Consider the following 57,671-nt stretch of genomic DNA (forward strand, 5'->3'; position numbering starts at 1 on the left):
GTTGACTGTAATTACACTTCTTGGCTTGGTTATGTTTATTACCATCGGAAACTACTACCAGCATCGTTGGGTTAAAAAAATCAGTCAACAGCGTCAACATTACTATGACCAAATGACCCGCTATATTGCTTTTGCTAATCAGTTAAGTCGTTATGCGCCATTACAGTTATGGCAGTCTATTATGCGCGGTGAGGCTGAAGCAAAGATTGAATATAAGCGTAAAAAAATGACAGTGTTTTTTTCTGATATCCAGGGTTTTACGGAGTTATCAGAAACTTTGATTCCAGATGATTTAGCATTTTTGCTTAATGACTATTTAAGTCATATGACAGAAATCGCTAAACAGTATGAAGCCACAGTCGATAAATTTATGGGTGATGCCATCCTTATATTTTTTGGTGATCCGAATTCACAAGGTGTGGAGCAAGATGCCAAAGCCTGTGTAGAAATGGCAATCGCTATGCGTCAGCAAATGAAATTGTTGCGCGAGCGCTGGAAAAAAATGGGTTACTCAGCATTGCATATCCGAATGGGCATTAGTACTGGTTATTGCCACGTAGGAAATTATGGGGCAACACATCGTATGGCTTATACGATTGTAGGTCGTGATGTGAATTTAGCGGCTCGTCTGCAATATGCTGCTGAAATAGATGAAATCTTAATTTCAGATGATACTTATCAATTAATCAAAAGTGATTTCCTGTGCGCACCTAAAACACCGATTTATCTAAAAGGTATTCAAGGTGCGGTAAAGACATGGCAAGTGATGGAGAAATATACAGGCAATAAATCGGATCATCAGCAATGGTTCGATTATGAGTATAAAGGCTTTCACTTGGTACTTAATTTAGAAGAAGTACAAAACTATGAATATCCTGAATTAGTAGAAGTGCTTGAGAAAATGATTCAACGAATTAAAGTTCAACAAACTTTAGTGAATACTCAAGGTATAGCGCAGTTAAGACTTGAAGATGAAGTTAAAACTTTAGAAATAGACCAACAAGATCAAGTTTAGAGTCTATAAAATATAAAAAAAGCTGCTTTTAAAGCAGCTTTTTTTATTAACACGATTAATGATTTTCTGAAGCGTGGTTGATTGTATATTTAGGGATCTCAATTTCTAAATCTTCATCAACAATTTTTACTTGGCATGAGAGGCGAGAATCTGGTTCAAGACCCCAAGCGCGATCTAAAAGATCTGCTTCAACATCATCCATTTCTTCTAGGCTATCAAAACCTTTACGAACTACTACGTGACAGGTAGTGCAAGCACATGACATGTCACATGCGTGTTCGATTTTAATTCCTCGATCAAGCAAACTTTGGCAAAGATTTGCATTTTGTTCAACTTCAAATTCTGCGCCTTCAGGACAAAATTGAGCGTGAGGAAGTACTTTAATGCGGGGCATATTGATCACCTATACCTTTAGTTTGAATTTGACCAATCTTCAAGTTTTGTACCTTTTAAGGCGTGGTCAATATGTCGATTCATACGTAGTGCAGCAAAAGCATCACTATGTACTTTAAGTTGTTCTACTGCTTTTTCAATTGCTTGAATATCATTGCCTTCAAGTTGTACTTTAAGCGAGTTTTCAGCGGCTTTAAGTGCTTCGAGCTGTTCATTATTGAGTAAATCAGCATCCACTTTCAAAGCTTGTTCTAATGCTTCAAGCTCGCGTTGGGCCTCAACTTTGGTTTCTTTTAAATGACGCAGATTTTTGTCTTCTTCTGCATGTTGGAAACCTTCAATTAGCAAGCGTTCAGTGTCAGACTCTGATAAACCATAAGATGGTTTAATATCAATTTGAGCTTGTACACCTGAAGTTGTTTCACGAGCTGAAACAGTAAGCAAGCCGTCTGCATCTACTTGAAAGGTAACTTCAATACGTGCTTGACCAGCAGTCATTGGGGGAATGCCATGAAGAACGAATCTTCCTAACGATCGACAGTGTTCGACTAAATCTCTTTCACCTTGAACTACATGAATCAGCATGGCAGTCTGGCCATCTTGATAAGTAGTAAACTCTTGGCGGCGAGCAACTGGAATAGCAGTATTACGTGAAATAAGACGCTCTACTAATCCACCCATGGTTTCTAAGCCAAGAGAAAGAGGAGTAACATCTAAAAGTAGTGAGCCGTCTTGGCTGTTTCCAATTAATTGATTGGCTGTAATAGAAGCACCAATCGCGACTACTTCATCAGGATTAATTGTGCAAAGTGGTTCTTGATTAAACACATTGCGAACTGCTTGCTGAACAGCATACGAACGGGTAGAGCCACCTACTAAAACAACATTTTGAATATCTGATAACTCAAGTTTTGCATCACGTAAAACGCGTTTGCAAACACTGATTGTTTTGTCTAAAGCAACTTGAATAATGCTCTCAAAGGTTGAACGATCAAGTGTTAGTACATTTTCAAGTAGTTTTAACTGAACAGATTCTTGTGTAGAGAGCTGTTCTTTTGCTTGGCGAGCAGCAACAATAAATACTGCATAGTTTTCATCACTTAGCGTATCAATATTTAATTGTTTTTTAGCCCACTTAACAATGAGACGATCTAAATCATCACCGCCTAAAGCAGTATGACCACCTGTAGCTAATACTTCAAAGACACCTTGTGAAAAACGTAGGATTGATACGTCGAAAGTACCACCACCTAGGTCATAAATCACATAGTTATGATCTGTAGCTAAATTCGTTTCTTGATCTAAACCATAAGCCACAGCAGCAGCAGTTGGCTCATTTAATAGGCGTAATATATTCAAACCAGCCAGCTGTGCAGCATCGCGTGTTGCTTGACGTTGTGCTTCATCAAAATAGGCGGGGACAGTAATTACCGCTCCATTTACTGGGTTTCGTAAACTAGATTCAGCACGTTCTTTTAGTTGTTTTAAAATTTCAGCTGAAATTTCAACAGGCGTTTTACGACCGGAACGTGTCTCGAAAGCTGGCATCTCATTTTCAGAACCCACTAATTCATATGGGTGTTGAAATTTGATATCTGCTTTTGAGCGTCCCATAAAACGCTTTACAGAAACAATTGTATTTTTTGGATCAGCAATAATGAAAGGTTTTGCTTCTTCACCATAATGAGTGACATCATTTCCATAATGCACAATAGAAGGAAGAAGTCGTCTTTCTTTGTCGTCGTTAAGGACTTTTGGTTTGCCTGATAACACTGTCGCAACTAAAGAATGTGTTGTTCCTAGGTCGATACCAATCGCAATGCGGTGTTCATGTGGGGCACTGGATTGACCCGGTTCAGCAATTTGCAAAAGTGCCATGAGTTAAATCCTTTGAATATAAATTGGAAAAAGCAAATTAAAAATCATCGTCTAAATCAAAGTTGTCTTCATCATCCAACAGTTGATCTTCTGCTTTTTCAATATCGTTAAGAACGCGCTGAAAGAAACGTAATTTACGTACAGTATCTCGAGCTTCGCCCCAATCTTCATCTGAGTAGTCAATTTTAAATTCGCGAACTAAGCCATCAATCCACTGAAAAACTTCTTGCTTAAGAGTACTTAAATGCTCTTGTGAAGTTGCTTCATCAAGTTGCTCACGAAGTTCTAGAGCTGATTGTAGGAACTCAAAATCACTAATGGATTGATCAAGGTGATGATCTTGCTTTTTTAATGCTAATAGATAAGCAGCGCGGCTATCTACTTGCGAAAGTACTTTAAAAGCTTGATTGATTTCACTTGATTTGATCAATGCCTGATCTTTATCTTCTGCTTTATCTGGGTGATATTGCTGTTGCAAACTTAAGAAACTAGATTTTAAGCTCGCCAAATCGATATCGAGTTCTACGGGTAAATTGAACAACTCAAAATGATTCATTAGAAAGGAGGTCCACGTTAATTAAATACATTAAAACAGTGCTATAAAAAGTCACTGTTTTAATGAAAAGGATGGAAGGAGAAGAGGGAGTTATACAGTGAAAGACTCACCGCAACCACATTCACCTTTTTTATTGGGATTGTTAAATTCGAACCCTTCGTTAAGGCCATTCTTTACGTAGTCCATTTCTAAGCCTTCTAAATAGACAAGACTTTTTGGATCTACAAAAACCTTAACGCCAAATTGTTCGAAAACTTGGTCATGTTCATCGACAGAATCAACAAATTCGAGAACATAAGCCAACCCAGAACAACCAGAAGTTTTCACACCCACGCGAATGCCTTCACCCTTACCTCGATTTTTAAGGTAATTGCTAATATGAGTCGCAGCATTTTCAGTTAAATGAATCATGAAAACTCCAACGTTTACAATGGTAACAAATTAAGCTTTAGATTTTTTACTGCGGTAATCATCAATCGCAGCTTTAATTGCATCTTCAGCTAGTACAGAGCAGTGAACTTTTACTGGAGGAAGAGCAAGCTCAGTTGCGATATCAATATTTTTGATCGCTTGAGCTTCATCAAGAGTCTTACCTTTTAACCATTCAGTTACAAGTGAGCTTGATGCAATTGCAGAACCACAACCATAAGTTTTGAAGCGTGCTTCTTCAATCACACCACTATCATTTACCTGAATTTGCAAACGCATCACGTCGCCACATGCAGGTGCTCCCACCATGCCTGTACCAACATTTTCAGAGTTTTTATCTAAAACACCAACATTACGTGGGTTTTCGTAATGATCAATTACCTTTTCGCTATAAGCCATTTCGCTTCTCCAAACCTCGGGGTCAGCCTAATATTAATATGAGGGTTAAAACACTAATTTCAATAATTAGTGTTCTGCCCATTCAACTGTAGAAAGATCGATACCTTCTTTGTACATATCCCAAAGCGGAGAAAGTTCACGTAATTTCTCAACAGCGGCTTTGGTAATTGTAAGCACGTGGTCAATGTCTTCTTCAGTTGTGTATTTACCAAAACTAAAGCGGATTGAGCTGTGTGCTAGCTCATCAGATAAACCTAATGCGCGAAGAACATATGAAGGCTCTAAAGTTGCAGAAGTACAAGCAGAACCACTTGATACAGCAGCATCTTTAAGAGACATCATTAAAGATTCACCTTCAACAAAGTTGAAGCTAACATTTAAATAGTTTGCAACGTTTTGAGTTGGGTGACCATTTAAGAACACTTGTTCAAGATCTTGTAAACCGTTCCAAAGTTTGTCACGAAGTTTACGGAGACGCTCTTGTTCTGCATGCATTGTTTTGCCTGCAATTTCAAAAGCTTCACCCATACCAACGATTTGGTGAGTAGCCAAAGTACCAGAACGCATACCACGCTCATGACCACCACCATGAATCTGTGCTTTTAGACGAACACGCGGGCTACGACGTACATATAATGCGCCGATACCTTTTGGACCATAAATTTTATGAGCAGAGAAACTCATAAGGTCAATTTTCATCGTAGATAAGTCGATATCAACTTTACCAGCTGCTTGTGCTGCATCTACGTGGAAAAATGTTTTATTGGCACGTGTTAATTCACCAATCGCTGCTACATCTGTAACTGTACCAATTTCATTGTTTACCATCATAAGAGAAACAAGAATAGTATCTGAGCGAAGGGCAGCCTTAACCATTTCAGGAGTGATTAAACCTGTTTGTGGTTCTGGCTCTAAATAAGTAATTTCAAAGCCTTGTTCTTCTAATTCACGACAAGGATCTAGAACAGCTTTGTGTTCAATTTTACTTGTAATGATATGTTTGCCTTTAGATGCATAGAATTGAGCTACACCTTTAAGGGCAAGGTTATCTGATTCAGTTGCACCAGAAGTCCAAACGATTTCACGTGGATCAGCTTTAATTAAATTTGCTACTTGCTCACGTGCATATTCAACTTTTTCTTCTGCCTGCCAGCCATAAGCGTGGGAACGAGACGCAGCATTACCAAAGGTACCGTCGAAAGTTAAACACTCCATCATACGTTCTGCAACTTGCGGATCTACTGGAGTGGTTGCTGCGTAATCAAGATAAATTGGACGTTTCATATCAAATACCTGTACCCGATAAAAGAGCTGAATCTGTGCCAGTCACATTTTGGCGTAATGCAACAGTTTGAACGTTGTCTCGGCTAATGAGGTCGGCAAGAGAGATTTTTGCTAAATAGTCGGCAATATGATGAGAGAGTTCTTGCCATAAATCATGAGTGAGACACATTGCACCATTTTGGCAGTTACCTTTATGGTCACAACGTGTTGCATCAACCGTTTCATTTACAGCTTCAATAATTTCTAACACAGTAATTTCATCAGCATTTCGAGCCAAATGGTAACCACCATTTGCACCACGAACACTAGAAACTAACCCATGACGCTTAAGTTTTGCGAATAACTGTTCTAAATAAGCAACTGAAATGGATTGGCGTGCGGCAATTTCGGCGAGCGTGATCGTTTGTTCAGTTGGCTGCAAAGCTAAATCAAGTAGAGCAGTCACTGCGTAGCGACCGCGAGTTGTAAGGCGCATGATTCGATACACATGTTAAGACTAGATAATAGGATTTTATGAATCCCGACTAAAATAGTCAAGTTTTTTTATTTTTAATTCAAGTGTAGGAACAAAATAGAAAAATAAATTAGGCAACCCACAAATTATATATGAAATAAACAATAAATATTAGGCTAATTATACCAAAGGAGAGGTTAATATTTCGTTGACGTCGTTGTAAGCGAGTAATTCGATTTTGATACTGTTTAATTTCGACGTGAAGGGAGTTGATCTCTGATCTTTGTTGATCAATTTTCTCAAGTAATGGAGCGATCCGTTTACGTGAAGCAAGGGTTTCAGCTTCATCATCTGAAGTGTTAAACCACTGTTTCCAGTCAACTAGCAATTTTGGAAGAGTTAAATGAGAAATTAAATCTAGAAGTTCCTTTTTCGTTTCCTCATCACCATCAATACGCATATTTTTAAGGCAGCGTTGGTTAGAAAAACCAAAAATTTTAATTAAATCGATAAGCGTACTATTGATCTCAAGATCAATACGTCTATCAAAAGAGTGAATATCGAATAACAAACCTTTTTCTGTAAATTGAACATAGAAGTCAAAGAAAGGTAAATAGCTATTAATACGAATCGTTGTTTTGTTCAAAATAAACTTTTTCGCTTGCAAGCGAAGGGCACCATCGTGGGTGAGAATAAATGAAAAAAAAGTTTCTAAAATAATTAGAACAATATTCAGCAACAGACGCGGATGTTTTTGTCTTTGTTGCGTTTCACTCATAAAAGTTTATCCTTAGAAATAGCAATTAACTGAAGAATGGGACATCCTATCCCAAACTTAACACAATGTCGTGTTAAATATATTTACATGACTTATTTGCTTTGTAGAACAGTTTTGTAAATGGATCAAGTCTTTACTTTGATATTATAGAAATATTTTGTGGTCAAATCAGTCATCATTTCTCTCATCTGATTAGGAGTTTAGATTAATGGATAATGCAAATACAGATACCCAGATAGAAGAGTCGGAAGAAAAAAATAAATTAAAATCAAAAAGTTCAAGAAAATCAGCTTTAGATTTTAGGAAGTATACTAAGCAAATTTGGCTAGCAGGACTTGGTGCTTTTTCACGTGCGGAAGAAGAGGGAAATAAGCTCTTTGATTCTTTGGTTAAAGTGGGTGAGGAGCTAGAATCAAAAACTGGAGACTTGGCAGACAATACTGTTGGCAAGGTCACAGAAAAAGCAAAAGAATCTGTATCTGAAACAAAAGACAGAGTAGAAAAGATTCTTGATACGAGTGTTAATCACTCTTTAAACCGTATTGGGCTGGTGACGCCGAAGGATTTGCAACACATCGAACAGCTGCTTGTACAACTGCATATTAAGGTGGATGCTTTAATAGAAGAAAATCAACATTTGAAAGAAAAATTGAATAAAAAGTAAAAAAATGTTGGGATTTAGCAAATATATAACAGTTTTTTAGCATTTATTTTTGCTAAAAGCCCTGCTCTAGTATTGCGTTTTCCCCTAAAGCATTGCTATAAAGGCGTCATGGCCTTTTAAACTATAGCCTTGGACCTTAAACAAACGATATTAAGAGGATGTTTTATTCATGAATAAATCAGAATTAATCGATGCAATTGCTGAAAAAGGGGGAGTATCTAAGACTGATGCAGGCAAGGCACTCGATGCGACAATTGCGTCAATTACTGAAGCACTTAAAAAAGGTGACACAGTAACTTTAGTTGGTTTTGGTACTTTCAGTGTTAAAGAACGTGCTGCACGCACTGGTCGTAACCCTAAAACTGGTGAAGAGCTTCAAATTAAAGCAACTAAAGTACCTAGCTTTAAAGCTGGTAAAGGTCTTAAAGATTCAGTAGCTTAATCTTTTAAGATGAATAAACGCGCCAATATAGGCGCGTTTTTTATTAAATATCTGAATTGACCAATATTGCTCATTCATTGATTGTGGTTTTTCAGTTAAAATTCTCCTCGAAATAAAATATTGGAATACTTATGGAATCGTTTCGTACAGTCATTAAGGGTTGGCTCGGCAAAGTCCTTCTAATTTTGTTTTTGACCCCTTTAGCACTTGTAGGTATTGAAGGATATTTTAATAGGGGAAACAAGGCTGATGTTGCAAAAACAGTAAACGGCCAAGAAATATCTAAAAAAGACCTTGAAACTTTAACTCAGTCTTACAAAGAACAATATTTAGCTGCTGTTAAAGGGGATGAAAGTTTACTTAATTTGCCTGTCATTCAGGCTAAGGCACTCGATATTTTGGTGTCACGTAATCTATTAATACAGCAAGCAGAAAAATTAGGTATCTCTTTGAGTGATGCTCAAATTGAGCAAATGTTAGCTCAGCAGCCTAGTTTGCAAGAGAATGGTCAATTCTCACAAAAACTCTATGAAAATTACTTACGTTCTATTGGCATGACGAGTCAGGGTTTAATAGCAAGCCTACGTCAAGATCATGCTTTGAAAATGTTAACGTCAACCTTTGCTGATTACTCTTTAGTAAGCAAAGTTGATCTAATGCAAATTGCGAATTTGCAAACTGAACAACGTACGTTACATTTAGCTAGTATTAAATTAGATGCTTACAAAACAGGTTTAACTGCATCTAATCAAGAAGCTACAGATTACTATAACAAGCATCAAAATGAATTTAAGCAACAGGCTTCGGTTGATGTTGATTATGTTGTCTTATCTCCATCAATGATGGCTAAACCAGCTCCTGCAACTGAAGCTGAACTTCAGCAAGCTTATGCAAAGTTTGTTGAAACTCAGAAAAAAGATGCTAAACGAACTGTAAAGCATATTTTAATTACTACTGATGCTCGTGATGACGCAGCTGCTCAAAAACTTGCAAAAGAAGTTTATGCGAAAATTCAGGGTGGTCTTTCGTTTGCACAAGCTGCATCGCAGTTCTCTGAAGATCCTAGTTCAAAAGCAAAAGGTGGTTTAGTTGAAGCATATGCTCCAGGTGTTTTCTCGGATGCATTTGATAAAACTGTTTTAAGTTTGAAAAATGGACAAGTTTCGCAGCCAGTAAAAACACAATATGGTTATCATATTATTGAAGCAGAAACTCAAGCTAACCAAATCCCTTCATTTGAAGCTGAGAAAGCGCGTTTAACGGCTGAGGTTGAAAAGAATAAAGTTGCCACGGTTTATTCAGATGCCGTAAACAGTTTGAATGAAACAATTGTTGGTAATGATTCTTTAGAAGCTGTTGTACAAGAAGTAAAAGGTGCAAAAGTTGAATCATTGAATGGTGTAACTTTAGCAACTCAAAAACCATATTTAAGTGATCCAAGTGTCAAAATTAAGCTATTTAATGATGATGTGAAAAATGGTGACCGTAATGCATCATCTAATATTCAATTAGCAAATGGTGATACGGTATGGGTTAAAGTGCGTGATTACCACGCAGCTGGTGTAAAACCATTAGCGCAAGCGCTGAATGAAGCAAAAGCCAAAGTTATCGATGCAAAAGCGCGTAAAGCAGCCCAAGCAAAAATTGCTACCATGTTGACTGAGTTTAAAACTCAACCAGCAGAACAAGTAGTTGCTAAAAATAAAGTCGCATTTGAATCAGCTGGCGTATTTAGTCGTTCACAGGGTTTAAAGCGTGAAATTGAACGTGCAGCATTTAGTTTAGCTACCCCTAAACCGGGTATGTGGTCTGTTACAACAGCAAACTTGCCAAATGAACTGGTAGTCGTTGCAGTTTCAAATGTAAATTCATCAGCCGCTAATGCTATTCCTGCTGATCAATTACAACAGCTAAAACAACTTTATCGCCAATCACGTGGCCAACAAATATTGGAAGATTACAGCCAATATCTAAAATCACATGCAAAAATTAAATAAGAATGTGATCAAATAAAAAAAGCGCTTCGGCGCTTTTTTTTTCTATTAATCGAGAGGATGTTCTATATATTGCTGTCGATATTGTTTAGGTGATAAATCAAAAATTCTTTTAAAGGCCTGACTAAAAGCAGTCTCGGATGAATAGCCGACTTTGTTTGATATTTGCTGAATTGAAAAATTACTTGTGCGTAAGTACTGACTTGCTAAACGAAAACGATAATGTTGCAAATAAGTTAGAGGTGGTTCGCCAATAATACTATTAAATAGATTTGCGAATTTGGACCGTGACATACAGCATTGTTCTGCTAAAGATTCAACTGTCCAAGCGACTTCTGGTTGGCTATGAATAGCAGATAGGGCATTACTCAATTCAGGATGGGTTAACGCACTTAGCCAGTTTTGTTGATCTGTCATTTGTTGAACATGATCACGAATGCATTCAATGAGAAGAATACTGACTAAATGATCAATAATTTTGTCATGTCCCGGCCTGATTTTTTGAGTTTCAATTGCTAAAAAATAAAGCCCAATTTGTAGCCATTCGGGTGGGTTGGTTTGATTTTCGTGCTGAATATGCATGATCGAAGGTAATGCATTAATCAAAGGGCCTGCCATATGAGTATCAATCTGACAGCGCAAACACAGTAATAATGTTTTATCTGGAGAGGAGGTGCCAAACTCGATTGCGTCTTGTCTATGACCGTTAAAAAGCGAAGTAATATCTAATGAATCTACTAATTTAGTTGCTGTTGATTTTGAGTCGGTGGCATTATGTGCTTTTCCGGAAGGAATTAAAATAATATCACCAGCTGTCGCAATTATTTTTTCTGACGCATTAAGTTGAATATATACTGAACCAGTTAAAACAATATAGGCAAGTAAAGCAGATTGATCTTGTGTTTTAAAAGCCCATTCTCCTTGTGCTTTTAAATAGATGTATTCAGACTTATTAAGGTGAATATCATCAAAAAATTTACTTAGTGCATCCATCTTTAAATGATCAATCATTATTTTAATAAAATTATAGTGAGCTATGAGAATAGATCAACATGTGTTTTTAGGACAAAAAAGTGGAAGAAAATGCCAAAGACTTTGAAATAGGTTTTTTGGACGGTTACTACTGTTAAGTAAGTACTATTTCTTTAACTATATAGATATATAGAAAAAGGAAATATGACTATGAATGCACCAGTAAATGTTCAGCAAGAACTTATGCCAGTGCCAGCGTCTATGCGTGAGATAGATCGTAAGCGCTATTTATGGATGATTAGTCCAGCTCTACCTGTAATTGGTTTAGGTATTTTAGCTGGTTACCATTTTGGCCCACGCCCATTAAAAAAAGTTTTCGCTTTAGGTGGTCCACTTTTATTACATGTTGTGATCCCTGCAATTGATACTGTTATTGGGAAGGATGCACGTAATCCAACCGACGAAGAAATTAAACTACTTGAAAAAGATCCATATTATTCACGTCTTGTGAAGAGTTTTATTCCATTGCAATATGCTGCAAATGTTTATGCATGTTATTTAACAAGCCGTAAAACTACGTCATTCATTGATAAAATTTTGCTCGGTGTTTCAATGGGGGCGATTAATGGTATTGCGATTAATACAGCCCATGAATTAAGTCATAAGCATGATCGTATTGATCATATTTTATCTCATCTTGCTTTAGTTCCTACAGGTTATAACCATTTCCGTATCGAACATCCTTATGGACACCATAAACGTGCAGCAACTCCTGAAGATCCAGCTTCTTCACGTATGGGCGAAACATTTTATGAGTTCTGGCCACGTACAGTTGTAGGTTCATTTAAGTCTGCAATTGAAATCGAGAAAAATCGTTTAAAACGTAAAGGAAAAGAGTTCTGGTCAGCAGATAATGAATTATTACAAGGCTGGGGAATGAGTGCTGCTTTTCATGCTTCTATGGTGGGAATTTTTGGTAAAAGTACAATTCCATATTTAGCGACACAAGCATTTTATGGCATTAGTCTTTTTGAAATTATTAACTATATTGAACATTATGGCTTACTGCGTCAGAAAAAAGAAAATGGTCAATATGAGCGCACAATGCCAGAGCATAGCTGGAACAATAACAACGTAGTAACAAACTTATTTCTGTACCAGTTGCAGCGTCACTCAGATCATCATGCTTATCCGACTCGTCCATTCCAAGCATTACGTCATTTTGATGAGGCGCCAGAATTACCAAGTGGTTATGCAAGTATGTTATTACCTGCGTTAATTCCTTCGTTGTGGTTCAAAATAATGGATAAACGAGTTTTTGATCACTATAAAGGTGATTTGAACAAAGCGAATATTTCACCAAAACGACGTGCAAAAATCTTCAAAAAATTTGGTGCAGTAGATAAATCATTAGAAGCATAAAAATTGAATAAATAATATATATTCCTGAAATACCAAACCCTCTAATCATGTGATTAGAGGGTTTTATCTTTTAGATAAATCTTAGAGTTATGAAGCAAGAGAGTTTAGATTCTCTTGCGTCTTTTTTATTTTAATTCACTGGAAGATTTACCAAGCTCACGACGCGCAATAATTAATTGTTGAATTTGCTGAGTACCTTCAAAAATATCAAGAATTTTTGAATCACGTGCCCATTTCTCAAGTAATTCATCTTCGTTATAGCCTAGACTTGCTGCTAACTCGACACATTTTAAAGTGATCTCGTTACCAACACGACCTGCTTTTGCTTTTGCAATAGAAGCTTCTTTAGAATTTGGCTTTTTATTATCAGCCATCCATGTTGCTTTTAACATGAGCAGACGAGCAGCTTCCCATTCAGCCTCCATGCGGTAGATTTGTGCTGCAAGGTTAGAAGCATGCAGATAGGGAGTCGAGTAGTCAGGATCAAGCTGATCTTTAAAAATCTCTTTAATACGCTCTAGTGAAGCTTTCGCACAACCGATTGCCATTGCTGCAACTAGAGGGCGTGTATTGTCAAAAGTTTCCATTACTCCGGCGAAACCTTTAGCGACATCTACTTCGGCATTACCCAAAAGGTTCTCTGCTGGTACACGGCAGTCAATAAAACTGATGACTGCTGTATCTGATGCTTTAATTCCTAATTTATGTTCGAGACGTTCGACCTTCATACCGGGCGTACCTTTAGGTACGACAAATGATTTAATCGCTGCACGGCCAAGTTTGCGATCAAGTGTAGCCCAAACCACGACAGAGTCTGCTCGTTCACCTGAGGTCACAAAAATCTTTTCACCATTTAGAATATAGTCATTGCCATCTTTGGTTGCTGTGGTACGGATAGCGGCAGAGTCGGAACCACAACCCGGTTCGGTGATGGCCATTGCTGCCCATGTTCCTTTGAACCGTTCTAATTGCTCATCATTTGCGACAGCAGCAATTGCTGAGTTTCCAAGACCCTGACGAGGCATACTCAGTAATAAGCCTGTATCGCCATAACACATCTCAATAATTCCAAGAGCGGTCGACATGTTAGTTCCATTGCGAATACCTTCATTGTCGGTATCACCGCGCTTTCCAGCACCCGCAGCACCAGCATTAATTCCTTCACCACCTTCATTCATGCCATCGATGAGAGAGGCGAGCATATCAAGTTCTTTTGGATATGCATGTTCAGCTTTATCATATTTGCGAGAAATAGGGCGTAAAACATTGATCGCAACATCATGTGCCTGATCAATCATCATTTTGAATTTTTTAGGATTTTGTAAATTCATTAAAGTATCCTCTGATTGATCTTTTAAGCATGTAAGCCAGATTGTAAAATTGCAGTAGCCCGTAAATCGCGGTACCAACGTTCAACGGGATGTTCTTTTGTGAAACCATGTCCACCAAGAATTTGCACACCGTCTGTACCAATTTTCATGGATTTTTCAGCACAAAGTAGATGAGCTAAGTAAGCTTCGCGGTGAAATGGTTTGCCTGACTCTGCAAGGCTTGCTGCATTTAAAATCAACATACGCATTGCATCAATTTCAATTGCCATATCTGCAATCATGAAAGCGACACTTTGACGATGTGAAATAGGTTCACCGAATGCAGTTCGTTCATTGGCATATTTAATACAGTAAGCTTTTACAGCTTCACATGTACCCACAGCCATTGCACACCACATTAAGTTGCCCAAATCTAAAAAAGCAGTGTAATCAAAATCTGTTGCACCTAAACGTAGAGCAGGAGTGTGATTAAAGCGAAGAGTTGCTGTTTCTGTCGCTTTAAGACCCATGGCCGGAGTGTTTTTTATTGAAATTGTTTCATTACACTGCACGACGAATACGTCTGGCTTGCCGTTAAAGTCTGCACTTACTAAAAATACATCAGCTAAATCGCCTAAAATCACTAATGTTTTTTCACCATCAATAAAAAACTGATCATTTTCAAGTGATGCTTTTGTTTTTAAAACATAAGGGTTAAATGCTGGAGTTGTTTCTTGAACAGCAAAAGTTGCTGTAATGTCTGAGTCTTCTGCAAAACATGGTAGGTACATCGACTGAACTTCAGCAGAACCCCAACGTGTGATTGCATTAATAACGCTAAATGTACTGAGTAATCCTGCTGTAAGACTGAAATCACCTTCAGCTAGTTTTTCAGCAATTAATAAGTTACTAACGATATTTTGTTCGGCCGCTACTCCACCGAGTGCTTCTGGAAGTGCATAGTAGTTAAGTCCTAAATCTTCAACATATTGCCAAAGACTTTCAGGAAACTGAGCTTCCTGATCGGCATTATGAGCTAACCCCAATAAAACCTCTTGAGCAAATTGAGACATTGCTTCAGAAGTCATTTGTTGTTCTTCGGTTAAACTTAAATCAAATAAATTTTTTTGTTGGCGAGGTAAACGTTGTTGAGAGATTTGCTCGGGCTTAAATGCTTTTTGAGTCTGCGTTAATGCTCTAAAGCCAGCTTTTGAACCTTGATAAAGAGATTTTTCAACAAATTTACGCAACTTGAGTTGATCAAGTACATCGCTTCCAGCCAATCTTGTGATCAGCGATAAACCCAAACCCTGAGCTTTATTGATCATACTTGTCATGATTATGGTGTCCTAACACATTGTTATTGTTTTATGCTGACACGCCTTATATTAAAAAACTATGTCGTTACTGACATTCGAAAAATGAGTAGATAAATGGTAAATAGAAAATAAGAAAATTATAAGTTTTTGATTTTATTTATTTAAAATAATTGTAATGTTGGGGAGCCGAGAAGGATTGACTAGAATGACATGGAATCATTCTAGTCTTTCATTAAATCAAGCAAAGTTACGAATCATACGTCGCACATTGGTTTTTGCATCAATAACCGTCATAAATGTGTAGGCTCCAATGAATTTACGGCTAATAAACATAAACTCTTTTGGCGGAACTGAAAAATAACGTGAAGCCATTGATTTACTAGCTTGTTGCATAACACGGCTATGAAGCTGGCTTTTCTTCCAGTCATAACGTTCGTGTTCATCCATAAGACCAGCGGGCATATCTGGGTTATTTGCAGGAGTACTGAATGCTTCTGTTGCAAGTAAAAAGACATCAGCCATACCTGGTTTAATACTTTCAGGCATCGCATCAAAGAACTCGTAACCAGTCATGGCTTTGACCATTGCATCTTTATTATGTTGATAACCTGCCTGAATGAGTTGACGGGCAACTGATAGCAAGTGTTCATCAAACTGGCGAATAGCACCAAAATCTAATAATACAATTTTATCTTGAATGTCTTGGCCATTACCTAAACGAACAAGGTAATTACCAAAGTTAGGGTCAGTTTGCATTTCACCCCATTCAAAAATTTCACGAACCGCAATCTCTAATGACGCTTCACCGAGTTGATTACGACGTTCTTGAGGTAATGACAACATCACAGGGCTATTAATTGGCACACCACGTTCAAAAGTCATGCAGAGCACTTGATTTGTGCAATATTCATCTACAATTGTAGGAACAATATAGCGCTCATCATCTTTTAAGCGTTCACCAAAGCGACGAGTAGTGGCAGCTTCAACATCATAGTCAACTTCACGATGCATCATTTCACGTACTTCATCAAACCACTGATCAAATTCACGGGTTTGTGGAACCATACGCGTCAGTTTAAGCATGTTTTTAAACAAGCTCATATCGGAGTCAATAGCATTTGCAACGCCCGGATATTGAATCTTTAAAACTAACTCTAAACCATCTGATTTACGCGTTGCACGGTGTACTTGTGCGAGAGAGGCCGTACCAATTGGCTCATGATCAATTGTTAAATCATTTAATTTAGCGCCCAATTGCTCTTGAAGGTGCGGCTTAATTGCAGGCCAATCTAAAGCAACTGTCTGGTTATTTAAGGTGTTTAATGCTTGTGTAATTTCTTCAGGTAAAAAATGTTCACCATAAAGGGCCATCATTTGGCCAATCTTAACAATAGAACCCTTAAGTTTACCTATTTCAGAAACCAGATAATTAGCTTGCTCGCTCATCGCTTTTTTGCGTTTCTTTTCTTTTTCTTCCTCATTAGAAAATAAAGAAGAGGCACTTGCAGTTGCCCAACGTGTTCCTGCAAGTAAAGAAGCTTTCGCGATTGATAAGCGTCGATCCATGGAAGAAGTTTTTAAACTCTTAAGCTTATCTTTCTGATTTGACATGAAAATAGAATCCTATGCGCATCATGCAGCCAAACGCTGGTGATCTAAAATTGTAACGAATATTACATGTTTTGAGCGTATTAAAATAGTTCTCTCAGACTGAATGATCAGTCGAAATGGCTATCTTTATTTCATTAACTTTAAAATAGCCTAAGCAATTTTAAAATTTAAGAAACTTACAGCGTTCAGGTGAGTAAAACTAGGGTAAAAACGGATCTTTCACAAAAACTTAAATTACATTTTAAATTGGATCTTCAATTCAGACTTCTGCATTAAGTGAAGGCGATTGGACTGAATATGCTGTAATAACATTTGTTTGACTGAATCATGCATAAAACCAAGTGCATGAGCTTTTACAATAATAATGCTGGGTAAGGTATAGAAAAAATACTTAACATCCTCGAGTGTTGCGTTATTAAAGATGCCTTGTTCAATTAACGTCTGCTGTAAAAACTGCTTTTCATTTAAGACATAATCTGAAGATTCATCCCAAAAACGGTGACGCATAGCCATCAGATTGTTGTGTTTATAACTCATAAAATTGTCAGCTCAGACTTAAATCTAAATAAAATATATGGAGTCGAGCCATGAATATCAAGTTGAGATTATTTTTTATTCAGTTGCTGTTTGATTTTTTATGTAATTCTTGTAAATAGCCTAAGCAAATTTAAAAATTTTTTAGAAAAAACTATAATCCAAATAATTTCATCTATAACACTACTTATTATGACTCCTGCATGTAGACTGTTAAAAAGCAATAAAATTGAATTTTCAATCCATGAATATGAGCATGATTCAAATGCTAAAAGTTTTGGATTAGAAGCAGCAGAAAAACTAAATTTAGATGTAAGGGAGGTATTCAAAACATTGATGGTTAGCGATGATAAGAATTTTTTTGTTGCAGTATTGCCAGTTAATCATCAATTAAATTTAAAAAAAGTGGCTACGGCGTTTGGCTGTAAAAAATTGCAAATGGCCAATCCAAAAGACGCTGAACGTTTAACGGGGTATTTGGTCGGAGGGATTAGTCCTTTAGGTCAGAAGAAACGCTTAAAAACCGTTATTGATGCATCTGCACAAGAATTCAGCAAAATCTATGTGAGTGGAGGAAAACGGGGACTAGATATTGGCTTAAACCCGAAAGATCTAGCACAACTCTTAAATGCTCAATTTGTTGATGTACTTGATGAGTAATATAAATCTTTTTCTTATCTCATTAAATTAACTAATTTTAAGATAGGTAGTATTAAATCAAGTTCTTTTAATAAAAACAATTCTCATTATTATTTATATTTAGTATTATGCCGAACCTTATAACCATCTAATAACTTTTGGGTTTGGAGAAAGGGAAAATGAATCAATACAAAAAGGTTGGGGCTAACTCAAATCATCTGATGTGTGCTGAATCACAGTATTTTAAATTAAAACCTTGTTGTATTGCTCTAGCAGCAGTATTTGCGCAGCAGGTTTATGCAAATACAAATATTGAAAAGGAAATCCTTAATAATCAACCGACACAACAGCCTGTAGCTCAATTGCAAAAAATTATAGTGACGGCGACAAGGACGCCCAAAAATATTGCTGAAATTGCCGGCACAGTTCAAACGATTGAAAAGCAGCAAATTGAACAACAGGCAACTGCTGGACGAAAAATTGCCGATATACTGGCTCAGTTGGTTCCATCACTTGGGGTAAGTAGTGGAACGACTACCAACTATGGGCAAACAATGCGTGGTCGTGATGTCATGATTATGATTGACGGCATATCACAAAATGGATCACGCGATGTTGCTCGGCAGCTAAATAGTATTAGTCCAGGCATGATTGAACGTATTGAAGTTCTTTCAGGAGCTACAAGTATTTATGGATCAGGTTCTACCGGCGGGATTATTAATATTATTACGAAACGTGCTGATTCGACTAAACCAGTAAGTTTTGAAACTAAACTTGGTATTACGTCTTCCGATACATTTCGAAGTGATAGTCTAGCTTATGAAATTGGCCAATCTATTTCATTTAATAAAGATAATATAAATGGTTTCTTAGGGGCTAATTTCACTAGTCGCGGATCTCAGTTCGATAGCCATGGTGATCGTATTGCTATAGCACCTATGCAAGGTAGCCGTCCTGATACTGATACAATTGATATTAATAGTCGTATAAATATAGATTTAACTGATAACCAATCACTAAGTTTGGGTGCACAGTATTATAAGGATGAACAAGATACGAATTATGGTCCTGATTATGGGAAAAATTATATTTATGGAGGAGCGCCTAACTCATATATTGGGAAAAAGGGTTTAGAAATATCTAATCAGCCTTTTACAGAGCGCTATGCATTCAACACTCAATACCAAAATAAAGATATTTTAGGTCAGGTCTTAAATTTAGAAGGATATTACCGTAAAGAAGATGCTCGTTTCTTTCCAGTCTTTTTAGGAGGGGAAGGTACAGAAGCAAAGCAATCTCAATCTGAAATCGAAGTGGCTGGTCTGCGTTCAACAGTACAAAGTGATTTAAATATTATGAATCGTGATCTTAATCTAACTTATGGTTTAGATTATGAACATGAAAAAGATCATCAACATTATGAGCATTTCACAGCATTTAATACAGGTTTGACCTATAAACCTACAGGTAAAACTTCTGATGCCGGTCCAAATACAACAATTCAAAGTGCTGGCGTTTTTATACAAGGTGATTACGCTTTAACAGACCGTATGAATGTCCAGGCTGGTACTCGTTACCAATATATTAAAGCTGAAACAGAACAGTATTCGACTAAAAATGGGATACAACCAAGCGGATCTGTAAATGACGATGCTGTTTTATTCAATTTGGGAGCGATATATAAATTAACAGATGAGCAGCAAATATTTGCTAATTTCTCTCAAGGTTTTAGCTTTCCAGATGTACAACGGATGATGCGTGATGCATTTAATATATCAACCGCTAATATCCAACCTATTAGTGTAAACAGCTATGAATTAGGCTGGCGTTTACAAGGAGAGCAGAGCCTAAATCTAGGTATAACAGGTTTCTATAATACCTCAGACAAAGTTATTCAATTCTACAAGAACAGTAATAAAGAAACTGTTGCTGAAGTTATGGACAAAGACCAGCGTGTTTATGGTGCTGAATTAACGGCGACCTATCCATTTATGGAAGAGTTTAAAGTTGGGGGAACAATTGGTTATACGCGTGGTCAATATAAAGATACGGATGGTAAATGGAAAGAGTTGAATGCTTTTCAAGTTTCACCAATCAAAGGTACTGTTTTTGCCGAGTGGAACAGTGATGAAGGATATGGTGCTCGTGTGCAAATGCTTGCTATAAAAGGTACAAATGAAGCAGTAAAAGATGGCTCACTTTCAGCTGTAAAAATTAAAGGCTATAGCACGATGGATGTTTTGGCACATTTTCCAGCTTGGAAAGGACGTATAGATTTTGGTGTATATAATGTTTGGAATAGAGATTATCGAACTGCCTATAGTCAACAAGCAGAAAAAGTATACGGTCTTGTAGAAAGCATACCAGCCGAAGGACGTACTTACGGCCTCAGTTATACATTTAATTATTAATGTGAAGTGAGATAGGGAATATCTATAAATCATAGGTTTTCCCTAATAAATTTAAAAAAATAATAAAATAAACTTGCATTATTAAATGAAAATGATTATCATTATCCGTATTGAAAGTAGAGAAACGTTCTAGTAATTAAGATTAACGTCTACTACTGTAATGCTAAGTTTTAGGCGATTTAAAGTTATACCAGAGACTCCAATAACAATGGTGTTGAAAAAGATGAGTTGATTTCTGGTATGTGAGCGCCTGCAGGATATTATAAAAATAGGCAGGTTCAACTAGCGGTAAATGGAACAAAGAAAAATAAACATGATCAGCGCAACAAAAAGAACTAATCAAAAGCAGTAGGCGAGGATGGCCTGCTGCTTTTGTAGTTAAAATTAATTTCACAGTTATTTATATATTTCAACTCTTTTAGTTATTTAACTCGCCACAGTCACAGATCAAATGTGTTTTTTGATTAAAAAATAACCACTAATGTTTCATTTATTAACATTCTGTCTTTTTAGCTATTTTTTTGTATACCCTGAATAAAACATGATCAAAAAAAAGAGGTAAAAACGTGCTTATTTTTCATGGAAAACCTGTTCACGGAGCTATCTTCGATATGGATGGGACAATGTTTGATACTGAGCGCTTGCGGTTTCAAACATTGCAACAGGCATCTCAAGAACTCATTGGACAGGAATTTTCACACGAATATTTAATGCAATGTCTAGGTTTAAGTGCAACTACTGCTGAGCAATTAGCGCAACGTCTATATGGCGTAAATGTTCCCTATAAAGAAATTCGAAAAAAAGCTGATGAGATGGAACTCGAATATATTCGAAAACACGGCGTGCCTATTAAAAAAGGTTTGGTTCAAGTTCTAGAGCGTTTGCGAAAATCTGGTTTAAGAATGGCTGTTGCGACTTCAAGCCGTAGGGCAATTGCCGAAGAATATTTAATTAATGCGAATGTTTATAAATTTTTTGATGTGATTACCTCTGGTGATGAAGTAGAACAAGGTAAACCGCATCCAGAAATCTTTTTAAAAGCTGCTAGTCAACTTCACTTGGACGCTAACCAATGTTTAATGTTTGAAGATTCTGAAAATGGTTTAACTTCAGCTCACACTTCAAAAGGTTTAACGATTTTATTAAAAGATATTAAAGAACCAAATGACGAAATGTTGGAAAAAGCACATTTTTATTATGAACAAATGTATGACTTATTGAATGACCTTGACCAATTTATTCCAGTTATGGATATGCCAGAGATACAGGAGCCTTTTCCACAAAGTTTGAATCAACTTACAGTTGGGATACATGGTTTCGGCGCTATTGGTGGTGGTTATATTGCGCAAATCTTGTCACATTGGGATGGGTACACAAAACCAAAGAGAATTATTGCTTCAACACGTAATAGTCTTTTTCGAGAAGCCGTGAATGCATTTGGAACATATAGTATTCGCTATGGTCAATTTTCTTATGATGAACGTATTGAAAATATGACCATTGTTGATTCTGAAAATGAACAACAAATGTTAGAGATGTATACCCATTCAAGTTTGATCGCACTGTGTTTACCCGAACAGGCTATCGAAGCTGAAGCAAAAATAATCGCAAAAGGATTATATGCTCGCTTTAACTCGCCACTTGAAACATGTATTGAACCGTTAACTTTTCTAATTATTTTAAATAAAGTCGGCGCGAAATATTTAGTTATGAAGCATCTTAGAGAAGCTCTACTAGAGTTGACCAACGATGAAGATGTGACTGAGCATATTTTAAAAGAACATTACTTTTGCGACACCGTTGTAAACCGTATGGTTTCAAAACTATCTAATCAGAATTTATATCGCCAACTTCGTATTAAGCATAATTTTCTTGAACAGCATTTAGAAGATGTAGAACACGAGGAACAAATCGAAATTGAAGATTGTAATAAACTGACTCAAGATCAGCAAAATCAGGCATCTTTATATGTTGATAACATGCGCCGTAATTTCCAGCCAGGCCATATATTACAAAGCATGGACTTGATTCTGTTTCATAGCGAAACTGATATGCCAATTTATGTAGAAAAAGGCAGCCCTTTACTCGAAAAGCTGCGTCAAGTTGTTTTGGTTAGTCAGATTACGGACATCCAATTAATCAAAAACCGTCTATGGAACGGCGTGCATGCCATGCTTGCTTGGTACGCATCCTTACTAGGTTATGAATCTATTGGTGTCGCAATGGGGGATCATTCAGTTAAAGCGTTTGCAGAAAACTTAATTAGAGAAGTAAAGCAAGGGCTTGCAATTGTATTACCTAACTATGCAAAAGATTTGGATCGTATGGCACAAAGCTTTCTAGACTCATGTGAATATGCTTTTAAAGACCCTTGTCAACGAGTAGCAAGAGATCCACTTCGCAAGTTAACTCATAATGAAAGAGTAATCGCATCAATTGAGGTAAATATCGCGCATGATTTATCTTATAAAAACCTATTAAAAGGTGCTGCTTTGGGTTATGCCTATGCGATTCAATTTTTAGAAATTGAAGAGTCTGATGCAATTAAACATTTACACGAGCAAGTTAAAAAACTGGATATGAGTGCTGCTCAAAAAGCACAACTTGAAGTTGAGTTAACGCAATTAGTTCAATATTTATTTTCTGAACAAAGCAAACAGCCTTTAAACATGAATATTGTCAACTCAGAAAAAGCGCGTACTCAATATGCCTAAATCCTTTTTAATTATGCTCTACAACTGAAAGGCAAACATGCTTTAATATAAGAATTGAATGATTTTGAATTAAAGCTGTGTTGCTAAAACCCTCGACGTTCATGGTGCCAACATCTATACGAGATTATCCAGAGTGGCATCTTGGACGGCAAAATTATGCATTGTGGTATTTAGAAATTAATAATCAAAAAACAGTTGATTATTTAGATGCCTTGCGCGCGCATTTTTCAGAATTCTTATTAGAACCCAATAGTCGTCAATATCATATCACGCTGTTTATATGTGGATTTTTAGACCACGAAACCAGAGTTTATAGTGATGACTTTAGTTTGAGTGAATTTGAGCAGCAAAGAGAAATCTTAAAAAAAGAAGATTTTGCTCCGTTTCATTTAAAAATTGGTTCAATCGATAGCTTTAGTAGTGCTCTATTTGTAGAAATAGGAGACACTGAAAATATCTTATTTCAGATACGCCAAAAGTTAGGTTTAGTTTCTAATGAAATTGCGGCTTTAGATTATTGCCCACACATCACTTTGGGGTTGTATAAAACAGACTATAGTAGTGATTTGATTTTACAAAAAATTTCTGAATTACCTGTACAATATAAACAGGCTGAATTTGACCTTAAAGTTGAGCATTTAACATTTGGTTATTATCAAGCTCAAACTTTACAAGGTAAGTTATATCCGTATCAGCATTTGTTTTTAGGTGATGCATGTTGCAACTGATTTTGGGTGGAGCCCGTTCTGGCAAAAGCCGACTGGCTGAACAAACGGCAATAGACAGGCAATTAGCTGTCACTTATGTTGCAACGGCGCAAGCGCTAGATTCTGAAATGCAAAGTCGAATAACCCATCATCAAAATCAGCGTCCTTCTCACTGGTCCTTGGTTGAAGAACCTTTATATTTAGCAAAAATGCTGCAAAAAATTGATAGACCTAATCAAATTATTCTTGTGGATTGTTTAACACTTTGGCTAACCAATTTGTTACTTTTAGAAGATCAAAATGTTCAGAAATTTGAATGTGAGCAGCTGTTAAAAATTTTACCCACGCTTCAGTCAGAAATTATTTTAGTAAGTAATGAAACTGGTCTTGGTGTTGTACCACTCGGTGAGATCAGTCGTCGGTTTGTCGATGAAGCAGGCAGACTACATCAAGCTCTAGGGCAAATTGCAGATAAGGTTGTGTTTTGTGTGGCTGGTTTTCCAATGATTTTAAAAGGTGAGAAATAAAATGAACTGGTGGTTACAATCTGTACAGCAACCTGATGTGGACGCAAAACAACAAGCTGAGCAACACCAGCTTCAACTGACCAAACCTACAGGTGCTTTAGGTGATCTAGAACTGATAGCAGTAAAACTTGCTAGTTTGCAATCAAATGCGCATCCACACATTAACCATCCATGGATTACAGTTTTTGCTGGCGATCATGGCGTGGTTGAAGAAAATATCTCTGCATATCCTCAAGCCGTTACCCGTCAAATGTTACAAAACTTCACGACTGGGGGTGCAGCAATTAGTGTCATTGCCAAATATCATCAAGCACATTTACAAGTGATTGATTGCGGTACAGTTGGTGAAGCATATCAATATGCAGGGGTTGAACGTCATTGTATTCGTGCCGGCACAGCAAATTTTGCTAAACAAGCCGCAATGAATGCAGATGAATGTCGTGCTGCTTTAGAGTTAGGAAAAAACAGTGTAGACACGGCCAAATCTAAAGGTGCAGATATTTATATTGCTGGTGAAATGGGAATTGGAAATACCTGTTCTGCTTCTGCCTTAGCATGTCTTTTATTAAATGATACTGCCGAGCAATTAACCGGAGTCGGTACTGGAATTGGTGCAGATCAGTTAAGACATAAAATTGAAGTAATTGAAAAGGCAATTGAACTTCATCATAAACATGTTACTGGCGATGCGTTCAAAACACTGTGTGCAGTTGGTGGATTGGAAATTGCGGCAATTACAGGTGCTTATATCCGCTGTGCGCAGGTGGGCTTACCTATCATTGTGGATGGTTTTATTAGTTCGGTCGCTGCTTTATGCGCAGTGCGGATGAACTCTAAAGTGCGTGACTGGATGCTTTTTGGCCATCAATCGGCAGAATATGGACACCAGCGTATTTTACAAGAACTCAATGCTGAGCCGATTTTAAAAATGAATTTACGTTTAGGTGAAGGTAGTGGTGCTGGCGCTGCTTTGGCATTAGTTAAAATGGCATGTGTATTACACAACCAAATGGCTACCTTTGCTCAAGCTGCCGTAAGTGGGGATAAAATTGGGTAAATTTAGAATTGATTTGCTCAGACATGGCGAAAGTCAATATAGCCATACTTTACGTGGCCATTTAGATGATGAGTTAACAGCAAAAGGTTGGCAGCAAATGCAGTCAACCATTGAGCAAGTGGCTAATCAGCCATGGGATGTCATTATAAGTTCATCATTAAAGCGTTGTGCTTGTTTTGCTGAGCAACTTGCGAAGACAACTCAGCTGCCTTTACTTCTAAATCAGGACTTAAAAGAAATGTATTTTGGTGATTGGGAAGGCGTCTCAACTCAGCAAATTTATGAAACCTCACCTGAATTACTTGCAAATTTTTGGCAAAAACCTAGTCAATATTGTCCACCTCGCGCAGAAACATTAAACCAGTTTCAAATAAGGGTTCTTAAAGGCTTTCAAGATTTGCTGAAGCATATGCAAAAACAAAACTTAGAGCATGCACTGGTTATAACTCATGGCGGTGTAATTAAGCTATTAGCTTGCTTAGCCAGACAACAGCCTTTAGACGATTTACTTAAAATGCCAGCAGAACTTGGGAAATTATATTCTCTTGAATTTTCTGAAGCAGATGGTCAATTAACTTTTATATTAAGATAGTAGTTTTATATTTTTATACACTTGTAAGTTATTATTTTTATAAAGATATTTAAGTTTATGTAATAGAACTGTCATTGCTAAAAACTAAGCTATTGTCATTTCTTATAACCACTCATCTGACTTATGAATATTTTATTTAAAACGACTGTGCTCGCAGCATCACTATTACTCGCGGCTTGTAATAACAATGATGATCAAGGAGCTCAAACTACACCATCTACAAACCAATCAAAATATTATCAAACAAAAACACCTTACCACCCTCAACAAGAAATAAAAAACTATGAACAAGCACCGAATGGATTCCAGCCAGTTTTTACAGAGCTAGTGGCACGTCATGGTTCAAGAGGCCTCTCAAGTCTGAAATATGATTTGGCACTTTATAATTTATGGAAACAGGCAAAAGCAGAAAATGCCTTAACACCATTAGGTGAGCAATTAGGTGCTGATTTAGAAGCCATGATGAAGGCAAATATCTTATTAGGTTATGGTGTGGAAGGGATCCGCCAGTACGGTTATGGGAATGAAACCATGACTGGTATTTTAGAACACCGCGGCATTGCCGATCGCTTATTACAGCGCTTACCAAATCTTTTAAACTCGCAAGCATCTATATTGGTACAAAGTTCTGGGGTGGATCGTGCGGTAGATAGTGCAAAATTCTTCACTGCTGAACTCATCAAACAACGACCGCCACTGAAAGATAAAATTGTTCCATTGTCTTATACCAATTTATCGAGTGAAAGCGTACCAAGTGTTGAAGATGGTGGCGTTGATCGTTTCAAACTCTATTTTCATAGTTTGAATGCAGACGAAGACTTAGCTCAACCCTTGAGTGCTAGCCAACAAAAAATTTATGATGCTAGTCAGGCCTATCAAGATTTTGAAGAAAATAATAAAGATTTAGCACAAAAGTTAGATGAGTTATCGAAAAATACCGAGGCTGAAAAAACAGCTCAAACAGTGCTCAGCCCGATTTTTAAAGCAGACTTTATTAAAAAACTTGGTATAACAGCTTATAGTTTTAGCAACACTGGATCTTTTACAGTTACTTCACCTAAAGGTGAGCAAATTACAGAAAAAGGTAAGGGCAAAAATACGATTGCTAGTGCAGTAGATGCAGCAGCTTATATTTATGAGCTCTATTCAATTTCGGGCGGCATGAAAGATGAGTTGAAAGATATTAATTTTGATAAATATATGCCGTTAGATGCTGCAAAATTTTATGCTGAATTTAATGATGCGAATGATTTTTATGAAAAAGGTCCAAGTTTCATAGAGTCAAATCAAGTCACAAGTGAAATTGCCCAAGGACTCAAACAGGACTTGTTCCAACAAGTTGATGCGGTTGTAAATAAAACCCAACCATACAAAGCAGTTTTACGTTTTGCCCATGCTGAAATTATTATTCCTTTGGCAACCAGCCTAGATTTACATAATATGATGCAGCCTTTACCACTACGTCAGACTTATAATTACTCAACCAGCGCATGGCGCGGTGAAGTAGTTTCACCTATGGCGGCAAATGTCCAATGGGATATTTACCAAAATAGCCAAGGCAATACTTTGGTTAAAATGCTTTATAACGAAAAAGAAACTTTGTTTAAATCTGCATGTAACTATGCACGCTACACACCAACCAGTTTTTACTATGACTACATCAAATTGAAACAGTGCTATCAAATGCAATAGATTTTCAGTTTTTTGAAGTCTTTAATGGGAATAGGGATTGCTATTCCCATTTTTATTTCTTCATAATTCAATTTGTTTTTTAATATAGACCAGTTAGAGACTTGGATATGACACCTTTTTGGATTGCATTGCAATTTTTAACTGTTCTGCCTATTGAGTTAAAGACTATACCAACGGCGCAACAAAATGGTCGAGCTATTTTGTTTTATCCTCTAGTCGGTCTGATTATTGGCGGCATACTTTTTATTGTTGCCTGTCTTTTTGCCAAATTCCCCGTTATTTTGCTTGCAACTATCATAATCACTTTATGGATTTGGCTAACAGGTGGGCTGCATTTAGATGGGCTAGCAGATACGGCCGATGCATGGGTAGGTGGTTTTGGAGACAAACTACGTACTTTACAAATCATGAAGGATCCAAGTTGTGGCCCAATTGGAGTCCTCAGCTTAGTTATCATATGTTTGCTCAAATTTGCACTGGTTTATGTATTGATTGAACAGCATCAAACGTTATTTTTAGTCTTTGTTCCTAGCCTTGGGCGTGTGGTGCCATCTATTTTATTCTTAACTACACCATATGTACGTGAAAAAGGGTTAGGGCGTTCTTTGACAGATCACTTACCTAAAACAACTTCATGGATAATCACTGGGTTCGTTCTACTATTACCTTTGTATTGGGAGTTGCAAGGGCTTATTGCCATCATTAGTTTTTTAATAAGTCTCGTTTATTTAAGACATCTGTTTATTAAAAGAATTGGTGGTATTACGGGGGATACCGTCGGTGCAGCGATTGAACTAAGTGAAACCGTGCTGCTTTTTGCTTTTGTTTCGAGTTATTTTTATTTAGTTTAATTTTGAGTTTCATCCAAAAATAAAAAAGCCCTCAAGAATGAGAGCTTAATTTTCAATCTTAAAAAGATGAATTAGCGATTTGGTAAAACTTCTTTTAAAGCTTCATGCATTTCAAGCAATGTCTTCTCGGTAGTTTCCCAGTCAATACAACCATCAGTTACTGATTTACCATATTCTAAATCACAAAGATTTTCAGGAATATCTTGGCGACCACCTTTTAAGTGACTTTCAACCATAAGACCTACGATTGACTTGTTACCATCTAAAATTTGTTCAGTAATGTTTTTAAGAACAAGTGGTTGTAAGTAAGGGTCTTTGTTTGAGTTAGCGTGACTCGCATCGATCATGATTTTATTGCTGACTTTTGCTTTTGCTAAAGCGTTTTCTGCTTCAGCAACAGAGCCAGCATCATAGTTCGGTTTTCCATTACCACCACGTAGTACAACGTGTGCGTAAGGGTTGCCACTTGTATTGATAATTGAAACTTGACCATCTTCGTTAAGGCCTAAGAAACTATGGCCATATTTAACAGATTGCATCGCATTGGTTGCAACAGTTAAGCCACCGTCTGTACCATTTTTAAAACCAACTGGTGAAGATAAGCCAGAAGACATTTCACGGTGAGTTTGGCTCTCGGTTGTACGTGCGCCAATTGCAGACCATGAAATTAAGTCTTGGTAGTACTGTGGAGAGTTAGGATCAAGTGCTTCAGTTGCACATGGTAAACCTTTTTCATTTAATTCAAGCAAGAGTTTACGACCAATACGTAAACCTTTTTCGATGTTAAATGAGTCGTTCATATCTGGGTCATTGATTAGGCCTTTCCAACCAATTGTTGTACGTGGTTTTTCAAAATAAACACGCATAACTAGATATAGGGTATCTTTAACCTTTTCGCTTAGCGCTTTTAAGCGATCAGCATATTCGTGAGCAGCTTTTGGGTCGTGAATAGAGCAAGGACCAATAACAACAAACAAACGTTTATCTGAACCATCTAAAATATTACGAATAGTTTCGCGGCCTTTTAGAACAGTTTGCGAAGCAACATCAGATAAAGGAAGTTCTGACTTAAGCTCATTTGGTGTTACAAGAGTTTGAATGCTTTTAATATTAACGTCGTCGATATCTGGCTTTGAAACGGAATTTGAATGTGTAGTCATTGCTGTCACTGGTTCGATCATACTAAAGGTTGTTTTGTGTACTGAATATACCATGAAATAATTATGAAAATACTACATCTCATGGTATTTCAGATTGGAAAAATCCTATTGATTTTACTATCTTTCAGTCGAGTTGCCTGTTTTTTCGGCAACTACTGCTTGTTGTTGTACCACAGGTGCTTTCGGTTTTGCTTTGACTGGATGAACCATAAAGTTAACACCGAGAGCAAATAGGGTAATCCCTAGAATTTTTCGGATTAAACGTTCAGGCATACGAGAGCTAATTAATGTGCCAATAATAATTGCCGGAATTGAACCCACCAATAACCACATCAGAAGAGTAAAGTCGACGTTACCAGCACTCATGTGTCCGAGGCCAGCCACTAAGGTAAGTAATACCGCATGTACAACATCCGACCCAATAATTCGGATCATTGGCAAGTTCGGGAACATAATCACAAGTGCCATGATTCCAAATGCACCCGCACCAACTGATGAAAGAGTTACGAATACACCTAAAATGATACCCATAATCACGATAAAGCTACGTTTTTTATGGATTGCCAACTGCTCATTTTCAGTTTGAGTGACTTCTTTAGTTCTGAATTTATTAAAGAATTTCTCAATACGCGTACGGAAAATGATGGAAACACCAGTTAAGGTCAACATAAAGCCTAATACCATGGTGAGTACAGCTTTATAGTGTGTTGACTGGCTTAAATAATGCTCAAGTACCCATGAAGTAATGAAAGATGCAGGGATACTCCCTACTGCTAGCCATAAAACAATTGGCCAAACAATATTGAGCTTTCGAGCGTGAACCATTGATCCACAAAATTTTGAGATTGCAGCATAAAGTAAATCGGTACCAATTGCGATATGAGGTTCAATTCTAAAAAGGCTAATTAAAATTGGTGTCATTAATGATCCACCACCAACTCCTGTAATCCCTACACAGAAACCAACTAACATACCCGCTAAGATAAATTCAAAAGCACCAGACATCTTTATCGCCACTTATCACGAAACGCAGATATCTTATTCCTTTTAGAGATAAACAGTTGTCATGAATAATGATTTACTTATGCAAAAAAAAGCTAAGCAACGAAAATTTTGCTTAGCTTGTACTATTTTTCATCATTTTTTAAAGAAAATGATTATTTTGATGACTTTAGTGGGTTAATTAAAAGTATAAGAATAAAAGTTAATGGCGTTGCAAAGATCCACCAACTGACAAAACCAATTGAAAATTTATATTGTTGAATAAGAATAAATGCACATAAACCAAATAGCATGAATGCAGCTATTTTGAAATATCGGTAATACTTTTGAGCTAACGATTTGAAATGACCTGTTGATTTCGGTGATCGATATTTTTCGCTCGCCATAAACAACAAATACATACCTAATAAAATTAAGATGAAAGCTATAAGAATCATGAGCTCACCTCAGTATTTAATTTATTCAGCTTTTTTTGAATTTTTGCGACAGCTTTATGCTGGATAGGTTGAATTTTGCAAAATATAAAAATGGCTAAAGCTGCAAATAGCCACAAAAATACATCTACACGTGCAAAGATCCAATAATCACTGAGGCTTTGAACATACTCATGTTTAAGTAAATAAATTAGATTTAAGATTGGAAGTGCAAGACACAGCATAATAAAAACGCTAAGTTGAGTTCGCCACAAATGCTGCTTTTTAGTGATTAATGCAATGATCAAGCTGATTAACCAAACCAAGAAAAAGCTATAAATTTCATAATTGATCGTGGTTGAAGTGACTGTAAACAATCGATTGGCGCTTAAATAGGCGACAGTTGCACAAGGTAAGCCAACAAACGCTGCAACATTTAAACGGTCAACTAAATAGTGCCCGAAATGAAACTGACTACTTTTATTTTGAATTTGTCGTTTAAGACTCCAAAGTAACAAACCAGAGGCAATCATTACACAGCCTAAAATGCCTGAGAAAAAGAATCCTAAACGAAGTAAAGGCTGAGCAAATGTTGCCATGTGCAGGCCATAAACACCCGCATTCAATGTTGCAATAGGGCTATGATTACGTGTATCTGCCAAGACTTTGCCAGTTGAAGCATTTAATGTAATTTGAGGCTGATTTCGAGTAATAGTGCGGTCTTCTTTTTGAATAAATGTAATTTGAGCTTGATTGGTATTTGGATTTTTTACACTCATTGTTGATAAAGGTTGGTTGCCCCAACTTTGTTGAACTTGGCTCAGCAGTTTCTCAATCGCTAAGTTTTGAGCAGGTTGAATCGATTGATTCTCAAGTACAGTCTTTGTACGTATTTCGGTAAAATATTGATAAGGGTTTTCAGGGTAAATCTTTTGCATTCCCCAAGGCAGATATAAATAAAAGAAAATAGCTAAGCCTGTAAATGTAATGGTTAAAAAGAAGGGCAGTGCAACGACTGAAGAAATATTGTGAAAGTCTAGCCACGAACGCTGAGACTTAAATGTACGTAAAGTAAAAAAGTCAGTGAATATTTTTTTATGGGTAATAATGCCTGAAACCAAAGCAATCAGCATAATAAATGCGGCAAGACATACGACTAATCGCCCAACTATTATTGGAATGCCAAAAAGTTGGTAATGGAAGCGGTAAAAAAAATCTCCGCCTAGGGTTGCCGAAAGTTGAAGTTCTTTTCCCGTGTTAGCATCAAGTGTGGCATTACCATAACCGCCGTCAGCTTTTTCCCAATACATGGTGTTGACAGGACTTTCTGGTGTAGCCACAGTTAAGTACCAAGATTTGGCGTCTGGAGCTTTTTCTTGTAAATATTGATATGCTGTTTTAATAGCAATATCTTGCTTTACTTCATATTGCGCAAGTGCAGGCTGCATCCATAAATTAATTTCGTGGCGGTAATAAGATAGGCTACCCATTAAGAAAATGGCAAACACGAGCCATCCAAAAATTAAGCCAGTCCATGAGTGTAGCCATGCCATAGATTGACGTATACCTTTATGCATAACCCACCGACCGTGTCACAATAAAGAAAAGGGCAAATAGTGCGATTGATAAAATGGTCAGTCGTACTAATGATTGAATGCAGAAACCAACAATTACAAAGACTACGTAAAATAAAATCGATATAAATGCTGAAAGATAGATAGCCTCAGCTTTGTCCAGATTCAAAAGGAAAATTCCAGTGAGTCCAAGACTTAAATACGTCATACAGGCAAAGCCCATACCGAAAACTAGCAAGAATCGATAGAAAACTTTTATACGATATGACACAGGGAGATTTACAGTTTTGGACATCTTTACTGACACATAAACAAAGAATAATAAGTAAAGCCAATCCCTAAATTGGGATTGGCTACGGTATTAATATTTAAACTTTACAGCAACTGTATAGTTGGCTGGAGCGCCATAGTAACCTTGGCCACCAGATAAACCTGTCAAATATTTTTCATTTGTCAGGTTGTTACCATTTACTTGGAACAGTACGTGTTCGTTTAAATCATAACTAGCCATAACGTTAAGTAATGCATACGCATCTTGTTTTACAGTTGAGTAAGAGGTGTCATGTATATCGTCCTGCCACTTAATGCTTGCACCAACTTTTAATTTTGGAATCTGTGGAACAGTATAAGAAGCTAAAACATTAAGTGTTTGAGTCGGGATATTAGGTCGGCCTCTTTCACCCGTTTCCATATTTTTTAGACTAAATGTTGAAAAACCAAAAACTAAATCTAAGTTATCAGTTAATTTTCCAGTTAATCCGACCTCAACACCTTGCGATCTAATTGTTCCGATTGAAGATGAGTATTTGTTATAAAGCGGATCCCATAATGGGTTTAGTGCAAAATTATCTTCATCTGTTCTAAAGATTGCGATATTTCCTGTTAAAGCTCCATCTAACCACGCGCTTTTTACACCTAATTCATAGCTTTCACCCTCTACTGGTACAGCTGTTTGTTTAGTAGAAAGATCGATAACAGTTTGTGGTCTAAAAATAGAGGTGTAACTCATATAACCTGTGTATTCAGGAGTAAAGTTATATGTAATACCTGCATATGGAGAAACTTTATTCTTTTTATATTCTAAAGTGTCGATTTCAGTATAGTTAGCACCTAAGATAAATTTCAGATCCTCACCTAAATGAAGACGAGTAGCACCGTAAACGGACTTCATGGTTCTTTCTTCTGGATCAGCATAGGTAAAGTCTCCCCAAGTCGATTCATCAGGTGTCCAGCTTGGTAAGTCTGTGGTAATAACACCTAAACTACTGCCATACGAATAAACACTTTGAGCACTATATTTTGACCAGTTATAACCAATATTTGCTTCGTGTTGCTGCCCTAATAAATTAAAAGTACCTTGAATGTCTGCATTCGCAGTAGTTTCTTTAAATTTTTGATTATAAATCTCTGGTAATAGTGAAATCCCAGATGTATTGTCAGTAGCAGAAGGAAATCCATTGAGATAAAGCATTTTATCTTTAACATCTGATTTCTTAAGGTTATAGCCTAATCTTAACTTCCAGTCTCCCCATAATTTTTGTTCAATATTGGCAAAATAATTATCTATTTCCCAATCGTAGTATGTCCATGACGGTGCATAATTATAGTTACGAGAATAACTTAATGGTTCACCTTTGGAGTTAACCAAGGGTAGAGCACCCCATTGAGAACCATTAGCATATTGACGAGTTTTCGAATATCCTGCTGAAACATTAGTGGTGTCTGTAACGTCAGCTTCTAAAATTCCTTGAAATCCATTTTTTTCTTCTGAATAGCGGTCTAGATAAGAATCTCCTACTTTCTCATAACCTACAAGACGTCCTCGTACTCGTCCATCTTGTGTAAGAGAACCAGAGATATCCGCTTCATAACGTTGTGTATCCCATGAACCATAGCTCACACCAGCATTTGCTTGGAATTCTTTAGTGGGACGTTTACGGATATAGTTAATTGTAGCGCCAGGATCTCCCAGAGCATTTGTTAAGGCATCAGCACCTTTGACAATTTCAACACGATCATAGAAATAACTATCTGCATCACTATTGTTATAATTATAGCTGTCAACTTGAGGGATACCGATTCCATCAACCAAAATATTTGAAATATCAAAACCACGAGCCGTATAAGTTGTTCGGTTGGTTTCTAATCCGGTTACAGTAACACCTGGTGTATTACTTAAAATATCTCGGGTACTGGTAAGTCCGAAATCTTCAATTTGCTGACGAGTAACGACGTTAATGGTTTGAGGAGTTTCTTTAGCCTCAATATTAAGCTTGGTTGCGCTACTCGAGTTCTTAACATTATATGCTTTGGTTTGTTCAGAAGACTGCTCAGCATTTGATGCTTTAACTTGAATCGTCTGTAAAGCTTGTACCTGTGCATCTTGGGCATAGGTGAGGTTTGCATAACAAATTGCGCAGGCGATTACGGTAAGCTTAAATGGTCGAGGTGGGATATTCATAAGATTAAAGATAATGTAAATAATTCTCATTTATTTTATTGTTTGTAAATGTAAGCTACAATTCAAATTGCATTGTTAATTTAGATTAAAAGATGGTGAATGAGTGTAATTTTAGATAGTTTGTGCTGTGGCTGCTCTTGGTTAGTACATATAGATCAAGTTCAAGATTGATAAACCTCTATGCTAGAATGCATTATTTCAAATTCTTGGGTAAATGACCTTGGCAAACCGAAAACTTAAAATAGGCATTGTAGTTGGGGAAGTTTCTGGAGATACGCTTGGTGTAAAACTTATGCGTAGTTTTCGAGAACAAGGAATCGATGCCGAATTTGAGGGAATCGGTGGTCCTCAAATGATTGCTGAAGGTTTTAACAGTTATTACCCAATGGAAACTCTATCTGTGATGGGGATTGTTGAGGTCTTAAAAGATTTAAAAAAATTATTCGCCGTGCGTGATGGTCTAATCAATCAATGGACTCAACATCCGGTTGATATTTTTATAGGTATTGATGCACCAGACTTTAACCTTAGACTTTCGAAAAGTATTAAAGAAAAGAATCTTCCAATAAAAACAGTTCAATATGTGAGCCCATCAGTTTGGGCGTGGCGCCAAGGGCGTGTTCATGGCATCAAACAAAGTATAGATTTAGTACTTTGCTTATTTCCTTTTGAAAAAGTTTTTTATGAACAATATGAAGTTCCAGCAGCATTTGTCGGACATCCGCTAGCTAAACAATTGCCACTTGAGAATCCAATTCAAATTGCCAAACAGCAATTAGGTATTGATGAAAATCAAAAACATATTGCCTTGTTACCTGGTAGCCGCAAAGGTGAAGTAGAGCGTCTTCTTCCTATGTTACTGGGGGCTGCCAATATTTTGCATACCAAACATCCAGACATTCAATTTTTAATTCCGGCAATTAATGATGCTCGTAAACAACAGATTGAGCAGGGTGTTGAACAATTAGCACCGCAGTTAAAAGCAAAAATTCATATTTTAGAAAATACGGATAGTGAATCGAAAATTGGTCGTATGGTCATGAACGCGAGTGACATTATTGCTTTAGCATCAGGAACGGCGACATTAGAAGCCATGCTGATGCATCGACCAATGGTCACATTCTATAAATTGCATTGGTTAACTTATTTAATTGCTAAATTCTTGGTCAAAATTCCTTATTACTCTTTGCCTAATATTATTGCCGGTAAAAAAGTAATTGAAGAGCTAATTCAAGCTGATGCCACACCTGAAAATTTAGCAGCAGAAATAGAAAAACTAATGAATGTTGAAACCGCTCAAATTCAGGTGATGCAGCACTTAACCATGCATAAACAGCTTATTTCTGGAAATACGGAAGACCCAGTTCAAGTCATCTTAAATGTACTAGAGAAGTAAAAAAAAGGCATTCATATAAGAATGCCTTTTCTATTTATGCACGTACAATCAGCTCGTACCCTGTATATTTACGAATGTTGATAACACCGATATCAAAAATTAAATATTGGCCTTTAATCCCTTGTAAGACCCCACGAATTTTTGGTGTTTTATCTAAGTTTAGAGACTTAATTTTTTCAGGATATTGTTCAACTGGGTAAACAAACTCACGTGGCAATTCATTTTCTAGTAGTTCAACCGTTTCGTTAAATTCAAGGTTTTGACTAAATTCTTCACGAATAGTTTGAATTTTAGGGGCGAACTCTTCGATTAATTGATCACGTTGTTCAACCATATTTAAAGGTTCAGCTTCACCCTTGAGGAGTTTTCGCCAATCTGTTTTATCAGCAATTAAAGAACCAAACATGGTTTCAAGCTGACCAGATAAACGGCGTGATCCAACTTTTAAAATAGGTAAGGCTTGAGTTGCACCTTGATCTAACCAACGACCTGGCATATGGCTAACACGCGTAATACCCACTTTTAAAGCACTAGAGTTTGCCAAATAGACAATATGAGGTTGGAAACAAACACTATGGGCAAAGTCATCTTCACGACATGTACCTAAATGATAGTGACATGTTTCAGGTTTCATAATACACAAGTCACATTCCGCTTTAGTTTTAAAACATTTAAAGCAGTGACCTTGAGAATAAGATTTCGGTGTTTTAGCGCCACAAGAGGTGCAATAAATATTACCTGTCCATTCGATTTCTAGTTCTTGTCCTAAATTAAAAGGAAGATCAATTTCTGAACGGTCTAATACAAATTTGTATTCAACATTTGCCTTGGTTGTCTGTTGATCAGTTACACTAGCATCTTTTAGGCCTGCATGCATTTTATGGCAAATGCCTTGTAGTTCCATAAAGTTTAAACTCACATCTTTCAATTAAGGGTTGCAGTTATGGCTGAACAAAATGTCATCACTTCTATGCTAGACGATTTATCAAATGAACAGCCCATTCATACTGCACTTTGTATTGGCCAGAAAATTGACCAGAATAACGCAATTCAATGGCACTATTTTACCGTAACTGAGCTTTTAAGTCTGCCTTTTACTCAGCGTTATGACTTGGGTTTTGTATTGTTTGATAGTGATGAAATGCAGAACATCAGCGATGTACAAAAATCACAATTATTAGTAAAGCTAAGAGATTTATTAGCGAAACGAATTGTAGTGGTAAGTAAACGCAGTGATGAGCAGTTATTACGTTCTTTAGGTTTTACTCAACTTATTGATAAAACTTCACATGATAGTGATTTTGCTTTATGGCAATTTAATATTTTGACTTATAAACATGTTCCAGACTGGTTTAATTCAAAGTTCTGGGCGAACCCGGAAAACTGGAATAAATTCCGCTGGTAAAAGAGCCCTAAATCTCTTTCAAAATTTAACAATTTGGCTTTTGCTGTCTTAACAAGAATCCGCGTATGCTCATGTATAAACCATACATAAGAGTTACACATGACTAATTTAAGCAATATTGTAGAAGTTTTGGCTAAGCAGGCTTTAGGTGGGAATCAGCAAGCGTCAGGTCAAGGTGGTTTAGGTGGAATTTTAGGTTCAGTGCTAGGACAAATGGGGGGTAATACTTCTTCTGGCGCACAAGGTGGGCTTGGAGGGGTACTAGGTTCTGTATTAGGTCAAGTGACTGGAAATAATAATAACGCACCTCAAGCAGGTGGTGGCGTACAAAGTTTATTAATTGCAGTTGTACCTTTAATCTTAGGTTGGGTTCAACAACAAGGTGGTTTGCAAGCTGCTTTAGAAAAGTTAAAAGGTGCGGGTTTAGGTAACCAAGTTCAAAGCTGGGTTGATCCAAATCAAAGTAATAGTGAAGTTCCTACTCAACAATTGCAGAGTTTATTTAATCCAGCTGACATTGAGCAAGTTGCTGCGCAAGCTCAAGCTCCAAAAGAGCAAGTTTACGGTGCAATTGCGTCAGTCTTACCTCAAGTCATTGACTCATTAACACCTCAGGGTGAAAGTACCGATCATCAAGAAGCAAATCAAGACATTCAAAACGTTATGAATCTTGTAAGTGGTTTTTTAAAATAAGATATAAATCTTAAAAAAGCCGATAAGTTTTATATCGGCTTTTTTTACTCAGGACAAAAAATAAAAGGGCATAAGCCCTTTTATTTTAGATCTGAATCAAACATAACTGATTAGAAGTTATATTCGATACCAGTACCTACAACAGTTTGTTTGTCGTCTTCTTTAATCCAGTCGCGTTTTTGTTGAGCAACGATACCGTAGAAGCGAGCTTGTTTGTTGATTTGGTAATCAAGACCTAAACCGTATAAGTCAATTTTACGATCTTGTTTACCGCTTACTTGTGTTTCAGCAGAAGCGTATTCTGCTTTCACTTTAAGTTTAGTGTTAGGAATTTTATAAGCAGCTGTTACTGCATATGCTTCTTCTTCTAAACCTTTGTAGTTTGTATAGGTATCTGTAGTTTTATCAACACCATCTACACGGGTAGTTTTTGACGTTTTATAAGCAGTCAAGTCATCAGTAGGTTCAGCGTGTTGCCATAAAGCACCTACAACAAAACCAGATTTTGCAATATCATAAGAACCAGTTACACGGTAAGCATCGGTATAAACATCTTTTAGACCGTAAGCTGCATATTTACCTTTAATACCAAAGTCACCAGCAGCAGCAATTGCTAAACCGATATCTTTGTTTTCGTAACCAAGCGATGTTGATACAGAGTCAAAGCTATCATTTTTGCTATCTTTACCAGTTTCACCCGGTTTGCTATCAGAGGTGCTTTCACCAGTTTGAGCCATGATATTGAATGTTAAACCAGCTAATAATTTAGGGTCTAATTCAAAACCGATCACGTTGTCTAAACGGTTTTCACCGTACATGATATTAGTAATATCTAAACGTGTATCGTCATTAAAGATGTCTTGGTTACCACCAGCAGCTGTTTTGAAGTAAGAATCATACTTACCTACTTTTAATGTACCAACACCTTCAGTTTTTAAACCGATAAAACGGTTACGAGCACTAAGGTCAGTATCAGAACCTGAACCATCAGTAGAAATTGCCCATTCAGCTAAATAAACAGCAGATAACTTGTCAGTTAATTTCTCTTCGCCTTTTACCCCAATACGAGAAGAGTTTGAGTTAACTTCGGTAACGTCACTTTTACCATCGAAATTTTTATTATCAACTTGGTTAATAGAAACATTTAGTTTGCCATACAAAGTTGGCGCTGCTTGCACCGCGTTTACGCTCAAAGTTGCAACTGCGGCAGCGAGTAGCAATTTCTTCATTGAGATTTCTCCAAAAGGTATTTAAAAATGGCGTATGCCTAGCTAACTATTTATTTTGCAGTTGACTTATGTACAAAAAGTTACAAAAGCTCACCAACTTGCTAAGCAGTATCGGCAAAATTTGTGACAGAGAAGTGAAGAATAAATGACAGTTTTATGACGTTTAAAATTTAGAAATAAATTAGTTGTTTTCATTTTTTGATAGTTTTTAGACGAAAAAAAGCGGAGTCTAAACTCCGCTTTAACCATATAAAAATCAAAGAGCTGCTTTAATTTTTTCAGCTAATTCTTTAATTTTTTCTTGATCCCCTAACTCAACAGCATGGCGTCCAAGATGATGCACATTTGTTGGAATTAGGTGAAAATGAACATGTGGAACAGTTTGTCCTGCTGCTGCTCCAGAAAGTTGCATCAATACAATACCTTCCAAATTGAGTGCTTTTTCCATTGCCTTAGCAATCTTTTGAACAATTTGTATAGTATAGGCTGCTGCTTCAGCAGGTAAGTCCAGCAGTGTTACAGCAGGTGTTTTTGGAATAACTAATGTATGACCATCGGCTTGAGGCATAATATCCATAAAAGCTAGAACTTGATCATCTTCATAGACTTTTATCGCTGGAAGTTCTCCACGTAAAATTTTTGCGAAGATATTTTGATCATCATATGCCATGTATTATTCCTTTAAAATTATTTACATTTCAATTCTTTTTGACGTTCTTTAATAGCGTCAAGACGTTGTTGCTCTTTGTCAGAAAACTTTGGTTTTGTCGTATGACAGTTTTCATTACCATATTTTTCTTTAGCATCAGGATCTTTAAAACAAAAGCCTTTTGACGCATAAATCAAATTGTAATCATCTTGCAATTTTTGACATTCTTGCTCAGGTGTTGCAGCTTGTACGCCTAAACTAGCAATGCTCACCATGCCAGTAAAGACTGCAACCATAAATTTATTCATGAGCTTTTCCTCAGTTAAAGGTATGAACCTGTACTCAATATAAGGTTTCTTACCAATATTTCAATGACTATTAATTACTCAAGTGTCATTTTGGTTTAAATTTTGGGCAAAAAATGAATAAAATCTTTATATATCAATGTTTTAAAAATAAACAATAAAAACAAAAACTTAACCAAATTTTTATATATCTTTCCATAACTTAACTACTACCTAATACCTTGTAATTACTCATAATGAAGGAAATAGGAAGCTTGCTTCTATTAAATAAAAAATCAAAAAGCTCTAAAAAAAACCTGTTCATGACTCATCTTTTGCTGAAAAGACAGTTTTAGTTTGAATTTTGGTCAATGGAAAAGAAAGATATTAATGCCATGATCAAAAAACAAAGCGTGATAATTATCACATTTTGTATTTTAGGATTAGGTGGAATTCACTAGGCCCATTTATTTTAGACGGAAATGGGCTTCTCTTATTGAAACAGAGATAAAATTATTTTCGACTTTTATTTAAGATTAAAATTCACCTGAAAGATGCATTGATTTTACATATTTAAAGTCTTATTATACGCCCCATAATTGCTGCGTTTGATAGTTTTTGTTTTTTATAGCCCATTTCTCCAAATGAAATGGGCTTTTTTTATTAAAGTTATTTCGAATCATTAAAATTTAGTGTTTTATATTGAGAATAAGTTCGCCTTATATTTGGATTTTGTGACATAGTATAAATGTTGCTTTCATAATTGCCCTGATAGTTACTTTCTACCCTCATACCCTTACACATAGTAATAGTATATTCATCATACTTCCTTAATGGATCAGTCGTTGGTTAAGACTAAATATTAAAGGAATAGGTGATGTCACAATTTTTACTAATTGCTGAAAAAGTTTATAAAAAGTTCGAAGAAGAAAAGCTTTTCTCCGAGGATGTAATTGGGCACTTGAATAGCTTAGTTAGTATTATCCGGCAAGAGATAAAAGACACTTCATACAAATTAAAATATAACTTTATTGATTTTGAAGAATGTTTAAATAAGCCTGCAAAGGAATGTACAGTTAAACTCGATATCAGCTTAATGCCAATTTATAAGAATAAAAGTGAGTACATTATGTGGTTAGCGAGTTTTATCGAAAAAATTACTCTAGGTGGAAGAGAAAAGTTTCCACCGCTTACAAATAGTTTACTTCCGAGCTGTATAGTGACTAATCCTTATGTAACAAAACTGGAGCAGGCCAAGGCCTCTTCTGAAAAAAGTGCACAGATGATTGTAAATTACTTTAAATCATCCGATTATAAAAAAGTTAATAAAGTGCCTTCATAGTGAAAATAATAATTTTCTATTAAAACAATAATATTATTGGTAAATGCACTGTTATACGAGGGTTTATTCCACCCAAGCGAATAAAAGCAATAGATTGAATCATAACCTTATTCTTAAATTTGCGTTGATCGTTCGGTGAGCCATTTTGCTAGTTGTGGCCAGAACTCCAATGCACTTGCCTGACTCGACATGAGGCCCAAATGTCCGCCAGGGATGAGAGTAAACGTAACATCTTGGCTACTGGTTAACTGGCTTAATGGTTGAGCTGCATCAGCGGTAACCAGTTGATCACTACGACCCGCGCCCACTAAGAGAGAGCAGGTGATATTTTTTAATTCAATTTTTTTATCTTTTAACTCAATAAAGCCGCGCTTCAATGGATTTTGCAACCAAACATTGAACAACATGTCCTGATTAATTCCACCAGGGTAATCAATCATATTATTTAAAAAGCTACTTAGAGTGGCATGCTCTTGTACGAACTGAAGATCATTAAGATTTTTTAGTAGTTGAATATGACCATCGAACCAGCCTTTAGGGTCAAGAATTTTGAAACCTAAAGAATTTAAAATTCCTGGGCTATGAATCAAACGTTTTGGCAATCCAGAATAAATACGTTCTTGAATTTTTTTATTGCGACCAATCGCGTTGTTTATGGTTCGATAGAGTTTCCCAATATAGCCAGAAGCATAACTGTCTATTGGACTACCAAGTACTATAAGGTTTTTAACATAATTTGGATGATTATGCGCTGTATATAAAGTGACGAATATACCTGCCATACTCCATCCATGAAGCGAGATTTGTTCACTTCCTGAGTGTGTTCTGACAAGTTGTATGGCTTTAGGAATGAAATCTTCAATAAATGATAAAAAGTTAAGATGTCTATCTTTAAAATTTAAGCGGCCCCAATCCACAAGATATACGTCAAAACCTGCATTTTGGAAGTATTTAATAAGAGAGCGATAAGGATATAAATCATATATCGCCATATTAATAGCGAGTGGAGCAACGAATACTAAAGGTTCTTTGAATTGTTTTTGAGTAGCTGCGTAATAACGTATACGGGTTTGATTAAATTCACCAATCACTTCGAACGGAGTGCTTTGTGACAAAACCAATGTTTTTGGGCGAAATAGTCGGGTAGAGAGGTGCTTGATTTGACTTTGTTCAGAGACAAGGGACTTTAAGCGTTTCATCTTGCTTTTACCAACTATTTACTAAAGTTGAATAAAGTCTAAGCGATAATTTTAAGGTTTACCTTGACCTTAAATACCTTAGACACTCAAAATGATGATAGTTTTTTAGTACATGACCAGTAAAGGCGAACACTTAATGAACCAGTCTGATGATTTAGAATACCAACTTGATACTTTAGCCATTCGTACCGGACATACTCGTAGTTTTGAAGGCGAACATGGCGAACCGATTTTTTTGACTTCATCATTTGTATATGAAAATGCGGCTGAAGCTGCAGCAAAATTTTCTGGTCAGGTTCAAGGAAATATCTATTCTCGTTTTACTAATCCGACTGTATCAATGTTCGAAAAACGTTTAGCAGCTTTAGATGGTGCTGAACGTGCTGTTGCGACAAGCTCTGGAATGGGCGCGATTTTGTCAGTTGCTATGGCATACCTAAAAGCGGGTGATCATGTTATTTGCTCAAGAGCAGTTTTTGGTTCAGTGGTTGCTTTGTTTGAAAAATATATTGCCAAGTTTGGTGTAGGCATTACATTTGTTGATTTATGTGATTTAGACGAATGGAAAAATGCTGTACGCCCTGAAACCAAACTTTTCTTTGTTGAGTCACCGTCTAACCCTCTAGCTGAGATTGCAGATATACAAGCGCTAGCAGATATCGCCCATGCGAATGGCGCATTACTTGCGGTTGATAACAGTTTCTGTACACCTGTTTTGCAGCAAGCACTCAAGTTTGGTGCGGATCTTGTGATTTACTCTGCGACTAAATACTTAGATGGCCAAGGCCGAGCATTAGGCGGTGCTGTTGTTGGCAATCATCAGTTGTTAGAAGAAGTGTTTAGTGTTGTTCGTACGCTTGGACCATCAATGAGCCCATTTAATGCATGGGTTTTCTTAAAAGGTCTAGAAACTTTACGTTTACGTATGAAAGCACACTGTGAGAGTGCTCAAATTCTTGCAGAATGGTTATCTACTCATGAAAAGGTAGAGAAGGTTTACTACGCTGGTTTACCAGCTCATGAAGGTCATGAACTTGCTGCTAAACAGCAAAATGGCTTTGGCGGTATTGTATCCTTCATTGTTAAAGGCGAGCGTGAAGGTGCGTGGAAGGTTATTGATAATACTAAGTTTATCTCGATTACTGGTAATCTAGGTGATGTGAAATCGACAATTACCCATCCAGCAACCACAACTCATGGCAAACTTTCTGTTGAAGCAAAAGAAGCAGCTGGTATACAAGAAGGTCTAATTCGTGTTTCTGTGGGTCTAGAAGATATTAATGACATTATTGGTGATATCTCGCGTGGATTAGATTTAATCTAATTAAATTATGTTTGTTATGGAAAAGCCACATACATTTTAATGTGGCTTTTTTGTGTTACTAATAAGCAACAATAGCAATAAAAAGTCTACGTTTTGTTATAAATCAGTCTAAAATTTCAACGTATAAAAGTTCTAAATTTAATAAAAATAACAAAGAGAGTCTTTAGTCATGCTTAAACCAATAATTATTTTAGTTGCGATAGGGGCAATTGGTCTGGTTGGATACAAAGTATTTGCCCAAAAAGATGAACCAACACAGATGAGTGAAACTGTATTATTAATTAACGATGCAAACAAATCTGTTCAAGATGCTGATCTTTCAATAGAAAAAGCCAATACCTCTTTCAAGGAAGTTCCCTTAAGTGAATATAAAACAAACAATAAAAGTCTACAGGCTGCACAGTAACTTTTCTAAATTTTACTTTTTTCTATTCATCAAAAGTTTTTTATATAAAAGCTTTATAGTGGATTGACCATAGAAAATAGTTTCATAGATACCAATAGAAAACATTGATTTATTGTGTCAGAATTACGGATTAATTTTGATTTAAACGTACTAACCTCAATGATCTTGAAGATCTATAGGGGGAGTAGAAAGAGTTTAAGTTTTGCAGTGTTATGTGACTATCAATAATACTTGAAATATTTGATAGAGATACGGAGTTAGGTTTATGAATATCAATATGCTTATGCAGCAAGCGCAGCGCATGCAAAAAGATATGGAATCAAATATAAAAAAGGCTAAAGAAGAGCTTGCTCAAACTGAAGTACACGCTGAAGCGGGCGGTGGTTTGGTTAAAGTCACAATGACTGGCCGTTATATCGTAAAACGTATTGAAATTAATCCAGAATTACTTCAAGATGAACCAGACATGATTGAAGACTTAATTGCTGCTGCAGTAAATGATGCTGTGCGTCAAGCAGAAGTGATTTCTGAAGAAAAAATGCAAAAAGCAAATTCTGGTATGGGTTTACCACCTGGCTTAGCGGGCATGTTCTAAGGAAATTCAGTGTTTAGCGATAGATTTGAACAACTCGTTCAAGCTTTACGTATATTGCCAAGCGTTGGTCCGAAGTCGGCTCAACGTATGGCTTTACATCTTTTGATGAAAAACCGAGAAGGGGCATTTGCATTAGCGCATGCTTTACATGAGGCTTCAAGTTATATACATGAATGTAGTGTCTGCCATTCTCTGACTGAACATGAAATTTGTGATATTTGCGCCTCAACTGACAGAGATGATCAGTTATTGTGTGTGGTTGAATCACCAGCGGATGTGATGGCGATTGAGCAAAGCGGTAGCTTTCGTGGAAAATACCATGTTTTAGGTGGCCATCTTTCTCCATTAGATGGTATTGGTCCGGAAGAAATTGGTATTCCTTATCTCATTCAGCGTCTAAGCCAAGGTACTATTGAAGAAGTCATTTTGGCAACCAATGCGACTGTAGAAGGACAAGCGACAGCCCATTATTTGGTAGAGGCGACTAAACATTTACCAATACAGATGACGCGTATTGCTCAAGGTGTACCTCAGGGTGGTGAACTCGAATACGTAGATAGCCATACTTTAAGTCAGGCAGTGCATAACCGCATGAGAATGAAATAAGCATTCCGATGCTTATTTCATTAATAAATGTACTATCAATTTGATTAAATTTATTAATTAAATTCAGTTATTAAATATAAATATTATTCTGTCTTTTATTATTAAAGATAGTTTAAATAAAATATGAATATAAGAATGAAAAAGATCTTATAAATTTTAAATAAAGAACATTTGGAGATAAATTTCAAAAGTACAAATAAAAGATCAAAAAGTTATCTATTTTCGAAAAATTGTTCAAAAATAGAGTATTCATAAAGGTTTAAGTGGCATTTTTCTGCTTCTATGTTATATATACCAGAGTTTAAAGCACTCTTTGCAATACTTGAGAAAGCATGTTTCAGTTTATCCAACAGCAAACCGAATTGGTTGATGTTCTTCAAAAAATGGATCAATGTTCAATATATGGACTTGATACAGAATTTATTAAGGTTGACACACTCTGGCCTAAACTTGGAGTATGCCAAGTCAATGTAAATGGTGATGTCTATCTGTTGGATGGTGTTTCATTAGATCTAAGCCAGTTTTGGAAAAAGATCTTCCTCGCACAGCAAAACATTTTTCATGCATGTGGAGAAGATATTGATTTAATCTATCATTATGCTGATCAAGAAGATTTGCTTAATGTGTTTGATACTCAAGTGGGTCTTTCTTTTTTAGGTCATGGCCTGCAGGTGAGTTACCAAGGTGCTTTAAAACTTTGTCTTGATATTGATATTGAAAAAGATCAAACCAGATCTGATTGGTTAGCTAGACCTTTATCGCCTCAACAACTTTGTTATGCTGCTAACGATGTTTTGTATCTAATGAAGTTAGCTCATCATATTCAAGAGCAGCTTAAGCAGAAAGGGCTTTATAATTATGTTCTTGAGGACTGTAGTAGTCTAACTAAAGAAATCATTAGTGAAACCCCTAACGAATTACTATATACCGATGTGGGAAATTATCGTCACTCACGTCGTCAGCTAATGCAGCTACAAAATTTAAGCGAATGGCGTGAATACATTGTAAAAGCAACGAATCAGCCACGTAGTTTTATTCTTAGAAACTCAACTATGATTGATATGGTTGAAAAGAACCCACGCAATAGCTTTCAACTATCGCAAGTGAAAGATATTCGTCCAAATGTGGTTCGCGAGTACGGCAAAACGATTTTAGAACTTCTTAAAGATTTGCCAGTCGAAAGCAAATGGCCATCAAAGATTGCAAAACCATTTAAGATTACGTCTAAAGAGACTTTAAATAAAATGGATATGGTGCTTGCTCATGCAATAAATGAGACTTCTATTCCTAAAGAAGTGTTGCTGAGAAAAAAATGGTTAAACGCCATTCATCAACATGTTTTATCTCAAGGGGATGAACAGGATTTACCCGACTATCTGTTAGGATGGCGTTATGAGTTATTAACGCAACCATTAATCCAATTGTTTCAAGAAGAAAAACAAAGTTTATCTATTTAAAATGCAATAAATAATTAGAAATTTAAAGGCTCATCATATGATGAGCCTTTTTAACTAAAGCATAATCATTCTGTTAAATTTTTAATTAATTATTATTTAAAATGTGCTAATTATAATATCTAAGTATACAAAAATAGATTTTCTGTAGTTTATCTAAATAATTATTTAAATTTATGAAATTCATAAAATAATGTAATAAAGTAAATATAATTTGAAATTTCAATAATGAATTAAATTAACTTATATAATGAGAAAAATTCAATTGATTAAACATACAGGTCTGTATATTCTTGGATTTAAGAAAAACAACTTCAATTTATATAATATATAACTATAAGTTTGTTTCGGTGCAGAAATGAAAAGCCTACCCAATTGGGTAGGCTTTTTTATTTTTAATGATATGGCCTAGTTAAAGTAACTTAATTTATAAAATTTAAAAATGAGTATTAAAATCTACAGATATTATCTAAATGAATCAGCAAGTTTAGAAACAACTTCTTCCGCTTTTTGAAAAGCATTTTCTAATGACTCTATATGCCTATGATCTCCAAACTCTTGATACTCAGAAGTAATTTCATAAATTTTTTCTACGCCTAAATATTTGCTCAGTGTACGAATGTGGGGTACAAGATGACTCATATCATGCCGAATCCCATCTTTCTCAAACCCAAATTCACCGCTGGAAGTGATAATAATTAAAATTTTTCCAGCTAAAAGAGGTTGTAAGGGAAAGTCTCCACGAGCTAGGTCAAAATCAAAGGTTTTATTGATACGAATAATTTGATCAAACCATGCTTTCAGTTGAGCAGGCATGCCGTAATTGTACATAGGTGAAGAAATTACAAGAATATCTGAGCTCGAAACTTCTGCTATTAATTGATCTGATATAGATAAAACATCACGTTGAGCTTTGGTCCTTTTATTGTCAGGTGTGAATACAGCATCAATCCAGTCTTGATTAATAAAGGGTGGTGGATTCATTCCTACGTCACGATAAATATACTCATCTATAGGCAATTGTTGTTTCCAAGAGTTGATCAACCGACTGGCAATATTTTTTGAAATAGAATTGTGATTTGGGTTGGGGTTAATCGCAGCTCTGACACTAGCATCTATATGTAATATTTTACTCATCATTAATTCCAGAAAGATTAGGATTTAATTTATTTTGAGTTTTAAAACATAAGTAGACAAACGAGAAAATTACATTTATAGATGATTTTAATTCATTCATAAATGTAAATGGGGAGGAAGCATGCAAGTTTCTTTGCAAGCACTTAAAGCATTTGAATCAGCCGCTCGATTGGGTAGTTTTAAGTTGGCTGCTGAAGAACTCTCGCTTACACCGACTGCAATTTCACATCATGTTGCGAATCTAGAAAGCAGATTAAATGTTGATTTATTTCATCGACAGGTAAGGAAAATAACCCTTACAACGACAGGGCAAAGACTTGCTGGAGCAATCTCTGAAGGATTTCGTAAAATTGAAGATGCACTAGATGAAATAACAGTAAATGGAAACTTAGTAAGAGTCGCTAGTACGTCTTCACTAGCTGCAATGCTGCTAATTCCTTCAATAAATGAATTTTATCAATTGCATCCCAATATATCTGTTGAGTTTTCTACAGGCGAAACTTTAGATAATCACTTATATACATTACCTATTCGTTATGGTGACGTATCTTTTGTCCCGTCTCAAGATATCGTTAAATATGAGTCTTTTAATGTATTTGGTTCATCCAAACTTGATCTGCTTAAATGCTCTAGTGAACCAATAACTTTATTTACGACAGAATGGAAAAATAAGACGTTACCAAGCCCACCACTAGAGGCTTGGCTTGAGAAAAATGAATGGAACCCAAAGAAGGTGATAATTAAGAAATTTGATCAGGAAATTTTTGGGATACATGAGGCTTTATCTGCCAATGGATTAGTATTTTGTTCTACTACACTTTCCCAAAGGTTTGTTAAGGCGAATCTTTTACAGGAGTTTAAAACTAAAGCCGTTCAATCAAAGCTATGTTACTACATTCCAAATAAGGAAGATCTTAAAAATAGAAATGCCAGAAAATTTATTGAATGGGTAGAAAGTTTATTCAATCAATAAACTTATATCTCTGATTAGTTTTAACTACATAACACTAAAACTTATATAGCCTTTTTATGCTATAAAATTAGATAAATTAATAATTAGAGAGATAAATATGCTTAACAACTTTAATGCTGAACAAGCTCGTCAAAACGCTAAAAACTTTAAAATAAATCAAGACGTCATATTGGAAAAAATTTTAACTGGTACTGAGTCTGAATCTAAAGAGGGGAAGCGAAAAGCAACTTTCTGGTTTCCTGTGGATGCTATAAGTCCTGATCATCTTACACTGGTTGAAGAGGAACTTAGAAGCAGAGGTTTTAATGTCTCAACTGATATTGAGCACTCCGGTACTACGATTACAATTGAAATAAGCTTCTAATGAATGATTGTTTTAACTAAACCACTCTTAAAAAAGAGTGGTTTTTTACTGTATGTTTTTCCATGATTTAAATGAAGTTAAATATAAATTTATTTACAATTAAATTTATATTAATCAGGATTTTATTTGACAGGTTCTATCTTGTTCTGTAGCTTTACTTTTTAAGTGGAATATGGATATGAACTTCCAAACAATACTTTTATCTTTCAAAAATCAATCTACTGGTACAGATGCATTTAAAGACTTAAAAAATGCATGTGAGCAGTCTCTTAAAGAATCTCAAGATACAAAAGAAAAAGCAGCAGTTTACCTAATCTACGGTTTTGCACGTAGTTATGTAATCTTATATGAAGATGAAGCTGTAACGACCGAATTTGCCCATACTTCTAAAATCCAACTCATCGCTTATATGGAAAGTCTTAATGAGGCTTTATTAAGTCAAGATGATAGCGCTATTTTGAGTGCCTTAAATCAAGTAAGCGATGACTATATAAAAAGCTCTCGCGTCTTCTAGAAAAAATTAACATGTCCTTAAATAAAAAATACTTCTTTAGTTTGGGCTAAAGAAGTATTTATTTTTATATATTAATGGGACTTTTTCTTACCGCCACCATCTTGTTTGTTGACGGTAGACCATGCAATTCGTTCGGCTTCTTCTTGAGAATGGCCTCTATCTACTTCACTCTCAACAATATGTTTGGCTTGACGTTTTTGCTTTGCTGTATAAGCAGTTTTATCACCACGAGGCATAATTTCGTCCTCCATATCTATGAACAAGATACTTATTATTGAAACATATCTCGCTATTAAACGAGTTAAGTAACGTCTGGTGATGTGTAGTGAAGTAGTTAAAAGTTTTACTCAAGTGTGTATTCTTAAATAGGTGAAAAAGAAATTTATTATTTTGATAGCTTAAGTATAAATCTTGCAAGAACACTATTATCAAATCTTTGATGATGAATACTTTTTTAAAATCCAAGAACTGCTTTTATTTTAATAAAATAGATTTTATATTTTAATATTTAAAATCAAAAACTTATATTGTTTTTATGAAATCTAACTCCTGTTTGGAACAAAGTTATTATCGACCTTAATCAATGTTGTAGGTTAATATTTCTCAAGAATTAAAAAAACGACTGATGCGTAAACAAACCTGCGTGTGTGTGTCGTTTTTTTTCATGTATGCTGTCCTTAGTTAAAGAGTTGATTTGAAATGCACTGTGATATTTATAGATCGAGCAAAAAAGATGAAATGTACATGTATATTGCTCGTCCAAACTATCCTGACAATACGGAACAAGCTGATCCGTTTGAAAATGTTCCTGAAGCTGTTTTACAAGCGTTTGGTCGTGCAACGTTTGTCATGCATTTAGAGTTGGCTCCAACACGTAAATTGGCGCGTGTTAATGTTTTACATGTTTTAGACTCATTACAAACAAAAGGTTTCTTTATTCAGATGCCGCCAGAAGGGTTAATTAACCCGAATGCAGTTGAACCAGAGGGCTTACGTGGTGCGTGAAGATCAAACTGGAATAATGAATCAATTATTCTCTTTTTTGGATGTTATTCCTGAAGGTGTTATTGCTTTAACAGCTTATGGAATAGGCGCTATTATTGCTTTGTGGTGTTGGTGGCGATTAATGCGCCGTCTTCCTACCACCTTTGGTGCAATTAGCTGGCTGATTGTATTTGCTATTTTAGTTACACCAACAGTGTCTGAAGGACCGAATGCATCTGTAGCACCGGCTATTTTTGGACTCCTTTTTGGCGTTTTAACTAAAGACAGTCCGTTAATTTGGTCAAATTTATCTTTAATTCTGTTTGTAGTTGGTCTAGGTTTGGTGATTGGATATTGTTGGTCAAAATATTCAATAAACAAAAGCATGCGTTCCATCTAACCATTGAAATAGAAAAATAAGGTCTTTACATGTCTGCTGATACCCAACATTTTACCGGTACAGATCAATATATCGCGACTGATAGTCTTAAGCTTGCTGTAAAAGCAGCTCGTGCTTTGCAAAAACCTTTACTGATTAAGGGTGAGCCGGGCACGGGTAAAACTTTACTTGCTGAACAAGTAGCACAAAGTTTAGGTTTAAAACTGATTACTTGGCATATCAAATCTACAACTAAAGCGCAGCAAGGGTTGTATGAATATGATGCAGTTTCTCGTTTAAGAGACAGCCAGTTAGGTGATGACCGAGTTTACGATATTAAGAACTACATTAAACCCGGTAAATTATGGGAAGCTTTCACCAGTGAAGAGCGTTGCGTATTATTAATTGATGAAATTGATAAGGCCGATATCGAGTTTCCAAATGACTTGTTGCATGAACTCGATAAAATGTCTTTTTATGTTTATGAAACGAATGAAACAATTACGGCAACGCAACGCCCAATTGTAATTATTACTTCAAATAATGAAAAAGAATTACCAGATGCATTCTTGCGTCGTTGCTTCTTCCACTATATTGAGTTTCCAGATGAAGCCACAATGCGAGAAATCATTGCGGTTCATTTCCCAAATATCTCTGCAACACTAGTAAACGAAGCTTTACAGGTTTTCTTTAAACTACGTGAAATTCCTAATTTGAAGAAACCACCATCAACCTCTGAGTTAATTGATTGGTTAAGCTTACTCATGGCAGATGATATGCCTGAAGATGTATTACGTAATCGAGATACCTCTAAAGCTATTCCACCTTTATATGGTGCTCTCATCAAAAACGAGCAAGATGTACAACTTCTCGAACGCTTGGCTTTCATGTCTCGACGTTAAGGGAGGGAGTAACCCATGTTTGTGCGGTTATTTTACACCTTACGTAAATATGGTGTTCCAGTTACCACTCGTGAACTCATTGATCTAAACCGTGCGGTGAGTGAAGGTTTGGTTTTTGCCGACCAAGAAGAGTTCTATCAGCTTGCTAAAACTATTTTAGTTAAAGATGAGCGATTTTTTGATAAGTTTGATCGTGCCATGAAAGATTACTTTGATGGCATTGAAACTTTTGATATCGATGAGTTGCTTAAGCAAGTTCATAAATTACCAAAAGACTGGTTCGATTTAGAACTTCTCGAAAAGCATTTAACACCAGAGCAAAGAGCTGAACTTCAAAAAGCAGGTTCTTTAGAAGAACTAATGAAAATGCTAGAAGAGCGTTTACGCGAACAGCATAAGAAACACCAAGGTGGTAACCGTATGGTTGGCACAGGTGGAACTTCACCTTTTGGAGCTTTTGGTGACCATCCAGAAGGCGTCAGAATTGGTGGGCCGGGGCGTAAACGTTCGGCGGTTAAAGTCTGGGAACAGCGGAAATACCAAAATCTAGATGATGACCAAGTTCTTGGAACTCGTCAGATGCAAATTGCGTTACGACGTTTACGCAAATTTGCTCGCCAAGGCGCAGCTGAAGAGTTAGACGTTGATGGAACTATTCGAGAAACAGCCAAACAAGGTATCTTGGATGTTCAGATGGTGCCAGAGCGTCGCAATCGAATCAAAGTACTCATGTTGTTTGATGTGGGTGGTTCGATGGATGCACACATTGCCCAATGCGAAAAACTCTTTAGTGCTGCTAAAAGTGAGTTTAAGACACTCGAATACTTTTATTTCCATAACTGTCTTTATGACTATGTTTGGAAAGATAACTACCGAAGAACAGCAACCCGCATGAATACATGGGATCTGTTCCATACTTACGGACGCGACTATCGTGTAATTGTGGTGGGTGATGCCAGTATGGCACCGTATGAGCTGAAATCGGTAGGTGGCTCGGTTGAATATATGAATGATGAAACAGGTGAGGTTTGGTTACGTCGCCTACGTCAACATTTTGATAAAACAGCATGGTTAAACCCTGAAACTGAAGGGTATTGGCATTACACTCAAACCATTGGTTGGATTAAAGAGATTTTTGAAAACCATATGTATCCAATGACCTTAAAAGGCATTGAGGACTTAACACGCTACCTTTCTCGATAAACTTGATAACTTTAATAATTTAAAAAGAGGGATGATATGCAACATCAAATTAATGGTATTGCTTTGCCAAATGAACAGGGATTTTTTGGTGAATATGGAGGCCAATTTATTCCTCCGCATTTAAAAGAAGCAATGGATGAAATTAATGTTGCTTATGAGAAAATTCGCCATACACCGGAATTTCAAAATGAACTATCAGACCTCTTTACAAATTATGTAGGTCGTCCAAGTCCTTTATTTCACGCAAAACGTCTTTCTGAGCAGTTAGGCGGTGCACAAATTTATTTAAAACGTGAAGACTTAAATCACACGGGTGCCCATAAAATTAATCACTGTTTAGGTGAGGCTCTTCTTGCCAAATATATGGGCAAAAAGAAAGTCATTGCTGAGACTGGTGCAGGACAGCATGGCGTTGCTTTAGCAACGGCTTGTGCTTTAGTTGGTATTCCATGTGAAATTCATATGGGACAAGTCGATATTGAAAAAGAACACCCTAATGTGGTCAAAATGAAAATTTTGGGTGCTCATTTAGTTTCAGTAACACGTGGTACAGCAACTTTAAAAGATGCTGTAGATAGCGCGTTTGAAGAATATTTAAAAGACCCTAAAAACTTTATTTATGCAATTGGTTCTGTGGTTGGACCACATCCATTTCCAAAAATGGTTCGAGATTTTCAATCGATTATTGGTAATGAAATTAAAGAGCAGACGCATCATCGTTTTGGTAAAAACCCAGATTATGTTGTCGCATGTGTTGGTGGCGGTTCAAATGCAATCGGTGCCTTTACAGCATTTCTAAATGATTCGGATGTGAAATTGGTTGGGGTTGAACCAGCAGGACATGGTTTAGAAACTCACATGCATTCGGCAACTTTAACCTTAGGTAAACCAAGTCAAATTCATGGTATGGCGTGTTACGTGCTTGAAAATGAAGCTGGTGAACCGTTACCCGTGCATTCTATTGCTTCAGGATTGGACTATCCTGGTGTTGGGCCACAGCATAGTTTCTTAAAAGATTTAGGCCGTGTGGAATATAGCACTGCAACTGACCAAGAATGTTTGGATGCTTTTATGACCTTATCTCGTGTAGAAGGAATTGTTCCTGCGCTTGAAAGCTCACACGCTGTCGCATGGGCAATACGAGAAGCACCAAAGCTGTCGAAAGAAACCATGATTGTGGTTAATCTTTCTGGTCGTGGAGACAAAGATTCGGATTATGTGGCAGAAAAACTTAAGCTTTAAACCAACTAAACACAAAAAGCGGTCAATATTTAAAGACCGCTTTTTTATTTCATAGACGAAATCTATCCTTTGTTGAAAGTTCATTATTTTTTAATTAAAACAAAGTATTCTGATTTTAAGCTGTGATTGTTAGAGATAGGTGTGTAAAACACTGCTTCACAAGGCAAAGCGTTGCGTTGCTTTGTCTCACTCAGTAGAATAGTCACTTTGCAAAATTTGCCTTTGGAGACGCCTAAGTGGAGCGACCGACGATTAGCCCTGAACATTTACAGGAAGCTGCTGAAAATTTATCTACAATTCGAGATTTTATTCGCTTTGGGGTATCAGCATTACGTCAACATGATGCACATTTAGGACAAGGTACTGAAGATTATTTTGCAGAAAGTTCTGCATTAGTTTTACAAACCTTATCTCTTGAATGGTCAGCAGACTCAGAGATTTTAGATGCTAAGCTTTTGCCAAGTGAAAAAGCAGAATTCTTAAGTTTGTTAGAACGTCGTATTAATGACCGTATTCCGACTTCTTATTTATTAAATTTAGCTTACTTCTTTAATAAGCCATTTTATGTGGATGAGCGCGTACTTATTCCGCGTTCACCAATTGCTGAATTAATTGAACAGCGCTTTGCACCATATTGCTTAGATGAAAATGGTCAAATGCGTGAAGCACTTAACAACCTGCCAGAAAATGCAAAACCTAAAACTCCACAGCGTATTTTAGATATGTGTACAGGTTCTGGTTGTATTGCTGTTGCTTTGGCTTATGCATATCCAGATGCGGAAGTGGATGCAACGGACATCTCTAAAGAAGCCTTAGAAGTAGCATCGATTAATGTTGAACACCACAATAAGCAATATCAAGTTGCGTTACTTGAATCTGATTTATTTGCCAAGATTCCAGCTGAAAACCAGTACGATTTAATTGTAAGTAATCCTCCGTATGTTGATGCCGAAGATATGGCTGACTTACCGGAAGAGTTTTTACACGAACCTGAGCTTGCATTGGCAGCAGGCCAAGACGGTTTAGACCTCGTGCGTAAAATGCTTGCTCAAGCAGCAGATTATTTAACTGAAGATGGTTTAATTGTCATTGAAGTGGGTAACTCTGAATGGGCCATGCGTCAGAACTTCAATACGATTGATTTCAACTGGCTTACTTTCCAAAAAGGTGGTTCTGGCATTTTTGCTTTAACCGCAGAACAATGTCGTCGTTATAGAAAACTATTTGAACAGCAACAAGCATAAGGAGTTGTACATATGGCAGGGAACAGTATTGGACAACTCTTTCGTGTAACGACATGTGGTGAGTCTCATGGCGTTGGCTTAATGGCAATTGTTGATGGTGTGCCACCTGGTCTTGAGTTAACCGAAGAAGATCTACAAAAAGATCTGGACCGCCGTAAGCCGGGTACATCAAAATTTGCGACTCAGCGCAAAGAACCTGATCAGGTTGAAATTATTTCTGGTGTGTTTGAGGGCAAAACTACTGGTACGCCAATTGGTTTACTCATTCGTAATACTGACCAAAAATCGAAAGATTACGGCAATATTGCTCAGACTTTTAGACCGGGTCATGCGGACTACACCTATACACAAAAGTATGGTTTCCGTGATTATCGTGGTGGCGGTCGTTCGAGTGCACGTGAAACTGCTATGCGTGTTGCAGCAGGTGCTATTGCTAAAAAATATTTAGCAGAAAAATTTGGTGTATTGATTCGCGGTCACGTCACACAAATTGGTAATGAAGTTGCTGAAAAACTGGATTGGAATGAAGTTCCAAATAATCCATTTTTCTGTGGTGATGTAGATGCTGTTCCTCGTTTTGAAGCATTGGTTACGTCTTTACGTGAACAAGGCACAAGCTGCGGGGCTAAGCTAGAAATTTTAGCTGAAAAAGTTCCTGTAGGTTGGGGTGAACCTGTTTTTGACCGTCTAGATGCTGACATTGCTCATGCCATGATGAGCATTAATGCGGTTAAAGGTGTTGAAATCGGGGATGGTTTCGCAGTTGCTGGGCAGTTTGGTCATGAAACACGTGATGAGTTGACGAGTAATGGCTTCTTAGCGAACCATGCAGGTGGTATTTTAGGCGGTATTTCGAGTGGTCAGACGATTCGAGTTGCCATTGCATTAAAACC

At 36.5% G+C, this 57,671-nt stretch carries 60 protein-coding genes (2 of these 60 running past the window's edge); 34 read left to right on the top strand and 26 right to left on the bottom strand.

The features are described from left to right. Positions 1-1,015 carry the 3' portion of an adenylate/guanylate cyclase domain-containing protein gene (locus tag B806_RS0115220; RefSeq protein WP_017403203.1) on the top strand. 452 nt of this gene lie to the left of the window's left edge, so only the last 1,015 of its 1,467 coding nucleotides appear in the window; its start codon lies off the left edge, out of view; the stop codon is at positions 1,013-1,015. 55 nt (positions 1,016-1,070) lie between these two features. On the opposite strand, the gene fdx is transcribed toward B806_RS0115220, so the two are convergent. From fdx to B806_RS0115260, 8 genes are all read right to left on the bottom strand, one after another. Next, positions 1,071-1,409: an ISC system 2Fe-2S type ferredoxin gene (gene fdx / locus B806_RS0115225; protein WP_009387062.1), complete on the bottom strand. Its 339-nt coding sequence runs from the start codon at positions 1,407-1,409 to the stop codon at positions 1,071-1,073. Between the two features lie 17 nt (positions 1,410-1,426). Then, positions 1,427-3,286, bottom strand: coding sequence for a Fe-S protein assembly chaperone HscA (gene hscA, locus B806_RS0115230; protein WP_017403204.1), 1,860 nt, complete (start codon positions 3,284-3,286; stop codon positions 1,427-1,429). Between the two features lie 37 nt (positions 3,287-3,323). After that, positions 3,324-3,842, bottom strand: a complete 519-nt coding sequence (gene hscB, locus B806_RS0115235) for a Fe-S protein assembly co-chaperone HscB (RefSeq protein WP_002117921.1) — start codon at positions 3,840-3,842, stop codon at positions 3,324-3,326. Between the two features lie 90 nt (positions 3,843-3,932). Beyond that, entirely contained in the window at positions 3,933-4,253 is a 321-nt protein-coding gene (gene iscA / locus B806_RS0115240; protein WP_002117986.1) for an iron-sulfur cluster assembly protein IscA, read from the bottom strand. Between the two features lie 30 nt (positions 4,254-4,283). After that, complete coding sequence (gene iscU, locus B806_RS0115245) at positions 4,284-4,670, bottom strand: Fe-S cluster assembly scaffold IscU (protein WP_002117907.1); 387 nt, start codon at positions 4,668-4,670, stop codon at positions 4,284-4,286. Positions 4,671-4,736: 66 nt separating this feature from the next. Further along, complete coding sequence (locus B806_RS0115250; RefSeq protein WP_017403205.1) at positions 4,737-5,954, bottom strand: IscS subfamily cysteine desulfurase; 1,218 nt, start codon at positions 5,952-5,954, stop codon at positions 4,737-4,739. Between the two features lies 1 nt (position 5,955). Continuing rightward, on the bottom strand, positions 5,956-6,429 hold the full coding sequence (locus B806_RS0115255; protein ID WP_002117915.1) for an Rrf2 family transcriptional regulator: 474 nt from the start codon (positions 6,427-6,429) through the stop codon (positions 5,956-5,958). A gap of 109 nt (positions 6,430-6,538) precedes the next feature. Continuing rightward, a complete protein-coding gene (locus B806_RS0115260; RefSeq protein WP_017403206.1) occupies positions 6,539-7,186 on the bottom strand; it encodes a hypothetical protein in 648 nt (215 codons plus the stop codon). 208 nt (positions 7,187-7,394) lie between these two features. Here B806_RS0115260 and B806_RS0115265 point away from each other — a divergent pair, with 208 nt between their 5' ends. From B806_RS0115265 to B806_RS0115275, 3 genes are all read left to right on the top strand, one after another. Beyond that, a complete protein-coding gene (locus B806_RS0115265) occupies positions 7,395-7,850 on the top strand; it encodes a phasin family protein (RefSeq protein WP_002117904.1) in 456 nt (151 codons plus the stop codon). Positions 7,851-8,019: 169 nt separating this feature from the next. Beyond that, positions 8,020-8,292 carry an HU family DNA-binding protein gene (locus tag B806_RS0115270; RefSeq protein WP_001043034.1) on the top strand — a complete coding sequence of 91 codons (273 nt, stop codon included), beginning with the start codon at positions 8,020-8,022 and terminating at the stop codon, positions 8,290-8,292. Positions 8,293-8,423: 131 nt separating this feature from the next. Continuing rightward, positions 8,424-10,289: a SurA N-terminal domain-containing protein gene (locus B806_RS0115275; protein WP_017386861.1), complete on the top strand. Its 1,866-nt coding sequence runs from the start codon at positions 8,424-8,426 to the stop codon at positions 10,287-10,289. Positions 10,290-10,334: 45 nt separating this feature from the next. On the opposite strand, the gene B806_RS0115280 is transcribed toward B806_RS0115275, so the two are convergent. Next, positions 10,335-11,297: an AraC family transcriptional regulator gene (locus tag B806_RS0115280; RefSeq protein ID WP_047473260.1), complete on the bottom strand. Its 963-nt coding sequence runs from the start codon at positions 11,295-11,297 to the stop codon at positions 10,335-10,337. A 171-nt stretch (positions 11,298-11,468) separates the two neighbouring features. Between B806_RS0115280 and B806_RS0115285 the strand changes: the two genes are divergently transcribed. Then, positions 11,469-12,680, top strand: coding sequence for an alkane 1-monooxygenase (locus tag B806_RS0115285; RefSeq protein WP_017386863.1), 1,212 nt, complete (start codon positions 11,469-11,471; stop codon positions 12,678-12,680). A gap of 125 nt (positions 12,681-12,805) precedes the next feature. Here B806_RS0115285 and B806_RS0115290 read toward each other — a convergent pair whose 3' ends face one another. The 4 genes from B806_RS0115290 to B806_RS0115305 all read right to left on the bottom strand — a co-directional run bounded on the left by B806_RS0115290 (position 12,806) and on the right by B806_RS0115305 (position 17,457). Beyond that, on the bottom strand, positions 12,806-14,011 hold the full coding sequence (locus B806_RS0115290) for an acyl-CoA dehydrogenase family protein (protein ID WP_017386864.1): 1,206 nt from the start codon (positions 14,009-14,011) through the stop codon (positions 12,806-12,808). A gap of 23 nt (positions 14,012-14,034) precedes the next feature. Continuing rightward, positions 14,035-15,318, bottom strand: coding sequence for an acyl-CoA dehydrogenase family protein (locus tag B806_RS0115295; RefSeq protein WP_171057079.1), 1,284 nt, complete (start codon positions 15,316-15,318; stop codon positions 14,035-14,037). Between the two features lie 228 nt (positions 15,319-15,546). Then, entirely contained in the window at positions 15,547-16,920 is a 1,374-nt protein-coding gene (locus B806_RS0115300; protein ID WP_017386866.1) for an AarF/ABC1/UbiB kinase family protein, read from the bottom strand. 234 nt (positions 16,921-17,154) lie between these two features. Next, positions 17,155-17,457: a hypothetical protein gene (locus B806_RS0115305; RefSeq protein ID WP_005076193.1), complete on the bottom strand. Its 303-nt coding sequence runs from the start codon at positions 17,455-17,457 to the stop codon at positions 17,155-17,157. Positions 17,458-17,646: 189 nt separating this feature from the next. Between B806_RS0115305 and ybaK the strand changes: the two genes are divergently transcribed. From ybaK to B806_RS0115350, 9 genes are all read left to right on the top strand, one after another. Further along, positions 17,647-18,114, top strand: coding sequence for a Cys-tRNA(Pro) deacylase (ybaK, locus tag B806_RS0115310; RefSeq protein WP_017386867.1), 468 nt, complete (start codon positions 17,647-17,649; stop codon positions 18,112-18,114). 158 nt (positions 18,115-18,272) lie between these two features. After that, a complete protein-coding gene (locus B806_RS0115315) occupies positions 18,273-20,504 on the top strand; it encodes a TonB-dependent siderophore receptor (protein WP_017403207.1) in 2,232 nt (743 codons plus the stop codon). 566 nt (positions 20,505-21,070) lie between these two features. Continuing rightward, positions 21,071-23,218, top strand: coding sequence for a bifunctional mannitol-1-phosphate dehydrogenase/phosphatase (locus tag B806_RS0115320; RefSeq protein ID WP_017386869.1), 2,148 nt, complete (start codon positions 21,071-21,073; stop codon positions 23,216-23,218). Between the two features lie 101 nt (positions 23,219-23,319). Beyond that, a complete protein-coding gene (locus tag B806_RS0115325; RefSeq protein ID WP_017386870.1) occupies positions 23,320-23,946 on the top strand; it encodes a 2'-5' RNA ligase family protein in 627 nt (208 codons plus the stop codon). Further along, positions 23,934-24,452 (top strand): bifunctional adenosylcobinamide kinase/adenosylcobinamide-phosphate guanylyltransferase, encoded by a 519-nt coding sequence (cobU, locus tag B806_RS0115330; RefSeq protein WP_017386871.1) that lies wholly within the window; start codon positions 23,934-23,936, stop codon positions 24,450-24,452. Before B806_RS0115325 ends, cobU begins: the two co-directional genes overlap by 13 nt. Before the next feature lies 1 nt (position 24,453). Continuing rightward, positions 24,454-25,509 carry a nicotinate-nucleotide--dimethylbenzimidazole phosphoribosyltransferase gene (cobT, locus tag B806_RS0115335; protein WP_017386872.1) on the top strand — a complete coding sequence of 352 codons (1,056 nt, stop codon included), beginning with the start codon at positions 24,454-24,456 and terminating at the stop codon, positions 25,507-25,509. Beyond that, positions 25,502-26,101: a histidine phosphatase family protein gene (locus tag B806_RS0115340; protein ID WP_017386873.1), complete on the top strand. Its 600-nt coding sequence runs from the start codon at positions 25,502-25,504 to the stop codon at positions 26,099-26,101. The genes cobT and B806_RS0115340 overlap by 8 nt, the downstream gene beginning before the upstream one ends. A gap of 123 nt (positions 26,102-26,224) precedes the next feature. Next, positions 26,225-27,793, top strand: a complete 1,569-nt coding sequence (locus B806_RS0115345) for a histidine-type phosphatase (protein WP_017386874.1) — start codon at positions 26,225-26,227, stop codon at positions 27,791-27,793. 107 nt (positions 27,794-27,900) lie between these two features. Then, positions 27,901-28,644 carry an adenosylcobinamide-GDP ribazoletransferase gene (locus B806_RS0115350; RefSeq protein ID WP_017386875.1) on the top strand — a complete coding sequence of 248 codons (744 nt, stop codon included), beginning with the start codon at positions 27,901-27,903 and terminating at the stop codon, positions 28,642-28,644. A gap of 71 nt (positions 28,645-28,715) precedes the next feature. Here B806_RS0115350 and B806_RS0115355 read toward each other — a convergent pair whose 3' ends face one another. Together B806_RS0115355 and B806_RS0115360 are read right to left on the bottom strand one after the other, a co-directional pair. Then, positions 28,716-29,825 (bottom strand): 3-deoxy-7-phosphoheptulonate synthase, encoded by a 1,110-nt coding sequence (locus B806_RS0115355; RefSeq protein ID WP_017386876.1) that lies wholly within the window; start codon positions 29,823-29,825, stop codon positions 28,716-28,718. A gap of 96 nt (positions 29,826-29,921) precedes the next feature. Next, a complete protein-coding gene (locus B806_RS0115360) occupies positions 29,922-30,809 on the bottom strand; it encodes a sulfite exporter TauE/SafE family protein (RefSeq protein ID WP_017386877.1) in 888 nt (295 codons plus the stop codon). A 61-nt stretch (positions 30,810-30,870) separates the two neighbouring features. On the opposite strand from B806_RS0115360, the gene B806_RS19585 reads away from it, so the two are divergent. Further along, positions 30,871-30,987 carry a hypothetical protein gene (locus B806_RS19585; protein WP_002122212.1) on the top strand — a complete coding sequence of 39 codons (117 nt, stop codon included), beginning with the start codon at positions 30,871-30,873 and terminating at the stop codon, positions 30,985-30,987. Here the strand turns inward: B806_RS19585 and B806_RS0115365 are convergent. The 4 genes from B806_RS0115365 to B806_RS0115380 all read right to left on the bottom strand — a co-directional run bounded on the left by B806_RS0115365 (position 30,962) and on the right by B806_RS0115380 (position 35,254). Beyond that, positions 30,962-31,243, bottom strand: coding sequence for a hypothetical protein (locus B806_RS0115365; protein WP_017386878.1), 282 nt, complete (start codon positions 31,241-31,243; stop codon positions 30,962-30,964). The genes B806_RS19585 and B806_RS0115365 overlap by 26 nt on opposite strands. After that, positions 31,240-32,796 (bottom strand): PepSY-associated TM helix domain-containing protein, encoded by a 1,557-nt coding sequence (locus tag B806_RS0115370; protein ID WP_017386879.1) that lies wholly within the window; start codon positions 32,794-32,796, stop codon positions 31,240-31,242. The genes B806_RS0115365 and B806_RS0115370 overlap by 4 nt, the downstream gene beginning before the upstream one ends. Further along, complete coding sequence (locus B806_RS0115375) at positions 32,789-33,088, bottom strand: hypothetical protein (RefSeq protein ID WP_025466027.1); 300 nt, start codon at positions 33,086-33,088, stop codon at positions 32,789-32,791. The genes B806_RS0115370 and B806_RS0115375 overlap by 8 nt, the downstream gene beginning before the upstream one ends. 66 nt (positions 33,089-33,154) lie before the next feature. Then, positions 33,155-35,254, bottom strand: a complete 2,100-nt coding sequence (locus tag B806_RS0115380; protein ID WP_025466028.1) for a TonB-dependent siderophore receptor — start codon at positions 35,252-35,254, stop codon at positions 33,155-33,157. Positions 35,255-35,474: 220 nt separating this feature from the next. Here B806_RS0115380 and lpxB point away from each other — a divergent pair, with 220 nt between their 5' ends. After that, positions 35,475-36,650 carry a lipid-A-disaccharide synthase gene (gene lpxB / locus B806_RS0115385; protein WP_025466029.1) on the top strand — a complete coding sequence of 392 codons (1,176 nt, stop codon included), beginning with the start codon at positions 35,475-35,477 and terminating at the stop codon, positions 36,648-36,650. 34 nt (positions 36,651-36,684) lie between these two features. Here the strand turns inward: lpxB and B806_RS0115390 are convergent, their stop codons facing one another. Continuing rightward, positions 36,685-37,554 (bottom strand): DUF2797 domain-containing protein, encoded by an 870-nt coding sequence (locus B806_RS0115390; RefSeq protein ID WP_002049907.1) that lies wholly within the window; start codon positions 37,552-37,554, stop codon positions 36,685-36,687. A gap of 39 nt (positions 37,555-37,593) precedes the next feature. Between B806_RS0115390 and B806_RS0115395 the strand changes: the two genes are divergently transcribed. Together B806_RS0115395 and B806_RS0115400 are read left to right on the top strand one after the other, a co-directional pair. Then, positions 37,594-38,055, top strand: coding sequence for a DUF6231 family protein (locus tag B806_RS0115395; protein WP_017386883.1), 462 nt, complete (start codon positions 37,594-37,596; stop codon positions 38,053-38,055). 99 nt (positions 38,056-38,154) lie between these two features. Continuing rightward, positions 38,155-38,748: a YidB family protein gene (locus B806_RS0115400; protein ID WP_017386884.1), complete on the top strand. Its 594-nt coding sequence runs from the start codon at positions 38,155-38,157 to the stop codon at positions 38,746-38,748. A gap of 110 nt (positions 38,749-38,858) precedes the next feature. On the opposite strand, the gene B806_RS0115405 is transcribed toward B806_RS0115400, so the two are convergent. The 3 genes from B806_RS0115405 to B806_RS0115415 form a co-directional block, all read right to left on the bottom strand. Next, on the bottom strand, positions 38,859-39,977 hold the full coding sequence (locus B806_RS0115405) for a porin (RefSeq protein ID WP_017386885.1): 1,119 nt from the start codon (positions 39,975-39,977) through the stop codon (positions 38,859-38,861). 256 nt (positions 39,978-40,233) lie between these two features. Next, positions 40,234-40,647, bottom strand: a complete 414-nt coding sequence (locus B806_RS0115410; protein ID WP_005069390.1) for an HIT family protein — start codon at positions 40,645-40,647, stop codon at positions 40,234-40,236. 17 nt (positions 40,648-40,664) lie between these two features. Beyond that, on the bottom strand, positions 40,665-40,934 hold the full coding sequence (locus tag B806_RS0115415; protein WP_002122146.1) for a YARHG domain-containing protein: 270 nt from the start codon (positions 40,932-40,934) through the stop codon (positions 40,665-40,667). A gap of 853 nt (positions 40,935-41,787) precedes the next feature. Between B806_RS0115415 and B806_RS0115420 the strand changes: the two genes are divergently transcribed. Continuing rightward, positions 41,788-42,252, top strand: a complete 465-nt coding sequence (locus B806_RS0115420) for a hypothetical protein (protein WP_017386886.1) — start codon at positions 41,788-41,790, stop codon at positions 42,250-42,252. Positions 42,253-42,365: 113 nt separating this feature from the next. On the opposite strand, the gene B806_RS0115425 is transcribed toward B806_RS0115420, so the two are convergent. Continuing rightward, on the bottom strand, positions 42,366-43,451 hold the full coding sequence (locus B806_RS0115425) for an alpha/beta fold hydrolase (protein WP_017386887.1): 1,086 nt from the start codon (positions 43,449-43,451) through the stop codon (positions 42,366-42,368). Positions 43,452-43,587: 136 nt separating this feature from the next. Between B806_RS0115425 and B806_RS0115430 the strand changes: the two genes are divergently transcribed. From B806_RS0115430 to B806_RS0115450, 5 genes are all read left to right on the top strand, one after another. After that, complete coding sequence (locus tag B806_RS0115430; RefSeq protein WP_025466030.1) at positions 43,588-44,775, top strand: O-succinylhomoserine sulfhydrylase; 1,188 nt, start codon at positions 43,588-43,590, stop codon at positions 44,773-44,775. 169 nt (positions 44,776-44,944) lie between these two features. Beyond that, positions 44,945-45,181, top strand: coding sequence for a hypothetical protein (locus B806_RS0115435; RefSeq protein ID WP_017386889.1), 237 nt, complete (start codon positions 44,945-44,947; stop codon positions 45,179-45,181). A gap of 265 nt (positions 45,182-45,446) precedes the next feature. Next, on the top strand, positions 45,447-45,776 hold the full coding sequence (locus tag B806_RS0115440; protein ID WP_002113538.1) for a YbaB/EbfC family nucleoid-associated protein: 330 nt from the start codon (positions 45,447-45,449) through the stop codon (positions 45,774-45,776). A 9-nt stretch (positions 45,777-45,785) separates the two neighbouring features. Then, entirely contained in the window at positions 45,786-46,382 is a 597-nt protein-coding gene (recR, locus tag B806_RS0115445) for a recombination mediator RecR (protein ID WP_002113756.1), read from the top strand. A gap of 332 nt (positions 46,383-46,714) precedes the next feature. Beyond that, on the top strand, positions 46,715-47,839 hold the full coding sequence (locus B806_RS0115450; RefSeq protein WP_017386890.1) for an HRDC domain-containing protein: 1,125 nt from the start codon (positions 46,715-46,717) through the stop codon (positions 47,837-47,839). Between the two features lie 462 nt (positions 47,840-48,301). On the opposite strand, the gene B806_RS0115455 is transcribed toward B806_RS0115450, so the two are convergent. After that, positions 48,302-48,976: an NAD(P)H-dependent oxidoreductase gene (locus B806_RS0115455; RefSeq protein ID WP_079380953.1), complete on the bottom strand. Its 675-nt coding sequence runs from the start codon at positions 48,974-48,976 to the stop codon at positions 48,302-48,304. A 118-nt stretch (positions 48,977-49,094) separates the two neighbouring features. Between B806_RS0115455 and B806_RS0115460 the strand changes: the two genes are divergently transcribed. The 3 genes from B806_RS0115460 (at position 49,095) to B806_RS0115470 (ending at position 50,824) form a co-directional block, all read left to right on the top strand. Beyond that, positions 49,095-49,946, top strand: a complete 852-nt coding sequence (locus B806_RS0115460) for a LysR family transcriptional regulator (protein WP_017386892.1) — start codon at positions 49,095-49,097, stop codon at positions 49,944-49,946. A 97-nt stretch (positions 49,947-50,043) separates the two neighbouring features. Continuing rightward, the gene (locus B806_RS0115465; protein ID WP_014206661.1) at positions 50,044-50,310 is read left to right on the top strand and encodes a hypothetical protein; all 267 of its coding nucleotides are present in this window, start codon (positions 50,044-50,046) and stop codon (positions 50,308-50,310) included. 178 nt (positions 50,311-50,488) lie between these two features. Next, positions 50,489-50,824 carry a hypothetical protein gene (locus B806_RS0115470; RefSeq protein WP_017386893.1) on the top strand — a complete coding sequence of 112 codons (336 nt, stop codon included), beginning with the start codon at positions 50,489-50,491 and terminating at the stop codon, positions 50,822-50,824. A 71-nt stretch (positions 50,825-50,895) separates the two neighbouring features. Here B806_RS0115470 and B806_RS0115475 read toward each other — a convergent pair whose 3' ends face one another. Further along, positions 50,896-51,060, bottom strand: a complete 165-nt coding sequence (locus B806_RS0115475; RefSeq protein ID WP_002113596.1) for a hypothetical protein — start codon at positions 51,058-51,060, stop codon at positions 50,896-50,898. Positions 51,061-51,523: 463 nt separating this feature from the next. Between B806_RS0115475 and B806_RS0115480 the strand changes: the two genes are divergently transcribed. From B806_RS0115480 to aroC, 7 genes are all read left to right on the top strand, one after another. Next, positions 51,524-51,829: a YcgL domain-containing protein gene (locus tag B806_RS0115480; protein ID WP_005069366.1), complete on the top strand. Its 306-nt coding sequence runs from the start codon at positions 51,524-51,526 to the stop codon at positions 51,827-51,829. Then, positions 51,822-52,208, top strand: a complete 387-nt coding sequence (locus B806_RS0115485) for a hypothetical protein (RefSeq protein ID WP_017386894.1) — start codon at positions 51,822-51,824, stop codon at positions 52,206-52,208. Before B806_RS0115480 ends, B806_RS0115485 begins: the two co-directional genes overlap by 8 nt. 29 nt (positions 52,209-52,237) lie before the next feature. Further along, complete coding sequence (locus B806_RS0115490) at positions 52,238-53,089, top strand: MoxR family ATPase (RefSeq protein ID WP_002113662.1); 852 nt, start codon at positions 52,238-52,240, stop codon at positions 53,087-53,089. Between the two features lie 15 nt (positions 53,090-53,104). Further along, on the top strand, positions 53,105-54,292 hold the full coding sequence (locus tag B806_RS0115495; RefSeq protein ID WP_002113937.1) for a VWA domain-containing protein: 1,188 nt from the start codon (positions 53,105-53,107) through the stop codon (positions 54,290-54,292). A 36-nt stretch (positions 54,293-54,328) separates the two neighbouring features. Next, positions 54,329-55,534, top strand: coding sequence for a tryptophan synthase subunit beta (gene trpB, locus B806_RS0115500; RefSeq protein WP_017386896.1), 1,206 nt, complete (start codon positions 54,329-54,331; stop codon positions 55,532-55,534). Positions 55,535-55,770: 236 nt separating this feature from the next. Beyond that, positions 55,771-56,778: a 50S ribosomal protein L3 N(5)-glutamine methyltransferase gene (gene prmB / locus B806_RS0115505; RefSeq protein ID WP_002113580.1), complete on the top strand. Its 1,008-nt coding sequence runs from the start codon at positions 55,771-55,773 to the stop codon at positions 56,776-56,778. Between the two features lie 12 nt (positions 56,779-56,790). Beyond that, positions 56,791-57,671, top strand: the 5' portion of a protein-coding gene (aroC, locus tag B806_RS0115510; protein ID WP_002113712.1) for a chorismate synthase. It continues 211 nt past the right edge of the window; only the first 881 of its 1,092 coding nucleotides appear in the window; the start codon lies at positions 56,791-56,793; its stop codon lies off the right edge, out of view.

Source organism: Acinetobacter sp. TG2027, from assembly GCF_000302435.1.
In the GTDB taxonomy this organism is placed as follows: Bacteria; Pseudomonadota; Gammaproteobacteria; order Pseudomonadales; family Moraxellaceae; genus Acinetobacter; species Acinetobacter pittii.

Bases quoted from the DNA above. Each gene is read 5' to 3' on its own strand.
- B806_RS0115450 (WP_017386890.1), top strand. From the start codon at position 46,715: ATGTTTCAGTTTATCCAACAGCAAACCGAATTGGTTGATGTTCTTCAA.
- B806_RS0115265 (WP_002117904.1), top strand. From the start codon at position 7,395: ATGGATAATGCAAATACAGATACCCAGATAGAAGAGTCGGAAGAAAAA.
- B806_RS0115325 (WP_017386870.1), top strand. From the start codon at position 23,320: ATGGTGCCAACATCTATACGAGATTATCCAGAGTGGCATCTTGGACGG.
- cobU (WP_017386871.1), top strand. From the start codon at position 23,934: ATGTTGCAACTGATTTTGGGTGGAGCCCGTTCTGGCAAAAGCCGACTG.
- ybaK (WP_017386867.1), top strand. From the start codon at position 17,647: ATGACTCCTGCATGTAGACTGTTAAAAAGCAATAAAATTGAATTTTCA.
- B806_RS0115420 (WP_017386886.1), top strand. From the start codon at position 41,788: ATGTCACAATTTTTACTAATTGCTGAAAAAGTTTATAAAAAGTTCGAA.
- B806_RS0115440 (WP_002113538.1), top strand. From the start codon at position 45,447: ATGAATATCAATATGCTTATGCAGCAAGCGCAGCGCATGCAAAAAGAT.
- hscB (WP_002117921.1), bottom strand. From the start codon at position 3,842: ATGAATCATTTTGAGTTGTTCAATTTACCCGTAGAACTCGATATCGAT.
- B806_RS0115495 (WP_002113937.1), top strand. From the start codon at position 53,105: ATGTTTGTGCGGTTATTTTACACCTTACGTAAATATGGTGTTCCAGTT.
- B806_RS0115400 (WP_017386884.1), top strand. From the start codon at position 38,155: ATGACTAATTTAAGCAATATTGTAGAAGTTTTGGCTAAGCAGGCTTTA.
- B806_RS0115490 (WP_002113662.1), top strand. From the start codon at position 52,238: ATGTCTGCTGATACCCAACATTTTACCGGTACAGATCAATATATCGCG.
- iscU (WP_002117907.1), bottom strand. From the start codon at position 4,670: ATGGCTTATAGCGAAAAGGTAATTGATCATTACGAAAACCCACGTAAT.
- B806_RS0115460 (WP_017386892.1), top strand. From the start codon at position 49,095: ATGCAAGTTTCTTTGCAAGCACTTAAAGCATTTGAATCAGCCGCTCGA.
- B806_RS0115275 (WP_017386861.1), top strand. From the start codon at position 8,424: ATGGAATCGTTTCGTACAGTCATTAAGGGTTGGCTCGGCAAAGTCCTT.
- B806_RS0115355 (WP_017386876.1), bottom strand. From the start codon at position 29,825: ATGATCGAACCAGTGACAGCAATGACTACACATTCAAATTCCGTTTCA.
- B806_RS0115470 (WP_017386893.1), top strand. From the start codon at position 50,489: ATGAACTTCCAAACAATACTTTTATCTTTCAAAAATCAATCTACTGGT.
- B806_RS0115480 (WP_005069366.1), top strand. From the start codon at position 51,524: ATGCACTGTGATATTTATAGATCGAGCAAAAAAGATGAAATGTACATG.
- hscA (WP_017403204.1), bottom strand. From the start codon at position 3,286: ATGGCACTTTTGCAAATTGCTGAACCGGGTCAATCCAGTGCCCCACAT.
- B806_RS0115390 (WP_002049907.1), bottom strand. From the start codon at position 37,554: ATGGAACTACAAGGCATTTGCCATAAAATGCATGCAGGCCTAAAAGAT.
- B806_RS0115410 (WP_005069390.1), bottom strand. From the start codon at position 40,647: ATGGCATATGATGATCAAAATATCTTCGCAAAAATTTTACGTGGAGAA.
- B806_RS0115435 (WP_017386889.1), top strand. From the start codon at position 44,945: ATGCTTAAACCAATAATTATTTTAGTTGCGATAGGGGCAATTGGTCTG.
- B806_RS0115260 (WP_017403206.1), bottom strand. From the start codon at position 7,186: ATGAGTGAAACGCAACAAAGACAAAAACATCCGCGTCTGTTGCTGAAT.
- B806_RS0115405 (WP_017386885.1), bottom strand. From the start codon at position 39,977: ATGAAGAAATTGCTACTCGCTGCCGCAGTTGCAACTTTGAGCGTAAAC.
- B806_RS0115365 (WP_017386878.1), bottom strand. From the start codon at position 31,243: ATGATTCTTATAGCTTTCATCTTAATTTTATTAGGTATGTATTTGTTG.
- B806_RS0115380 (WP_025466028.1), bottom strand. From the start codon at position 35,254: ATGAATATCCCACCTCGACCATTTAAGCTTACCGTAATCGCCTGCGCA.
- cobT (WP_017386872.1), top strand. From the start codon at position 24,454: ATGAACTGGTGGTTACAATCTGTACAGCAACCTGATGTGGACGCAAAA.
- B806_RS0115350 (WP_017386875.1), top strand. From the start codon at position 27,901: ATGACACCTTTTTGGATTGCATTGCAATTTTTAACTGTTCTGCCTATT.
- fdx (WP_009387062.1), bottom strand. From the start codon at position 1,409: ATGCCCCGCATTAAAGTACTTCCTCACGCTCAATTTTGTCCTGAAGGC.
- B806_RS0115370 (WP_017386879.1), bottom strand. From the start codon at position 32,796: ATGCATAAAGGTATACGTCAATCTATGGCATGGCTACACTCATGGACT.
- B806_RS0115415 (WP_002122146.1), bottom strand. From the start codon at position 40,934: ATGAATAAATTTATGGTTGCAGTCTTTACTGGCATGGTGAGCATTGCT.
- B806_RS0115475 (WP_002113596.1), bottom strand. From the start codon at position 51,060: ATGCCTCGTGGTGATAAAACTGCTTATACAGCAAAGCAAAAACGTCAA.
- B806_RS0115395 (WP_017386883.1), top strand. From the start codon at position 37,594: ATGGCTGAACAAAATGTCATCACTTCTATGCTAGACGATTTATCAAAT.
- B806_RS0115315 (WP_017403207.1), top strand. From the start codon at position 18,273: ATGAATCAATACAAAAAGGTTGGGGCTAACTCAAATCATCTGATGTGT.
- B806_RS0115250 (WP_017403205.1), bottom strand. From the start codon at position 5,954: ATGAAACGTCCAATTTATCTTGATTACGCAGCAACCACTCCAGTAGAT.
- B806_RS0115345 (WP_017386874.1), top strand. From the start codon at position 26,225: ATGAATATTTTATTTAAAACGACTGTGCTCGCAGCATCACTATTACTC.
- B806_RS0115285 (WP_017386863.1), top strand. From the start codon at position 11,469: ATGAATGCACCAGTAAATGTTCAGCAAGAACTTATGCCAGTGCCAGCG.
- B806_RS0115300 (WP_017386866.1), bottom strand. From the start codon at position 16,920: ATGTCAAATCAGAAAGATAAGCTTAAGAGTTTAAAAACTTCTTCCATG.
- trpB (WP_017386896.1), top strand. From the start codon at position 54,329: ATGCAACATCAAATTAATGGTATTGCTTTGCCAAATGAACAGGGATTT.
- B806_RS19585 (WP_002122212.1), top strand. From the start codon at position 30,871: ATGAATAATGATTTACTTATGCAAAAAAAAGCTAAGCAACGAAAATTT.
- B806_RS0115280 (WP_047473260.1), bottom strand. From the start codon at position 11,297: ATGATTGATCATTTAAAGATGGATGCACTAAGTAAATTTTTTGATGAT.
- B806_RS0115375 (WP_025466027.1), bottom strand. From the start codon at position 33,088: ATGTCCAAAACTGTAAATCTCCCTGTGTCATATCGTATAAAAGTTTTC.
- B806_RS0115295 (WP_171057079.1), bottom strand. From the start codon at position 15,318: ATGATCAATAAAGCTCAGGGTTTGGGTTTATCGCTGATCACAAGATTG.
- B806_RS0115455 (WP_079380953.1), bottom strand. From the start codon at position 48,976: ATGATGAGTAAAATATTACATATAGATGCTAGTGTCAGAGCTGCGATT.
- iscA (WP_002117986.1), bottom strand. From the start codon at position 4,253: ATGATTCATTTAACTGAAAATGCTGCGACTCATATTAGCAATTACCTT.
- B806_RS0115425 (WP_017386887.1), bottom strand. From the start codon at position 43,451: ATGAAACGCTTAAAGTCCCTTGTCTCTGAACAAAGTCAAATCAAGCAC.
- B806_RS0115290 (WP_017386864.1), bottom strand. From the start codon at position 14,011: ATGAATTTACAAAATCCTAAAAAATTCAAAATGATGATTGATCAGGCA.
- B806_RS0115305 (WP_005076193.1), bottom strand. From the start codon at position 17,457: ATGAGTTATAAACACAACAATCTGATGGCTATGCGTCACCGTTTTTGG.
- B806_RS0115430 (WP_025466030.1), top strand. From the start codon at position 43,588: ATGAACCAGTCTGATGATTTAGAATACCAACTTGATACTTTAGCCATT.
- B806_RS0115270 (WP_001043034.1), top strand. From the start codon at position 8,020: ATGAATAAATCAGAATTAATCGATGCAATTGCTGAAAAAGGGGGAGTA.
- B806_RS0115465 (WP_014206661.1), top strand. From the start codon at position 50,044: ATGCTTAACAACTTTAATGCTGAACAAGCTCGTCAAAACGCTAAAAAC.
- B806_RS0115255 (WP_002117915.1), bottom strand. From the start codon at position 6,429: ATGCGCCTTACAACTCGCGGTCGCTACGCAGTGACTGCTCTACTTGAT.
- B806_RS0115360 (WP_017386877.1), bottom strand. From the start codon at position 30,809: ATGTCTGGTGCTTTTGAATTTATCTTAGCGGGTATGTTAGTTGGTTTC.